The organism is Acinetobacter legionensis (genome assembly GCF_048551735.1).
Taxonomy (GTDB): domain Bacteria; phylum Pseudomonadota; class Gammaproteobacteria; order Pseudomonadales; family Moraxellaceae; genus Acinetobacter.
In genome coordinates this window covers 57672-115342 of sequence record NZ_JBIMBV010000006.1, presented here as the reverse complement: position 1 = coordinate 115342, position 57671 = coordinate 57672, and the positions used below count along the sequence as shown (strand labels likewise).

At 37.3% G+C, this 57671-nt stretch carries 57 protein-coding genes and 1 pseudogene (2 of these 58 cut by a window edge); 36 read left to right on the top strand and 22 right to left on the bottom strand.

All coding sequences use genetic code 11. The features are described 5' to 3' along the window. The 4 genes from ACG9ZL_RS07240 to ACG9ZL_RS07225 form a co-directional block, all read right to left on the bottom strand. Positions 1–360: the 5' end (the start) of an AMP-binding protein gene (locus tag ACG9ZL_RS07240; protein ID WP_419359573.1), read on the bottom strand. 1287 nt of this gene lie to the left of the window's left edge; 360 of the gene's 1647 nt are visible here — the first part of the coding sequence; it begins with the start codon at positions 358–360; its stop codon lies off the left edge, out of view. Positions 361–631: 271 nt separating this feature from the next. After that, positions 632–1765: an acyl-CoA dehydrogenase family protein gene (locus tag ACG9ZL_RS07235; RefSeq protein ID WP_419359571.1), complete on the bottom strand. Its 1134-nt coding sequence runs from the start codon at positions 1763–1765 to the stop codon at positions 632–634. 204 nt (positions 1766–1969) lie between these two features. After that, complete coding sequence (locus ACG9ZL_RS07230) at positions 1970–2740, bottom strand: 3-hydroxyacyl-CoA dehydrogenase (protein ID WP_336954277.1); 771 nt, start codon at positions 2738–2740, stop codon at positions 1970–1972. Positions 2741–2968: 228 nt separating this feature from the next. Next, complete coding sequence (locus tag ACG9ZL_RS07225) at positions 2969–3352, bottom strand: hypothetical protein (RefSeq protein ID WP_336954279.1); 384 nt, start codon at positions 3350–3352, stop codon at positions 2969–2971. A gap of 271 nt (positions 3353–3623) precedes the next feature. On the opposite strand from ACG9ZL_RS07225, the gene ACG9ZL_RS07220 reads away from it, so the two are divergent. The 5 genes from ACG9ZL_RS07220 to ACG9ZL_RS07200 all read left to right on the top strand — a co-directional run bounded on the left by ACG9ZL_RS07220 (position 3624) and on the right by ACG9ZL_RS07200 (position 8325). Continuing rightward, positions 3624–4640, top strand: coding sequence for an AraC family transcriptional regulator (locus ACG9ZL_RS07220; RefSeq protein WP_419359569.1), 1017 nt, complete (start codon positions 3624–3626; stop codon positions 4638–4640). Positions 4641–4859: 219 nt separating this feature from the next. Then, complete coding sequence (locus ACG9ZL_RS07215) at positions 4860–5207, top strand: hypothetical protein (protein ID WP_336954281.1); 348 nt, start codon at positions 4860–4862, stop codon at positions 5205–5207. 277 nt (positions 5208–5484) lie between these two features. Beyond that, on the top strand, positions 5485–6468 hold the full coding sequence (locus tag ACG9ZL_RS07210) for an aliphatic sulfonate ABC transporter substrate-binding protein (protein ID WP_419327774.1): 984 nt from the start codon (positions 5485–5487) through the stop codon (positions 6466–6468). After that, positions 6468–7301 (top strand): ABC transporter permease, encoded by an 834-nt coding sequence (locus tag ACG9ZL_RS07205; RefSeq protein ID WP_419327773.1) that lies wholly within the window; start codon positions 6468–6470, stop codon positions 7299–7301. Before ACG9ZL_RS07210 ends, ACG9ZL_RS07205 begins: the two co-directional genes overlap by 1 nt. Positions 7302–7413: 112 nt before the next feature. After that, on the top strand, positions 7414–8325 hold the full coding sequence (locus ACG9ZL_RS07200) for a bestrophin family protein (protein ID WP_336954284.1): 912 nt from the start codon (positions 7414–7416) through the stop codon (positions 8323–8325). A 137-nt stretch (positions 8326–8462) separates the two neighbouring features. On the opposite strand, the gene prmC is transcribed toward ACG9ZL_RS07200, so the two are convergent. Both prmC and prfA read right to left on the bottom strand, forming a co-directional pair. Then, positions 8463–9281: a peptide chain release factor N(5)-glutamine methyltransferase gene (gene prmC, locus ACG9ZL_RS07195; RefSeq protein WP_336954285.1), complete on the bottom strand. Its 819-nt coding sequence runs from the start codon at positions 9279–9281 to the stop codon at positions 8463–8465. Next, complete coding sequence (prfA, locus tag ACG9ZL_RS07190) at positions 9281–10369, bottom strand: peptide chain release factor 1 (RefSeq protein WP_336954286.1); 1089 nt, start codon at positions 10367–10369, stop codon at positions 9281–9283. Before prfA ends, prmC begins: the two co-directional genes overlap by 1 nt. A 389-nt stretch (positions 10370–10758) precedes the next feature. On the opposite strand from prfA, the gene ACG9ZL_RS07185 reads away from it, so the two are divergent. Next, the gene (locus ACG9ZL_RS07185) at positions 10759–11190 is read left to right on the top strand and encodes a YMGG-like glycine zipper-containing protein (RefSeq protein WP_336954287.1); all 432 of its coding nucleotides are present in this window, start codon (positions 10759–10761) and stop codon (positions 11188–11190) included. Positions 11191–11543: 353 nt separating this feature from the next. Here ACG9ZL_RS07185 and ACG9ZL_RS07180 read toward each other — a convergent pair whose 3' ends face one another. After that, a complete protein-coding gene (locus ACG9ZL_RS07180) occupies positions 11544–11753 on the bottom strand; it encodes a GNAT family N-acetyltransferase (RefSeq protein WP_419327772.1) in 210 nt (69 codons plus the stop codon). A gap of 745 nt (positions 11754–12498) precedes the next feature. Between ACG9ZL_RS07180 and ACG9ZL_RS07175 the strand changes: the two genes are divergently transcribed. From ACG9ZL_RS07175 to ACG9ZL_RS07155, 5 genes are all read left to right on the top strand, one after another. Beyond that, a complete protein-coding gene (locus tag ACG9ZL_RS07175; protein ID WP_056512651.1) occupies positions 12499–13038 on the top strand; it encodes a glycine zipper domain-containing protein in 540 nt (179 codons plus the stop codon). A 167-nt stretch (positions 13039–13205) separates the two neighbouring features. After that, positions 13206–14219: an LLM class flavin-dependent oxidoreductase gene (locus tag ACG9ZL_RS07170; RefSeq protein WP_336954478.1), complete on the top strand. Its 1014-nt coding sequence runs from the start codon at positions 13206–13208 to the stop codon at positions 14217–14219. Positions 14220–14456: 237 nt separating this feature from the next. Beyond that, entirely contained in the window at positions 14457–14939 is a 483-nt protein-coding gene (gene yiaA, locus ACG9ZL_RS07165) for an inner membrane protein YiaA (RefSeq protein WP_336954477.1), read from the top strand. A gap of 213 nt (positions 14940–15152) precedes the next feature. Continuing rightward, positions 15153–16082 carry a ferritin-like domain-containing protein gene (locus ACG9ZL_RS07160; protein WP_419359567.1) on the top strand — a complete coding sequence of 310 codons (930 nt, stop codon included), beginning with the start codon at positions 15153–15155 and terminating at the stop codon, positions 16080–16082. Positions 16083–16099: 17 nt separating this feature from the next. Continuing rightward, entirely contained in the window at positions 16100–16657 is a 558-nt protein-coding gene (locus tag ACG9ZL_RS07155) for an NAD(P)/FAD-dependent oxidoreductase (RefSeq protein WP_419359565.1), read from the top strand. A 61-nt stretch (positions 16658–16718) separates the two neighbouring features. Here the strand turns inward: ACG9ZL_RS07155 and ACG9ZL_RS07150 are convergent, their stop codons facing one another. Next, positions 16719–17438, bottom strand: a complete 720-nt coding sequence (locus tag ACG9ZL_RS07150; protein ID WP_419359563.1) for a hypothetical protein — start codon at positions 17436–17438, stop codon at positions 16719–16721. Between the two features lie 144 nt (positions 17439–17582). Then, positions 17583–18419 carry a posphoenolpyruvate synthetase regulatory kinase/phosphorylase PpsR gene (gene ppsR, locus ACG9ZL_RS07145; RefSeq protein WP_004719361.1) on the bottom strand — a complete coding sequence of 279 codons (837 nt, stop codon included), beginning with the start codon at positions 18417–18419 and terminating at the stop codon, positions 17583–17585. A 154-nt stretch (positions 18420–18573) separates the two neighbouring features. Between ppsR and ppsA the strand changes: the two genes are divergently transcribed. The 9 genes from ppsA to ACG9ZL_RS07100 all read left to right on the top strand — a co-directional run bounded on the left by ppsA (position 18574) and on the right by ACG9ZL_RS07100 (position 30282). Next, complete coding sequence (gene ppsA, locus ACG9ZL_RS07140) at positions 18574–20952, top strand: phosphoenolpyruvate synthase (protein WP_056512635.1); 2379 nt, start codon at positions 18574–18576, stop codon at positions 20950–20952. A gap of 374 nt (positions 20953–21326) precedes the next feature. Beyond that, positions 21327–22106, top strand: a complete 780-nt coding sequence (locus ACG9ZL_RS07135; protein WP_336954470.1) for an RDD family protein — start codon at positions 21327–21329, stop codon at positions 22104–22106. Positions 22107–22401: 295 nt separating this feature from the next. Further along, positions 22402–23466, top strand: coding sequence for a ubiquinol oxidase subunit II (gene cyoA / locus ACG9ZL_RS07130; RefSeq protein WP_336954469.1), 1065 nt, complete (start codon positions 22402–22404; stop codon positions 23464–23466). Between the two features lie 3 nt (positions 23467–23469). Then, a complete protein-coding gene (gene cyoB, locus ACG9ZL_RS07125; RefSeq protein WP_004719352.1) occupies positions 23470–25461 on the top strand; it encodes a cytochrome o ubiquinol oxidase subunit I in 1992 nt (663 codons plus the stop codon). A gap of 4 nt (positions 25462–25465) precedes the next feature. Further along, the gene (gene cyoC / locus ACG9ZL_RS07120) at positions 25466–26086 is read left to right on the top strand and encodes a cytochrome o ubiquinol oxidase subunit III (protein WP_056512630.1); all 621 of its coding nucleotides are present in this window, start codon (positions 25466–25468) and stop codon (positions 26084–26086) included. Continuing rightward, positions 26083–26409 (top strand): cytochrome o ubiquinol oxidase subunit IV, encoded by a 327-nt coding sequence (gene cyoD, locus ACG9ZL_RS07115; RefSeq protein ID WP_171066910.1) that lies wholly within the window; start codon positions 26083–26085, stop codon positions 26407–26409. The genes cyoC and cyoD overlap by 4 nt, the downstream gene beginning before the upstream one ends. A 6-nt stretch (positions 26410–26415) precedes the next feature. Then, positions 26416–27294 (top strand): heme o synthase, encoded by an 879-nt coding sequence (gene cyoE, locus ACG9ZL_RS07110; protein ID WP_004719345.1) that lies wholly within the window; start codon positions 26416–26418, stop codon positions 27292–27294. Positions 27295–27380: 86 nt separating this feature from the next. Continuing rightward, positions 27381–29513: a PA5441 family protein gene (locus tag ACG9ZL_RS07105; RefSeq protein ID WP_419359561.1), complete on the top strand. Its 2133-nt coding sequence runs from the start codon at positions 27381–27383 to the stop codon at positions 29511–29513. Between the two features lie 7 nt (positions 29514–29520). Next, positions 29521–30282 (top strand): DUF3142 domain-containing protein, encoded by a 762-nt coding sequence (locus ACG9ZL_RS07100; protein WP_419359559.1) that lies wholly within the window; start codon positions 29521–29523, stop codon positions 30280–30282. Positions 30283–30382: 100 nt separating this feature from the next. On the opposite strand, the gene ACG9ZL_RS07095 is transcribed toward ACG9ZL_RS07100, so the two are convergent. Beyond that, positions 30383–30868 carry a hypothetical protein gene (locus tag ACG9ZL_RS07095; protein WP_419359558.1) on the bottom strand — a complete coding sequence of 162 codons (486 nt, stop codon included), beginning with the start codon at positions 30866–30868 and terminating at the stop codon, positions 30383–30385. A 266-nt stretch (positions 30869–31134) separates the two neighbouring features. Between ACG9ZL_RS07095 and rpsF the strand changes: the two genes are divergently transcribed. From rpsF to dnaB, 4 genes are all read left to right on the top strand, one after another. Continuing rightward, on the top strand, positions 31135–31521 hold the full coding sequence (rpsF, locus tag ACG9ZL_RS07090) for a 30S ribosomal protein S6 (protein WP_336954464.1): 387 nt from the start codon (positions 31135–31137) through the stop codon (positions 31519–31521). Positions 31522–31532: 11 nt separating this feature from the next. After that, the gene (gene rpsR / locus ACG9ZL_RS07085; protein WP_004719336.1) at positions 31533–31760 is read left to right on the top strand and encodes a 30S ribosomal protein S18; all 228 of its coding nucleotides are present in this window, start codon (positions 31533–31535) and stop codon (positions 31758–31760) included. 9 nt (positions 31761–31769) lie between these two features. After that, positions 31770–32216: a 50S ribosomal protein L9 gene (gene rplI / locus ACG9ZL_RS07080; RefSeq protein ID WP_004719333.1), complete on the top strand. Its 447-nt coding sequence runs from the start codon at positions 31770–31772 to the stop codon at positions 32214–32216. A 219-nt stretch (positions 32217–32435) separates the two neighbouring features. Further along, positions 32436–33881, top strand: coding sequence for a replicative DNA helicase (dnaB, locus tag ACG9ZL_RS07075; protein WP_336954462.1), 1446 nt, complete (start codon positions 32436–32438; stop codon positions 33879–33881). 57 nt (positions 33882–33938) lie between these two features. Here the strand turns inward: dnaB and ACG9ZL_RS07070 are convergent, their stop codons facing one another. After that, positions 33939–34361, bottom strand: coding sequence for a DUF4259 domain-containing protein (locus tag ACG9ZL_RS07070; RefSeq protein ID WP_419359556.1), 423 nt, complete (start codon positions 34359–34361; stop codon positions 33939–33941). Between the two features lie 283 nt (positions 34362–34644). On the opposite strand from ACG9ZL_RS07070, the gene alr reads away from it, so the two are divergent. After that, positions 34645–35718 carry an alanine racemase gene (gene alr / locus ACG9ZL_RS07065; RefSeq protein ID WP_419359554.1) on the top strand — a complete coding sequence of 358 codons (1074 nt, stop codon included), beginning with the start codon at positions 34645–34647 and terminating at the stop codon, positions 35716–35718. 69 nt (positions 35719–35787) lie between these two features. Here the strand turns inward: alr and ACG9ZL_RS07060 are convergent, their stop codons facing one another. The 5 genes from ACG9ZL_RS07060 to ACG9ZL_RS07040 all read right to left on the bottom strand — a co-directional run bounded on the left by ACG9ZL_RS07060 (position 35788) and on the right by ACG9ZL_RS07040 (position 40371). Beyond that, positions 35788–36216 carry a BLUF domain-containing protein gene (locus tag ACG9ZL_RS07060; RefSeq protein WP_419359552.1) on the bottom strand — a complete coding sequence of 143 codons (429 nt, stop codon included), beginning with the start codon at positions 36214–36216 and terminating at the stop codon, positions 35788–35790. A gap of 320 nt (positions 36217–36536) precedes the next feature. Further along, entirely contained in the window at positions 36537–37271 is a 735-nt protein-coding gene (locus ACG9ZL_RS07055; protein ID WP_419359550.1) for a proteasome-type protease, read from the bottom strand. A 74-nt stretch (positions 37272–37345) separates the two neighbouring features. Next, a complete protein-coding gene (locus ACG9ZL_RS07050) occupies positions 37346–38125 on the bottom strand; it encodes a transglutaminase family protein (RefSeq protein ID WP_419359548.1) in 780 nt (259 codons plus the stop codon). After that, positions 38122–38730: an alpha-E domain-containing protein gene (locus tag ACG9ZL_RS07045; RefSeq protein ID WP_336954455.1), complete on the bottom strand. Its 609-nt coding sequence runs from the start codon at positions 38728–38730 to the stop codon at positions 38122–38124. Before ACG9ZL_RS07045 ends, ACG9ZL_RS07050 begins: the two co-directional genes overlap by 4 nt. Positions 38731–38769: 39 nt before the next feature. Then, positions 38770–40371, bottom strand: a complete 1602-nt coding sequence (locus ACG9ZL_RS07040) for a circularly permuted type 2 ATP-grasp protein (protein WP_419327763.1) — start codon at positions 40369–40371, stop codon at positions 38770–38772. 309 nt (positions 40372–40680) lie between these two features. Between ACG9ZL_RS07040 and ACG9ZL_RS07035 the strand changes: the two genes are divergently transcribed. Next, complete coding sequence (locus ACG9ZL_RS07035) at positions 40681–41676, top strand: helix-turn-helix transcriptional regulator (RefSeq protein ID WP_336954453.1); 996 nt, start codon at positions 40681–40683, stop codon at positions 41674–41676. A gap of 465 nt (positions 41677–42141) precedes the next feature. Here ACG9ZL_RS07035 and mnmG read toward each other — a convergent pair whose 3' ends face one another. Further along, positions 42142–44022 (bottom strand): tRNA uridine-5-carboxymethylaminomethyl(34) synthesis enzyme MnmG, encoded by a 1881-nt coding sequence (gene mnmG, locus ACG9ZL_RS07030; protein ID WP_336954452.1) that lies wholly within the window; start codon positions 44020–44022, stop codon positions 42142–42144. Positions 44023–44281: 259 nt separating this feature from the next. Here mnmG and ACG9ZL_RS07025 point away from each other — a divergent pair, with 259 nt between their 5' ends. From ACG9ZL_RS07025 to purD, 7 genes are all read left to right on the top strand, one after another. Then, the gene (locus tag ACG9ZL_RS07025; protein WP_336954482.1) at positions 44282–44704 is read left to right on the top strand and encodes a hypothetical protein; all 423 of its coding nucleotides are present in this window, start codon (positions 44282–44284) and stop codon (positions 44702–44704) included. Positions 44705–45009: 305 nt separating this feature from the next. Further along, entirely contained in the window at positions 45010–45885 is an 876-nt protein-coding gene (locus ACG9ZL_RS07020) for a bile acid:sodium symporter family protein (protein ID WP_336954451.1), read from the top strand. 127 nt (positions 45886–46012) lie between these two features. Further along, entirely contained in the window at positions 46013–46915 is a 903-nt protein-coding gene (gene prmA / locus ACG9ZL_RS07015; RefSeq protein WP_419359546.1) for a 50S ribosomal protein L11 methyltransferase, read from the top strand. Positions 46916–46936: 21 nt separating this feature from the next. Continuing rightward, positions 46937–47797, top strand: a complete 861-nt coding sequence (locus ACG9ZL_RS07010; RefSeq protein WP_336954448.1) for a zinc-ribbon and DUF3426 domain-containing protein — start codon at positions 46937–46939, stop codon at positions 47795–47797. 375 nt (positions 47798–48172) lie between these two features. After that, positions 48173–48442: a DNA-binding transcriptional regulator Fis gene (gene fis, locus ACG9ZL_RS07005; RefSeq protein WP_001086304.1), complete on the top strand. Its 270-nt coding sequence runs from the start codon at positions 48173–48175 to the stop codon at positions 48440–48442. A gap of 94 nt (positions 48443–48536) precedes the next feature. Then, a complete protein-coding gene (purH, locus tag ACG9ZL_RS07000; protein ID WP_004719305.1) occupies positions 48537–50111 on the top strand; it encodes a bifunctional phosphoribosylaminoimidazolecarboxamide formyltransferase/IMP cyclohydrolase in 1575 nt (524 codons plus the stop codon). A 144-nt stretch (positions 50112–50255) separates the two neighbouring features. Next, positions 50256–51539, top strand: a complete 1284-nt coding sequence (purD, locus tag ACG9ZL_RS06995) for a phosphoribosylamine--glycine ligase (protein ID WP_419359544.1) — start codon at positions 50256–50258, stop codon at positions 51537–51539. 132 nt (positions 51540–51671) lie between these two features. Here the strand turns inward: purD and ACG9ZL_RS06990 are convergent, their stop codons facing one another. The 5 genes and pseudogenes from ACG9ZL_RS06990 to ACG9ZL_RS06970 all read right to left on the bottom strand — a co-directional run bounded on the left by ACG9ZL_RS06990 (position 51672) and on the right by ACG9ZL_RS06970 (position 54443). Continuing rightward, positions 51672–52091, bottom strand: coding sequence for a hypothetical protein (locus ACG9ZL_RS06990; RefSeq protein ID WP_419359542.1), 420 nt, complete (start codon positions 52089–52091; stop codon positions 51672–51674). 1 nt (position 52092) lies between these two features. Then, positions 52093–52458, bottom strand: a complete 366-nt coding sequence (locus tag ACG9ZL_RS06985) for a hypothetical protein (RefSeq protein WP_419359540.1) — start codon at positions 52456–52458, stop codon at positions 52093–52095. Between the two features lie 9 nt (positions 52459–52467). Continuing rightward, positions 52468–52911 carry a hypothetical protein gene (locus ACG9ZL_RS06980; protein ID WP_419359539.1) on the bottom strand — a complete coding sequence of 148 codons (444 nt, stop codon included), beginning with the start codon at positions 52909–52911 and terminating at the stop codon, positions 52468–52470. 3 nt (positions 52912–52914) lie between these two features. Then, positions 52915–53468: pseudogene (locus tag ACG9ZL_RS06975) on the bottom strand (PAAR domain-containing protein). A gap of 327 nt (positions 53469–53795) precedes the next feature. After that, complete coding sequence (locus tag ACG9ZL_RS06970; protein ID WP_419359537.1) at positions 53796–54443, bottom strand: RBBP9/YdeN family alpha/beta hydrolase; 648 nt, start codon at positions 54441–54443, stop codon at positions 53796–53798. Positions 54444–55003: 560 nt separating this feature from the next. On the opposite strand from ACG9ZL_RS06970, the gene ACG9ZL_RS06965 reads away from it, so the two are divergent. The 3 genes from ACG9ZL_RS06965 to ACG9ZL_RS06955 form a co-directional block, all read left to right on the top strand. Further along, complete coding sequence (locus ACG9ZL_RS06965) at positions 55004–55876, top strand: MetQ/NlpA family ABC transporter substrate-binding protein (protein WP_056511959.1); 873 nt, start codon at positions 55004–55006, stop codon at positions 55874–55876. Positions 55877–55989: 113 nt separating this feature from the next. After that, positions 55990–57015: a methionine ABC transporter ATP-binding protein gene (locus tag ACG9ZL_RS06960; protein ID WP_336954443.1), complete on the top strand. Its 1026-nt coding sequence runs from the start codon at positions 55990–55992 to the stop codon at positions 57013–57015. Continuing rightward, positions 57012–57671, top strand: the 5' portion of a protein-coding gene (locus ACG9ZL_RS06955) for a methionine ABC transporter permease (RefSeq protein WP_004719300.1). 36 nt of this gene lie beyond the right edge of the window; 660 of the gene's 696 nt are visible here — the first part of the coding sequence; its start codon is at positions 57012–57014; the stop codon falls past the right edge of the window. Before ACG9ZL_RS06960 ends, ACG9ZL_RS06955 begins: the two co-directional genes overlap by 4 nt.

Sequence of the window (57671 nt, the reverse complement as noted above, 5' to 3'; positions counted from 1 at the left end):
CGCTTTTGATTCAAAAGCGGTAAATAAGGGCTGATAAATTGCTCCAATACGCCATGTTGCCAATATGGTGATCAATAATTCTGGAGTACGTGGTAACAAACCAGCAATACAATCGCCTGTTTTTAAACCGACCGATTGTAAATAATTGGCTAATTTTCCTGCTGCTTGTGCCAGTTGTTCAAAGGTCCATTGTGAAGACTCACCGTTTTTGCCTTCCCAGATCAAAGCCACTTTATTTAAACCAACAAAACGCTCGCAGCACTCGATATAGGCATTGATTGACTGTGGGTTGCCAACCAGTTGCTCATTGATTAGTTTTTCATAATCGAATTCTTGATAGGCTTGTTCCAATGTTTTCATGGCAATATCCTTGTATTTTCAGCACAAATCATCTCGATGTGCGGTTCCATATTTTGCTTTCTAGCTTTTCTTTAAAATGTTGAATCATTCAACATGTGTTTCTATGCTTATAGATAATCATGATTAGAATTCACACACAATTTCCAAATACCTCAATTGTATTGCGGTTTTTGAACATCTGTTTTTCCTGTCATGGTGGAAGGCTTTAAAAAAAGACCAGTGCGAAGCTGGTCTTGAGATAGAATTTTGATGCGCTAATCTACAATTGAACTTAATGAATCACCGCTCTTGCGATAACTAAACGTTGAATATCGGAAGCGCCTTCATAAATCTGGCTGACTCGAACATCTCGATAGATTCGCTCAACCGGAAAATCAGCGACATAACCATAACCACCATGAATTTGTATCGCATCTGAACAGACTTTTTCAGCAATTTCAGATGCAAATAACTTCGCCATTGATGCTTCTTTTAGACAAGGTAAACCTGTATCTTTTAAAGTTGCGGCATGGTAAATCAACTGCCGTGCTGCTTCGATTTGAGTGGCCATATCGGCTAAGCGAAATGCTACAGCCTGATGTTGTACCAACTCTACTCCAAAAGCTTTACGCTGATTGGCATATTCAACCGCAGCTTCCAATGCTGCTCGTGCCATTCCCACACATTGAGCGGCAATACCAATGCGACCTGACTCTAAATTCGACAAGGCGATTTTATATCCTTCCCCCTCATTTCCTAATATGTTCTCAGCAGGAATCCGACAATTCTCAAAAACAATTGTTGCAGTATCTGAGCAATGTTGCCCCATTTTGTCTTCAATCCGAGAAACGATATAACCTTCTGTATTGGTTGGAACGATAAAACAAGAAATCCCTTTCTTCGCTGCGGATTTATCCGTAACTGCAAATACAATCGCCACTTGTGCGTGCTTTCCAGACGTAATGAATTGTTTGGTTCCATTAATTACCCATGAATCGCCATCACGTTCTGCTTTACATAGCAAAGCACCTGCGTCTGAACCCGCCTGTGGTTCGGTTAAACAGAAACAGCCAAGCCATTGACCTGTTGCCAATGGTATTAAGTAGTCTTGTTTTTGTTGGTCTGTCCCATATTTTTGGATTATTCCACAAGGCAAAGAATTTTGTACGCTGACAATGGTTGAAATTGCACCATCTCCTGCGGCAATTTCTTCAATTGCCGTCACCAAGGAAATATAGTCCAAACCTGCGCCACCCCATTGATCAGATACGGTCATGCCTAATGCACCCAGTTCACCTAATTCTTTGAGTTCTTGATGAGGAAATTTTGCAGTTTTATCACGTTCAGCAGCAGTGGATTTAAGTTTATTCTGCGAATAATTCCGCATCATTTCCTGAACCATTTTTTGTTCATCATTGAGAATCATATGAGCATCCCTCTCAGCACTTTTAAATTTTAAATCACTGCAATCATGATCAGCGACCAGTCAAATCTTGTTGTTTGTATAAATTTAGGCTGAAGTCCACCTAACACGATGGTTGAGATCATGTCAGGCAGTATTGATTTTTTAAAAGTTTGCTATTGCTTGCGTTAAAGCAACTTTAGACATAAGCAGATAGATTAGACCGGATTACTTTGGCTGCATACGGATTGCGCCGTCTAATCGAATTGTTTCACCATTTAAATAGCTATTTTCACAAATATGACCAACAAGCTGTGCAAACTCTTCAGGCTTCGCAAGGCGTTTAGGAAAAGGCACCATATCACCCAGCGCATCTTGAACATTTTGTGGTAATGATTTCAACATTGGGGTTTCCATAATCCCTGGTGCAATGGTCATCACACGGATGGCATGTTGCGCAAGTTCTCTAGCCAAAGGTAATGTCATTGCAACAACAGCACCTTTAGACGCAGCATAAGCGGATTGACCAATTTGGCCATCAAACGCAGCCACTGAAGCAGTGTTAATAATCACACCACGATCTTCTTCACCTACTTGTAACTCATAACGAGAAATGACATCTGCGGCAAAACGCAGCATGTTAAATGTTCCTGCGACATTAATATTCAATACTTTTTGAAATGCATCTAAAGCATGGATGCCATTTTTACCCAGAACTTTGGCGGATGGACCAATCCCTGCACAATTAATTAAGCCATTTAATTGCGCATAATCCTGTTCCACATTTTTAAAGAATTGTTCAACAGCAATTTCATCCGTCACATCAAGTTGAACAAATTTTGATTTTTCACCTAAGCGCTTCTGCATTTCTTCGCCAAGCTGGTGATTCATATCCACCATGATCACTTTCGCACCTTGACCAATCAAATGTGTGGCTGTAGCAGCACCTAATCCAGATGCACCACCAGTCACTACAAAAACTTTTCCTTCAATTTTCATTTTATTTTCCTAGTTCATTGTTTGAATAGAGCAGTTTAAATGATGAATTAAACCCACTTTCGACTTAAGATGCAGAGTAAACATAGTCAAGCTTGAGTACAATTTCCAAAAGTTGCATCTTGTATGATGTATTTGGACAATAGCAATATTTCATAAGATCAACAGCGTCAAATCACAACATAAAAGAATAGGAGAGAATGGATCAATGCTCTTATAATCTTAAAATACTTATTTTTCTCTATAACACACATTAATTTTTCCATCGATTTGTTTATAGCACGTCCAATATTTACCAATTAACCGTGTTGTTTGCTTTTTATTTTTCTCACTTAAATAATAGACTTCAGCAACTTTGAGATGATTAAATTGATCACCAAGTCTTACATCACACTCGGTGTTATAACATATTATTGGCTTTTCAATAAAAAACACTTTTTTACTAAAATTAAGTTCAACATATTCAGCATCAGTACCAATCCCATGGACTATTAGACAAGACTTAACTGTAATACTTTCGTTTACATTCAGGCACTGTCGCTCTTTATTTGTATTTTCAAGTGCAAATACTGTGATTGGCAATACCAGTAATGGCAATAAAAGTGAATATTTCATTTTTATACATTATTTTTGACCATAGATGCATTAAAATAACAAATTATCATTTATTTTCAATGCTAATCAATTGCAACAGCTAGCCCTTTCATTCTTGTAATAAAAGATTGAGCTAAAGCCAAGAAAAAGCATATTATTCATTGACGAATCTAGAATAAAATTTGAGTATATGTTTCTGTATTCATTTTATTTCCACAATAAAATAAATGCATAATTACTTTAATTTTGTTTAAAATTTCATAAATTATCTGGTTTTATTAAAGTATACCTTGTGAATATTCAACAATTCAGTGAAAGCAAAGGCACAATTTCTATTGCATTGGTACATGAAGCCCTGAACAGTGCCCAAGATAAGGGCTATGATATAAAGCAGATTTTGCATGATGCAGAAATACCAATGGAAATATTTCAGGCAGCCAAATCACGTATTGCTGTTTCTGCTTATGCAAAACTTTGGACTAAAATAGCTGACCATATGAATGATGAGTTCTTTGGCATGGACTCGCATCAGATGCGACGTGGTTGTTATAATTTATTGTCTAAAATGGTCATGCAAGCGGATACCCTACAGACTGCGATTGAACAAATTTTGCAATATTTTAATTTTGTCTTGGATGATTTCTCCAGCAAAATGATTGTAGATGAAAATTATGCATACATTGTCATTACAGACAAATTACAAACCAAGCGCATGTTCTGCTATGCCACTTATATCATGTTGGTTCACAGTTTAATCTGTTGGTTAGCAGATCAAAGAATTTTACTCAATCAATTACAATTAAAATGCATGCCTCCTGAAGATGACAACGATTATCGCGTTCGATTCTGTGAAAATATTACTTACCAAGCAGTTGAAAATTATCTGCAATTCGATGCAAACTACTTAAATATTCAAATCAAACGCGACCAAAAATCTTGGTATAGTTTTATTAAAAAAACCCCCGAAAATCTACTATTAAGATTTAAGAATCCTTTGGCTTTAAGTTCAATGATTCGCAAGCAATTACTTTCTATTGCTCCTGCTGAATGGTTAGAACTTGGTGAACTATCTGCGCAGCTCAATATTTCAGAAGCCACTATACAACGCCGTTTAAAAAATGAAGGTAGCAGTTACCAACAACTCAAAAATGATATACGGCGGGACATGGCGATTGAACTACTTTGTAAAACCACATATACCTTACAAGACATCAGTGAGCTGTTGAATTTTCAGGATGCCAGCGCATTTCATCGGGCATTTAAAAAATGGACTGGTCTAAGTCCAGGTGCTTATAGAGAACCCAAATAACATCGTTCAATAAAAAAACGGTATTTTAGGAAATTTCTTTTAAATCAAAACTATAATAAAAAAATATATCAATATAAAGTCAGGCTCTCTGTTTACAGCTCATCTGAATCAGGTTGCAATTTGATCAAAAATGGTATATTTATTACCCAATTTAAAGCAGATTTTCTGCTTATTCCCTGTTGTACCCTCCTCCCCTTTAATCACTTTTAGGTCACTAACATGATTAAGATGATTGATGTACTAGAACAAAATCTAGTTCAAAACTTTATCCATTCCCTTTCTGCTCAAACTGAACATTTAGATGAGCTTATCGAAGGTATTTTAAAAGCTTCAGATCATGACTTTGAACATGCCATGAATGATTTTTTCAAAACCAATGATGCATCAGAAGTCGCACAAGCGCTTGATATTCACCAAGAACGATTAGATGCAATTCAATCAGGCTTAGCAATGAAAAAAGAAAATATTGCTGATACTGCAAAAATTGTTGCGCTCTGTCTGGCACTTGAAACCAATGCATTAGACCAAGTTGAAATTGCAGATAGTCTGGAAGATTATCCAGTTTAATTTACCCCAATCCAAAAATGCCTCGATACCGAGGCATTTTTTTTGTCTAATGACTAAAATTTAATTAGAATATTTTTTTATAACTCATTTCAATAATCATCTATTCAACAAACAAATATGCATATCCCAGAAACATAAATTAATTCAAATGGTTAAACCAATATTTTTTACATTTCATATTTTAAGAAGTCAATATCTGTTTTTCTTTTTTGTGCTTTCACCCTAAAAAACATACATATCTAGCTCTGTGTTTCTCTTTGAGTTTTATGGGGTATATATGAAAGTTTTTAGCAAAAAAATGACACGCTTAGTTTCCACCTTAGCCTTAAGTTTAACCGCAACGTATTCTTTTGCAGCCATCCCAACAACATTGAAATTAGACTATGCCTATTACGCCCCAACAAGTTTAGTGGTTAAAGAACAAAAGCTGTTAGAAAAAGCCTTACCCAAAACCGAGGTCAAATGGGTATTTAGCCAAGGCAGTAACCGTTCACTTGAATATTTAAACAGTGGCAGTATCGATTTCGCCTCGACTGCGGGTTTAGCAGCAGTATTGAGTCGTGCCAATGGCAGTCCGATTAAAACAGTTTATATCCAAAGCCAGCCAGAATGGACTGCATTAGTCGTAGCTAAAAACTCAGCAATCAAATCCTTAAAAGACCTCAAAGGGAAAAAAATTGCTGCAACAAAAGGTACAGATCCATTCTTATTCACTCTTCAAGCACTTGAAACGGTTGGCTTAAATAAACGCGATGTGCAATTGGTACATCTACAACATCCAGATGGAAAAACAGCTTTAGAACGTGGTCAGGTAGATGCTTGGGCTGGTCTTGATCCACTGATGGCGTCTGCACAATTGCAAACAGGTGCAAAACTGCTCTATCGCAATATCGCTTTCAATAGTTACAGTGTGTTAAGTGTAAAAGATCAATTTAGCACCCAAAGCCCAGAAGCAGTTGAGGCTGTAATTAAAGCTTATGAACAAGCACGTAAATGGGCAAAAGCCAATCCAGATAAGCTTGCAGAATTATTAGCACGTGAAGCAAAATTGCCACTTGAAGTGGCGAAGTTGCAATTGAGTCGAACTAATCTAGATCAAAATATTCCAACCGCGAAACATCTTAATGCGCTAAAGAAAGCAGGCACTATTTTGACTGAAGAGGAACTGGTTCGAAAAGGAACTAATGTAAATCAAGTTGTGGATCAACTATTTGACAGCAAATATGCGCAAAAGGTCATTGGCAAGGTTGCTGAGAAGTAATGACAAGGTCTACACATACTCAATCGATGCACAGACAATCAAATGTACATATAGCGCAGGCGGGTTTATACAAACCTGCCTTTAAGGCCAATGTTTTAAAATGGGTCAAAGGAATTACGATTCCGTTGTTGTTCATTTTATTATGTGAGTATTTAGTTCGTTTTGGATGGATTGAGTCTTATCTTCTCCCTGCCCCAAGTAGCTTAGTTAGCTCATTCAAGGAGCTTGCCGCAGGTGATTTATTTACCCATATTTATACCAGCACTTGGCGCGTATTTTTAGGATTTTTTATTGGTAGCTTATTGGGGCTAATTTTTGCACTTGCAGTGGGTTTAAACAAACACATTGAGGAATTTTTAGAACCTACATTTTCAGCAATCAAATCTATTCCAAGCCTTGCTTGGATTCCGTTATTGCTTTTGTGGTTAGGCATTGATGAAGCCTCCAAAATTACTTTAATCGCGATTGGTGCATTCTTTCCCACCTATACCAATAGCGTATCTGCCATACATGGTGTTGATACAAAGTTGTTAGAAGTGGCAAAAGTATACCGTCTGACCTATCTACAAACTATCTTCCAAATTGTTCTGCCTGCTGCATCTCCTGGAATTCTCGTTGGACTAAGAAATAGTTTAAGCCTAGCGTGGATGTTTATGATTGCAGCAGAACTGATTGCAGCTACACAAGGTATCGGTTATCTGCTCAGTGATGGTCGAGAAACCTCACGGCCCGATATTGTGATTATTGCGATTATCTTGCTGGCTGTCCTCGGTAAAATCACAGATAGTCTAATGAAATTGATTGAAAACTGGTTTTTACGTTGGAGAACTTAAACCATTCAGATACGGCTTTTGATCAGCCGTATTTTTTTAAATTGCTTATTTGCAACTTGCATTTCTGCTTTTCTCTATGAAACACTGTCGCAGTAATATTTAGGTAGACAGTATGATCATTCGAGATAAAAGTAACAGCTTCGCACTTCTCTTTGCTTGGCACGGCACCATTCTTCCCAAAGTCTTACCCGCATTAACCTTTGTTGTGCTGATCTCGACAGTTCTGGTTTACCTATCATCACATCACTATTTTACAATTCCTGCTGTACCAGCAATTGGATTTACCGTGTTCGGCATTATCCTCTCTATTTTCTTAAGTTTCAGGAATACTGCTTGCTATGATCGTTGGTGGGAAGGTCGTAAACTCTGGGGTTCATTGATTGCAACATCACGACACCTTTCTCGTGATACTCATGTTTTAAAAGAAAGCCAGCGTAAAGTTTTAATGTATCGTGTGATGCTTTTTACCTGTTTATTAAGAAATCGCTTACGCAATCAAAACCAATCCATTAATTTTTATAATAATAAAGTCGATTTAGATGAATTGACCTTTAACCAGCTGAAAAATCACCTCAATGCCTCACAATTTGTTTTAGAAGAAATTCAAAAATCTTTAGTTCAATCACTTAAAACAGGTGAAATTTCTGACATTATCTATCAGGGTTTAAACCAACATATTGTTGCACTTGGTAATATTCAGGCCGGATGTGATCGTATTTTAAGTACCCCCCTGCCTTATTCCTATTCAGTCTTATTACATCGTACAGTATATTGTTTTTGCTTGATTCTACCATTTAGCTTAGAAGCTAGCTTAGGTATTTGGACACCTGTTATCGTCAGTTTAATTGCTTATTTATTTTTAGGTCTAGATGCTTTGAGTGCCCAGCTTGAAGAACCATTTGGCCTACAAGAAAATGATTTACCTTTAGATTCGATTACCCGTTTAATTGAAAGAGAAATGCTCAGCTCTTTAGGTGAAGAACTGTTAGAGCCAATTCAATTGGTTAAAAGTAATTTGACTTAAGCTATTTTTCTAAAGCTCAACTTCAAAATATAAAAATACATCGAATTCTTTTAAAGTTTATTGTGCGTTAAAAAAGACTTTGTTGATTGAGCAATCACTGCAACCCAACAAAGTCTTTTTAAAACAACAATCCAATTCTAATTTATCCATTGACCTAAAGTCACACGATCATTTCCACCATAATCTTTAACAGTTCTGACCTGTTTAAAACCAGCACCTTTAAAAATGTTTTGAACTGCTTCAGCTTGATCATAACCATGCTCAAGTACAATCCAGCCTTGTGTCGCCAACCATTTTTTACCTTGCTGAATAATATGCTCAATATCCGCCAAACCATGCTGTTGGGCAACCAAAGCACGTTCAGGCTCAGAAGCGAGATGCTGCATATGTTCATCATCAACATCGATATAGGGTGGATTCGAAACAATCACATCAAAAAATTGACGATTCAAAGCTTTAAACCAACTTCCTAAGAAAAATTTGACCTGCCCTAAGTCATGCTTTTCAGCATTATGTAGAGCAACTTCTAGAGTTGGTTCATAGATATCTGTGGCAATAATAGACCAATTAGGACGCTCACTCGCTAGTGATAATGCAATTGCACCTGTACCTGTACCTAAATCAACCATACGAGTATCTTCAGGCAAATCAAGATTTAAAACTGTTTCAACCAAGACCTCAGTATCTGGACGAGGAACTAAAGTATCTTTGCTAACCGTTAAATCCAAAGTCCAAAATGGTTGTGAGCCAGTCACATAAGCCAATGGTTCACCAGCAGCAATCCGCGCTAAACCGTTAACATATTGCTGTTCTTGCTCAACCGTTAATTCTTGCGTAGATTTAAGTGACAAATCAAATGCATCAATTTTTAAAATATGCTCAAGTAACCAAGCATTTTCTTGACGCTCGTAACTTTCAGCTTCTCCACGTAAGGCCAAAGCCTTTGCAATATTCATTAACCACCATTTTGTTGTGCAAGCATCGCCAACTGATCTGCTTGATATTCGCGATGTAAACTGTCAAGTAGCTCAGTCAAATCACCTTCCATTACTGCATCTAACTTGTATAAAGTTAAATTAATACGGTGATCTGTCATACGACCTTGTGGATAGTTATATGTGCGGATACGTTCCGAACGATCCCCGGAACCCACCAAGTCACGGCGCATTTCAGAAGTTGCTGCATCGGCAGCAGCGCGTTTCGCATTTTCTAAACGTGAAGCCAATAATGCCATCGCTTTTGCTTTGTTTTTATGCTGTGAACGTTCATCCTGACATTCCACAACAGTACCTGTTGGAAGATGGGTAATACGTACAGCAGAATCCGTTTTGTTAATGTGCTGACCACCCGCACCAGAAGCACGGTAAGTATCAATACGTAAATCCGCAGCATTAATCTCTACAGTAGTGTCTACATCAACTTCTGGAAGAATTGCCACAGTACAAGCTGAAGTATGGACGCGGCCTTGTGACTCAGTAGCTGGAACACGTTGAACACGATGCGCTCCACTTTCAAACTTCAAACGACCGTAAACACCTTCACCATTCACTAGACAGATAATTTCTTTATATCCGCCATGTTCGCCTTCATTTTCAGATAAGATTTCAATACGCCAGTTTTGAGTTTCAGCATATTTACTATACATACGGAATAAATCACCCGAGAAAATCGCAGCTTCATCACCACCTGTACCCGCACGGATTTCCAAATATGCTGAGTTGGCATCATTGGGATCTTTAGGAATCATGAGAATATTCAACTCACTTTCGAGTCGTTCAATTAAAGCTTTGTTCTCTTTGATTTCCTCAACAGCCATATCCTTAAAATCTGGATCAGTTAACATAGCTTCTGCGGTTTCAATATCTTCTTCAGCTTGCTTGTACTTTTTCCAGACATCAGTAATTTCGGATAAATCATTATGCTCACGGGACAAATTACGAAAACGCTTATTGTCTGAAATGACTTCAACATCTGCTAATAATGCTTCTAACTCTTCATGTCGATCACAAAGTTGGTCTAATCGTAAACGTAACGATTCTTTCATTTTAAATACATTCTCAATCTAAGCCTCACCAAAAACATCGAGCTTTATAACAGCCCATTTAAAATTGGTAAGAAAATTCTAAAATTGTGCCTAGTTTACCGATTCTGCCATTTAAATGACACATTTATATAAGAACCATCAAAATAAGCAGTAGAATTTATAGCAAGATGATCAACATGATTTTTGATTAGATGTTTGTTTTCTCCATTATTCATGCTATTTGTTGACTAATATGGGTGTTTTAAATTCACTTTTAATAGAAAATATACATTCAGATACCAAACGCTATCAATTTTCAGATTCCTCTCCACATTTTTTGGAAAAATTTTTGTTACATTTGCCACATCGAATATAGATAGAACTGTCCAAATAAGGACATGGAGCAACACATGAAATTTAATACGATCATATTAAGCACTATATTAGCAGTAACTTCAGTATTGACAGTAAGTGCCCATGCTGACAACTCAACACGTATTGCAGCAACTTCTGCTCTAGGTAGTGTCGTTGGTACTGCAGTAGGTAAACAAATTGGTGGTAACACTGGCGCAATGATTGGTTCAGCAGTAGGTGGTGCAGGTGGTGCTGCAGCATCAACCAATAGAAAAGACCGTACTGCGGCTGCAATCGGTGGTGGTTTAGGTGGCGTTGGTGGCTATACCGTCGGTAAAAATATGGGTGGTACCACAGGTGGTTATATTGGTGCTGCTGCTGGTGCGGCGGGTGGTTCGGTTCTCGGAAAAAAAGTTTCTCAAGACCGCCATGCAGATCAACGTAAGTACAATAAAAAGTACTACAAAAAACACCGTCGTCATCACTAATTCATCCGTGAATGATATCAAGCACCTTCGGGTGCTTTTTTATTTTTCATATTACTCTGCTCCGTTTTCTTCAACTTCTTTTTCAAAAAAAATGACCTGCATATTTAAAAATGAGAAGTAAGTCTTTGTATAAATAAAAGTTTAAGTAAAGATTGATGCGCAGAAACATTATTTTATTCAGAAAATGCAATTATATTTTTAAAGCCTCTAGCTTGAATATCTTCACATAATTTGATTGCAGCTTCTTTTATCTAGCCCTTTCGCCTTTCTTGTTTTAGTAAACGAAATCCTAATTCAACGGTTTGATTACCATTCAATACGCATTTTCCAAAACCACAATATCCAATAATTTGCTAAGTTGCTTTTAAGAAAATCGCCATTTTTGCATAGCCATATTCTTTATAATGTTTCTCAATCTCCCAAAATCGCCCTATGGCAGACTCAGTCGTTAAAACCCCATTGGGAGAAAAAGCCATAAAATCTTCATCCTGAAATAAAGCAGAGATTTCCAATAAATCTTTTTCCATAAATGGTTTTAAAATTAAACGTTCAGTTTCGATCATTTGTCTTTAGCCCGAGCGATTCTTCATATTTATTCACATATCACTATCACGTTTCGTTATAGTCAAACCCCCTAATTATTTATACAAATGATTTTCATCCAGTCATTGATCATCAATGAAGCTAATGTTTTTTGTATGAAATCGAGAAGTTTTGGCTATGAATAAGTTTTTGTATTTGTGAATCCTAGATGGTTATCCTACCGTGTGGCGACATGGATGTCGCCGTTGGGCGGGGGTATATGAGCAAAAATAAAGCACTGCTTTGTTTGCAGCGCAAGAGCCCTGTTAAACGGAAGATTTTTATCATCTTTTCATATCTGAAAAGTGAGGCAACGCCTACGTAAAGGTATTTAAACTTTGAATGTAAGGTGTGGCATTGCAAGCTTTTTATCATCAAACAATTTATTTTCCATACAATTGATTTAATTAAAAATGCTAATTAAGAGAAATTATATTCTTGTATATAAGTTTTTTAATAGGTTGACTGTATGTTATGGCTATACATTGGTAGAGCTGCATCTCAAAAGATATTTTAATATTAAAATATCATCATGATTATTACGACAACAATATTCCCCTCATAAGATCAACATAAACTAATCATGAATAAATTAATCAGCCAAATATACAATCCACACACAAAACAGAGAAATTGCTTACATTCAAATCCATAATTATTGCTAAATGTTTCGTTATTCTAGCCTCAAGTTAAAGAATTCGAAGAAGCTTCGATCAGGAGTTTAAAATGAAATTACAAGCAATCCTTGGTGCAACTGTAATTGCAGCAACAATGATGACGACTGCACATGCAGGCAACTCAACCAATACAGCATTAACATCTGCACTTGGTGGTGTGGTGGGTGCTGCAATTGGGCAACAAATGGGTGGTTCAACAGGTGCGATGATTGGTTCTGCAATCGGTGGTGGTGTTGGCGCAGGCGCTTCATCAAATAAACGTGACCGTAATGGTGCGATCATCGGTGGCGCTTTAGGTAGTGCTGGTGGTTATACCGTAGGTCGTAATGTGACGGGAACTTCAACTGGTGGCTATATTGGCGCAGGTCTTGGTGCTGCAGGTGGTTCGGCATTAGGTCAAAAAGTCAGTGACGACCGTCGTTATGATGACCGCTATGACAGCCGTTATGGACGTTACAATGATCGTTATGATCGTAGCGGTTATCGTAATGTTGATTATCGCTATAATGACCGTGGATATCGCAAAGACAATGGCAATCATTATGGTCACTACAAAAACAAAAACCGTTGGAATAACTGGAAAAATTAATTTCATTGCAAAATTAATATCCAATTATTTAAATCAAGCACCTTCGGGTGCTTAATTTTTTTGGATAATAAAATCAACATTAAAAGCACTAAATATCGACAATTCTCGATATACATTTGCACACTTATATCGTATTATTTCGATATATATTATTTTCGAGTTTAAAAATGTCGTCTTTAACAGATACCGCATTAAAGAATACGAAGTTCTCTATCCTAGAACTCGCACCTGTTCGAGAAGATCAAACAGTTGAGTTTTCACTTAAGCATGCATTGCAACTTGCCCAGCATGCAGAACAGTTGGGCTTTGATCGCCTTTGGTTAGCTGAACATCATAATATGGACGGTATCGCCAGCTCCGCAACTGCTGTATTGCTGGGTTACATCTTAGCCAATACAAAAAATATTAAAGTGGGCTCGGGAGGGATTATGTTACCCAACCATGCACCTTTAGTGGTTGCTGAACAGTTTGGTACCTTGGCAACACTCTATCCAAATCGTATTGAACTCGGCTTAGGTCGTGCGCCCGGAACAGATCCAACCACCATGCGTGCATTAAGACGTGGTCGTCAAGAAACAGAAGAGCAATTTCCACAAGATGTTTTAGAAATTTTAAGCTATTTCGCCGACGCAGTGCCTCAGCAAAGAATTAAAGCAACACCAGGGCAAGGTACGCATGTGCCTGTGTGGCTTTTAGGATCGAGTCTTTTTAGCGCACAACTGGCGGCTAAATTAGGACTTCCTTATTCATTTGCCTCACATTTTGCACCGAGAATGTTAGGCCAAGCCATTCAGCTCTATCGTGAAAATTTTGAACCATCCGCCTATTTAAATAAACCGTTTGTATCTATGGGGGTTCCTACTGTCGTTGCCCAAACCGATGAGGAAGCAGAGTATCTAGCCACAAGTGTGTATCAACGTATTCTTGCATTACTGACAGGGCAAAGTTTAAAACTGAAACCGCCTATAGCAACAATGGAAGGCCGGTGGTCTGCATCAGAGAAAATTTCCGTACAAAACTTCTTAGGTATGGCGCAAATTGGCTCACCAGATACAGTGAAAAATGGTCTAAAGCAACTTTTAGAAAAATATCAGGTAGATGAATTTATTTTCACTTGCGATATTTATGATACTCAGAAGCGCCTAGACAACTTTAGTTTATTGATGGATTTAAAAAAATAATACAAATCAATCATGTTTTCCTCTTTACCAAAATGAAATGACAAATTTCATTTTGGTTTTTTTTGATTAAACTGCCCTATAGCTTAAATATCCAATTGATTTAAAATACTATTTACTATTTTCCACACTTAAACTTTATTTGAATTAGCTCTCATAAATTGAAAAGATTTGCCATCTCATTTCAAATCAGCATAATAGAACATATAAAAATCAGTAAAATAGTAATAAGGAACAACAATGAACCAATATATCAATAAACCCACCCCTGCTTTTATTGCAGTCAGTTGGGTGGCTTTGCTTGCTGGTGCGGCGGCCTACTGTGTCGGTTTATTCAATGCACAAATTCTATTAAATGAAAAAGGCTATTATTTAATCCTGATCCTTTATGGTCTATTTTCTGCTGTTTCACTGCAAAAAGTTGTTCGGGATAAACTTGAAGGTCAGCAAGTGACAGCAATTTATTATGGATTGTGCTGGGCTTCCGTGGTGATCTGTATTGTTCTGCTCGCATTGGGTTTATGGAATGCGACGATGACACTCAGTGAGAAAGGCTTTTATATCATGGCTTTTTTACTTAGCCTCTTCGGTGCTGTTGCTGTACAAAAGAATATTCGAGACTTGGAATATCTCAGAACTCATTCACAGCCTGAACTGCCTCAGCCCCACCCTGTTCAGCAAGTTGAGGTTAAAGAACTAGAAACACCTGAAGATAAATTTTAATTGTTAAACAATCTATTGCTCCAAATGATAAGGCTTGTCCTTTTATGACAAGTCTTTCTTTTTATCTCAATCACTTAGCTAAATTTTCACTTTCAAAATCAAATCATTACTGCGTTGATATTTTTCATCATTCCACAATGAATATCTTTGCCAATTGATTCACAGAGATATTAAATAAAATGCAATGAAATCCTTATTTTTGATAGATTTGCTATGGCTTCAATTGACTTAGAAAAAATGTTAGATAAAGTCAAAAATACACAATGGACTTTATCCGATATTGATTGGGATGCACCAGGTCGAGAGCTGGTTACAGTCGAACAATGGCCAAAACTTAAAGACTTTATGGCAGATCTGATGTGGATTGAACATGTCGGTGCTCGTGCATTTTCAGCAATGTCAAAAAAAGCTCCAACGGCAACTTTACGTGAAATGTACGCCATCTTCCATGCTGAAGAACAACGCCATGCCAATGCAGAAATGGCGCTTATGAAACGCTGGGGAATGTTAGATGGTGATATCCCTAAACCAAATAAAAATTTACGTTTAATTATTGAATGGCTGGATACCTATGCCGATGAAATGCCTTTTTATATTTTAGGCGCAGTAATTCCCATGCTTGAAGTTGCTTTGGATGGCGCTTTATGCACCTTTTTATTGGATACTGTAGATGATCCAGTTTGCCACCAAGCCTTTGAACTGATTAACGGTGATGAAGCACGGCATTTAGGGGTAGGTTTCAGTGTGATGGAAGCACAAGGGATCAATAAAAGCGTTATTGAGCTTGCCCAAATGGCTGCAAGGGTAATCGACCCACGTTTGATGCTCGGTATTTTGGCTTACTTACCACTGATCAATAAAATGCGTGACAATGTTATTAAGCTCGGGCTTCCCGAAGAAAAATTATATGCAGCAATGAATAAATTTTCGAAAATTGGCGGAAGAACAGTAGAGGGACGCCGTAACCCGTGGTTTCAAATCATTCAATTTCATGGCAAAAATGTAGTAGATCGCAATAAGAAATGGTTCCATATTCCGATTGATGCCATGGTTAGCGTGACTGACAAGATTCCTGAAAAGTCTTTACCTAAAGTTCCAAGTTGGATATATCAATTAACATCTGAACCCACTGCGACCAATTAATATAAAAAGGAAATAATATGCTCGACAGGAAAAAGAGTCAAAATGAAGGTTTTTTTCAAAATCAGCCGGAATTTTTTAAGCATTATAAAGGTAAAATTATTGCATCTACCGAGATTAAACTCATCGATTTTACAGGTTTAAACGTGGCAATTATCGGTGTAAACCAACTTACAGTCACACATCTTAGCCATGTTTTAAACAGTGCTGAATTTGTAAAAGTTTTTCAAATCATACCCTCTTTTATCTTACCGCAAACTGAAAAAGGTGTCCAAAAGCTAATCTCACACCCTTTGATCATCAAAAACCGTCGATTATTTAATCATCGTGTTAAATCAATGTTGGCGATTCGTTATCTAGAATCGCAAGTCCAGGAACAATGGTTAAAACGTCAATTGATGCCGAACTCTGCGTTAAAGAATAAAGTATTTTTAAAATCAGATAGCTACTATACAGCGGTGCAACGTAAAAACTGTAAATTAATCACTTGGCCAGTCGTTAAAATTACTGAGCATGCCGTACAAAGTATGGAAGGAATTGAACATTTAGTGGATGTGATTATTACTACTTACGAATAATAGGTTTAGAAGATTCGAGTTTAAGAGGCTTTTTAGCCTCTTTTATTTTTTAGATTAACTATTATTTGACAACACCACTATAACGATAACCCTGTGGAGTCTTTTGGTAACGTAAATAGTTATTGGTCAATTTTCCTGAAGCATTCACCACTAATATATCTATATTTTTTAAATCTTTTGAGATACGGATAAAATCATCAGCAGAATGTTCCCATCCCTGACAATCATTTTCAATACCAATTGAATCAAGTTTTTGAGTTTTGGTTTCAAAAATGGGTTGCGCGACAAATTTGCCGTTATTCAACACAAAGGAGTGAATCCGATAGCCCCTTGAACAGGTACTATTAATAAATAGACTGGTGACCAAATAAACATCTTGATTTTTAATTTTGACTTGCACAATTTTATCGATAAATCCAACTTGAGATAACTCTTGGGAAGCAAAAGCATTGCTTTGTTTCACTTGAATTAAACTATATGGTTCTCTCATCGTTCCCCCAGCAGAAACGTCCATCGTATAAAATTTGATTTTTCGATCAGGACTGTAATGGATATCCAGCATATTTTTCTCAGTGAGTTTTGCAAACGAATATGCAAAACTAGATGAATCATTTTTTATTTTATTTTCAATTTCACTAGAAATTTTTTCATTGTACTGATCACATTCACCACGCCCTGAACAGGTTTTTTGATAGTATTTTTCAACCAAACCAATTTCAAAGTTGTTCAATGATTCAACATTAATTTGTTGTGCAAATATACTTTGTACACTTACAAGCATGAAAAATGAACTTATTTTTAATATCTTATTCATATAACAAATCACACTATAAAAAATAATAAACATAAAAGAAAAAGAGCCAAATTTGATTCAGCTCACTACTGTCCTTACATTACAATACACATCAAAAAACATAATAATGGATTATCCAATACGACGTTTAAGCCCAGTCATCTGTAAAACACGTGTTGAAATCTCTTCAATCGACATCTCTGAAACATTTAAATATTTAATCCCTTCAGAAATATAGATTCCCTCGACTGCGCGTAGCTCCATCTGACACTGTGAAAAGCTCGCATAGCGACTATTAGCTTTACGTTCAGAACGAATTGCGACTAAACGTTCAGCATCAATCATCAGGCCAAATAGTTTATTTTTATGCTCTTTCAATACTGCAGGTAAGCGGTTATCGTCCAAATCTTCTTCGGTCAATGGGTAGTTTGCAACCCGAATACCAAACTGTAAAGATAAATAAATTGAAGTGGGTGTTTTACCAGAACGCGATACACCGATCAAAATTAAATCAGCTTTATCATAATGGCGTGTACGTGCGCCATCATCATTATCTAAAGCAAAATGAACAGCATCAATACGTGCTTTATACGACTCAGAATCAGTCACTGCATGTGTTTGTCCGACTAAAGTTGTAGGCGGAGTACCTAAAACGTCGGACAACTTACTGATAAGCCCTTCAAAAACATCAAGATTCACAGCATTTGCAGTGTTAATAATATCTCGAACATAAGGATCAACCAAAGTATCGAATACCAAGGGTTGTTGACCATCTTTATCCGCCCTTTTATTGATTTCTTCGACCACATTCATTGCAGCTTCTTCAGAGGTAATATAGGGAATAATATGGATATCAAACTTTACATGAGGAAATTGCGCTAATAATGAATGCCCAAGGGTTTCAGCCGTAATCGCTGTACCATCAGAAATAAAAAATACGCTCCGCTTTATTTGGTTACTTTCTGACATTAAAAATCTCCTCAAACATTTGTCTTAGCGATGTATAATCTTTATAGTAAGCCCATCTTACATGACTATCACTTAGTTGAATCAAAATGCTAAGTTTTTTGTTATAATTTCATGCCAAGATAGTGATTAATACTGCATAAGTGGAGTAACAACTTTGGAAGCACGCGTAATCGGTCTGGAAAAACTAGGTAAACACGACGTTGAGATCGTGGGTGGTAAAAACTCTTCACTTGGGGAAATGATCAGTCATTTAGCAAATGCTGGCGTATCTGTTCCAGGTGGATTTGCAACGACTGCTGATGCATATCGCGAATTCCTAGAGCAAAGTGGCCTAAATGCTAAAATCAATGCAGAACTTGCAGCATTAAATGTAGATGATGTAATCGCACTTGCAGAAACTGGTGCAAAAATCCGTCAATGGATTGTAGAAACTCCACTTACTACAGGTCTAGAGACTGAAGTTCGCGAAGCATTTGCTGCCCTTTCTAATGGTAATCCTGACATTGCTGTTGCGGTACGTTCTTCTGCAACTGCTGAAGACTTACCAGATGCTTCATTTGCGGGTCAACAAGAAACGTTCTTAAACATTCGTGGAATCGACAACGTTCTCATCGCAATTAAAGAAGTTTTTGCTTCACTTTATAATGACCGTGCCATTGCTTACCGTGTACACCAAAATTTTGCACATGATATTGTTGCGCTTTCTGCTGGTATTCAGCGTATGGTTCGCTCTGAAACAGGCGCTGCAGGTGTAATGTTTACACTTGATACAGAATCTGGTTTCCGTGAAGCAGTATTTATTACTGCTTCTTACGGTTTAGGAGAAATGGTTGTACAAGGTGCAGTAAACCCTGACGAATTCTATGTTTCTAAGCCACTTCTAAGAAATGGCAAACATGCCGTCATTCGCCGTAATCTTGGTTCTAAACACCAAAAAATGATTTATGGTGAAGAAGGTGCTGCAGGTAAATCTGTTGTCGTTGTAGATGTTGAAAAAGCAGATCGTCAACAATTTGCTTTAAATGATTTAGAGCTTCAAGAACTTGCTAAACAAGCATTGATCATTGAAGAACATTATCAAGCACCTATGGATATCGAATGGGCAAAAGACGGTGATGATGATCAAATCTATATCGTTCAAGCACGCCCTGAAACGGTAAAAAGCCGTGAGAATGTCGGCACAATGGAACGTTACCTCCTTAAACAGAAAGGTACGGTTCTTTGTGAGGGTCGTTCAATTGGTCAACGTATTGGTTCTGGTAAAGTTCGTATCGTTACTTCGATTAAAGAAATGGATAAAGTACAAGAAGGTGATGTTCTTGTATCAGACATGACTGACCCAGATTGGGAACCAGTGATGAAACGTGCTGCTGCAATTGTAACTAACCGTGGTGGTCGTACTTGTCATGCTGCAATTATTGCACGTGAACTTGGTGTTCCTGCTATCGTAGGTTGTGGTAATGCAACAGAAGTGCTTGTAGATGGTCAGGAAGTCACTGTTTCTTGTGCCGAAGGTGACACAGGCTTTATTTATGAAGGTGCATTGGATTTCGAAATTCAACGTAATTCTATCGAATCTATGCCTAAACTACCGTTCAAAATTATGATGAACGTCGGTAACCCTGACCGTGCATTTGACTTTGCTCAAATTCCAAACGAAGGGATTGGTCTTGCACGTTTAGAATTCATCATCAACCGTATGATTGGTGTACATCCAAAAGCTTTGTTAAACATTGACAGCCTACCACGCGAAACACGTGCAGCAGTTCTAGCACGTACAGCAGGTTATGCATCACCGATTGAATTCTACGTTGAAAAATTGGTTGAAGGTATTTCTACACTTGCAGCCGCATTTGCTGACAAACCTGTAATTGTTCGTATGTCTGACTTTAAGTCAAATGAATACGCAAACTTGATTGGCGGTAAGCTTTACGAGCCTGAAGAAGAAAACCCAATGCTTGGTTTCCGTGGTGCAAGTCGTTATGTATCTGATAACTTCCGTGACTGCTTCGAACTCGAATGTCGTGCATTGAAAAAAGCACGTGATGAAATGGGTTTAACCAACATTCAAATCATGATTCCTTTTGTACGTACAGTATCTGAAGCGAAACGTGTTATTGAATTATTGGCTCAGAATGGTCTTAGACGTGGTGAGAATGGTCTTAAAGTAATCATGATGTGTGAATTACCAACAAACGCATTACTTGCTGAACAGTTCCTTGAACACTTCGATGGATTCTCTATTGGTTCAAATGACTTAACCCAGTTAACACTTGGTTTAGACCGTGACTCTGGTATTGTTTCTCACTTATTTGATGAACGTGATCCAGCAGTTAAAGCATTACTTTCTATGGCAATTCATGCTTGCCGTAAAGCCGGTAAATATGTAGGTATCTGTGGTCAAGGTCCTTCTGATCACCCTGATCTTGCAAAATGGTTAATGGAACAAGGAATTGAATCTGTTTCATTAAACCCAGACTCAGTTTTAGATACTTGGTTCTTCCTTGCTGAAGAAAAGATTAAACAGTCTTAATCTAATCAGTTAAAAAAGACCCTCAAGCAGGGTCTTTTTTATGTACATTTTTTAAAATTTTGAATTAAGCTATATCAAAGATCTAGTTCAAATTTTCTTACTTTCAGCACAGATATCAATCACTCGATACATGATCGTAAGTTAAAGTTTTCTTCACTTAGGTTAAATGTTAGACCCAGTTTTACAATCAACCCTCTTCTACTAGATAAGTTAAATTTTCTTGATATTTTAAGATTTCGTGTAAATTTAATGTTAATACATTCAAAAATCTAGTATACATAGTGGTTTAAAAAAGTAGGTGAACAAAGTTGCGATTGTGTTCATTTTCATCTACCAATTATGTACTTTTAGATTTATTTTGAGAATTGAGTTTTATGCAAATTTACTTGGCGAGAAATAACCAACAAGCAGGTCCGTATTCAATTGAACAACTGAATCAAATGCTTGCAAGCCAGCAAGTGCTTCTAACGGATTTAGCTTGGCATCAAGGATTAACAGAATGGAAAGCGCTTGGTGAACTTACACAAGGTAAACTCGTTTATGAACCTATTGGTTATGTCTCTCCGACATTATCTACTAGTGAACAAATTGATCCTCAACAAAACCCTGCAATCAAAAATATTAAAATTGAAAAAAGTACAAAAAGAATCACTAAAGCAGCCCCAGTAGGCAAACGAATTTCAGCTAAACTTGTAGATTTTGCCCTATTATTTTTACCGCAAATTATGGCTATCGCTTACTTCATGCCAGAAGATGCGGTCAAAGTTGCTTCAGACGGTTTCTCAGTAGAAAACCAAGTTAAAATTGCAGAAATGATTAGCCAAAGTATGCCAGCTTATCTCAATATTGGTTTGATGGTATTTGTACTCATTCTCTTGATCACTCAATGTTTTATGATTACTAAATTTGGGCAATCTATTGGCAAAAAAATATTCAAACTACAGATTGTTGATGTAAATACCAATCAATTACCAGGTTCTTTAAGAGGCTTTTTTGTTCGTTCATTCTTATTTCTCATTCTGTCACAAATTATGAGTATATTGCCGCTTATCGCCATCATTTTCATTGTTGATTTGTTTATGTTTTTCTCTAAAGAGAATTATGCATTGCATGATCGTATTTCTAAAACCAAAGTTATTGATCTTTCAGAATAATTCAAATGGCGGTTATACCGCCATTTTTAATAGCTAAACATTCAGAAATTAATAATTTATGTTTTTGTTTTCTTTATAATTCCGACTAAAAGTCTCAGGTATTTTTACATCAATATATTCATTCTCTATGTATAGCTAAGTTTGCCGATATGAGGCATAATGCCCTACAACGTAGCGGTGTCAGATCATTGAGAATGTTTTCTATTTAGAAATAATAGTCATTTTCAATCATGCGGCACTTTAATCGCTATCCCATATTTATATAGGGAATGGGACTCTTCACCGAGGTTGTAAAATGAGACAAACGACTTTAGCTGTATTGTCTTTATCTGCGATCACCGCACTCTTAACTGGGTGTGGTGGTGATATAGTACTTCTAAACTCTAAAGGTCCAGTCGCTGAAGGTCAAAGTAGCCTGATGATGACTGCGATTTACTTAATGTTATTGGTCGTAATTCCTTCGATCTTAATGGCATTGTGGTTTGGTTGGAAATATCGCGCGTCAAATAAAGATGCAGACTATAAACCTACATGGGCACACTCTACTGCGATTGAAATTGTAGTATGGGGTATCCCATGTATTATTATTGCTATTCTTGCGTATTTAACATGGTGGGGTTCACACAAATATGACCCTTATAGACCGTTAACAAATACTCAAGGTCAGATGGAAGAACATTTAAAAATTCAAGCAGTCGCTGAACAGTTTAAATGGGTGTTTATCTATCCTGAACAACAAATAGCTACAATTAACGAAGTTCGTTTCCCAGTCAATAAACCAATTGAATTTCAAATCACTTCTAACTTTACAATGAACTCTTTCTTCATTCCTAAGTTAGCAGGTCAGGTTTATGCTATGGCGGGTATGCAAACTAAGTTACATATGCTTGCAGAACACCCAAGTCCAGCAGACGGCTACCGTGGATTCTCAGCGAACTATAGCGGTTACGGCTTTACGCAAATGCGTTTTAGAGCTCATGCTGTTTCAGATGCTGACTTCAACACTTGGGTAGACGCTATTAAAGCAGGTAAAGGTACTTCAATTAATCCTGAAGCGATCCAAAAAACCACGCTTGATGCGACAGAATTTGCTACGCTCAAAGATGGTGATCGTTCTAAACACCAAATTGAAGCAATGCTGAACAATGCGCATACTCCTGAAGAAATTAAAGCTGCACACGAAGCTGAACGTAAAGGTCCATTCCCTACTAAGCCTCATCCTGTGACTTATTATTCTTCAGTTACGCCTGACTTGTTCAAAAGCATCATCAACACTTACATGAGCAACTACCATGGTGCAGACCATGCAGGCGCTGAACATGCAGGTGCTGAACATGCAACTGCTTCTGTAGGGGAATAAGACATGTCTTTGTTATTAGGTAAACTCAATTGGGATGCAATCCCTAAAGAGCCGATTGTACTTGTAACAATGGTCATTATGGCTCTTGGTGCAATTGCAGTTTTCGGTGGTATCACCTATTTCAAAAAATGGGGTTACCTCTGGAATGTATGGTTTAAATCTGTAGACCATAAAAAAATTGGTATTATGTATATTCTTGTGTCTGTTGTGATGCTACTTCGTGGCTTCGCTGATGCAATCATGATGCGTCTTCAACTGTTCCTTGCAAAAGGTGGTGGTGAAGGTTACTTACATCCCGACCATTACGATCAGATCTTCACCGCACATGGTGTAATCATGATCTTCTTCGTAGCAATGGGTCTTGTTGTTGGTATGATGAACATTACTGTACCACTTCAAATTGGTGCACGTGATGTTGCATTCCCATTATTAAACTCTGTGAGCTTCTGGTTATTTGCTGGTGCTGCTGGTTTGATGATGGTTTCTCTAGTATTAGGTGAGTTTGCTGCAACAGGTTGGATGGCATATCCACCTCTTTCTGGCATTCAATATTCTCCTGGTGTTGGTGTTGACTACTATATCTGGGCACTCCAGGTTTCTGGTCTAGGTACGCTTTTAACCGGTGTTAACTTCTTTGTTACCATCATCAAAATGCGTGCACCTGGTATGAAACTTATGGACATGCCGATCTTTACTTGGACTGCACTTTGTACAGCAGTATTGATCATTGCATCGTTCCCAGTATTGACTGCAACAATTGCAATGTTAACACTTGACCGTTACTTCGGTTTCCACTTCTTCACCAATGAGCTTGGCGGTAGCCCAATGCTCTATGTGAACTTGATTTGGACATGGGGTCACCCAGAAGTATATATCTTAGTATTACCTGCTTTTGGTCTTTACTCTGAAATCGTTTCAACGTTCTCTCGTAAAACGTTGTTCGGTTACAAATCTATGGTGTATGCAACGATTGCGATTACAGTACTTGCTTTCGTGGTATGGTTACACCACTTCTTTACCATGGGTGCTGGTGCCAACGTCAATGCGTTCTTCGGTATCATGACCATGATTATTGCGATTCCTACTGGTGTGAAAATCTTCTCATGGTTATTCACTATGTATAAGGGTCGCATTACCTTTACATCACCAATGTACTGGACACTTGGCTTCCTTGTGACTTTCGGTATCGGTGGTTTAACGGGTGTATTGATGGCTGTTCCACCAGCTGACTTCTTAGTACACAACTCGTTATTCTTGATCGCTCACTTCCATAACGTAATTATTGGTGGTGTTGTATTTGGTATGTTCGCGGGTATCACTTTCTACTGGCCAAAAATGTTTGGTTGGAAGTTAAATGAAACTTGGGGTAAAGCATCGTTTTGGTTCTGGTTCTTTGGTTTCTATTTTGCATTCATGCCACTTTATATCCTTGGTTTCATGGGTATGACACGTCGTTTGAATACATATGACAACCCTGAATGGGATCCATACTTAGCAATTGCTTTGTTTGGTGCTGTGCTTGTAGCAATCGGTATTGCTTGTTTCTTAATGCAAGTTATTGTTGGTTTCTTACAACGTCACGACAACATGGACAACACTGGCGATCCATGGGATGGCCGTGTACTTGAATGGTCTACTTCATCCCCTGCTCCGTTCTATAACTTTGCTGAAATTCCAAAAATCAATGGTATTGATACTTTCTGGAATGATAAAGAGAACGGTGTAGCGTATGCACGTCCTGAGAAATATGAAGATATTCATATGCCAACTGATCGTGCTGCTGGTTTTGTTATTGCCTTGTTCATTACAGCAATGGGCTTCGCTTTAATCTGGCATATCTGGTGGTTAGTCGTTGCAACTTTCCTTGGTGCTGTTATCAGCTTCATCGTAAGTTCATTCACTAAAAAAGTGGACTACTACGTACCTGCTGCTGAAGTAGAACGTATCGAAAACGAGCGTTATGCTTTACTTGAAAAACACTTGAAGAAGGACTAAGGATATGGCTGAAGTACTTCATCACGACAACCACGGACACGATGAACATCATCATCACGATGATACAGACATCACCGTCTTTGGTTTCTGGACATACTTGATGAGTGACTTGATTTTATTCGGTACACTCTTCATCGCGTTCGCTGTATTAAGCAGTCATATTCCGCCTGGTACTCCAAGTCCAAAAGAGTTATTTGGCGAGTCTTTAGGTTTCGTACTTGTTGAAACCTTTGCTCTCTTAATTTCTTCTGTGACTTTCGGTTTTGCGGTACTTGCTTCTTACAAGAAAAATGTAAACCAAGTGCTTATGTGGTTAATTATCACTTGGCTCTTTGGTGCAACATTCATCGGTATGGAACTTTATGAATTTAATCATTTAGTTCACGCTGGTCATGGTCCTAGCCACAGTGCGTTTTTGTCTGCGTTCTTTACCCTTGTAGGTACGCACGGTATCCACGTAACATCTGGTTTGGTATGGATGATTGTGTTAATGGTTCAAATCAAGAAAAATGGTTTGACTGTACCAAATACACGTCGTCTTGCTTGCCTAAGTTTGTTCTGGCACTTCCTTGACATCGTTTGGATCTGTGTATTCAGCGTAGTTTATTTACTGGGAGCTTTATAATGAGTCATGATCATAATGCTGCTGGTGCTTCGCACGGAAACATCAAACAATACTCTATCGGCTTCATCCTTTCTGTCGTTTTGACCATCATCCCATTCGGGATGGTGATGAAAGGAATGACTGGTGGTGCAGTTGTTGCAACGATTGCGATCACTGCGATTGCTCAGGTTCTTGTACAATTAGTTTTCTTCTTGCACATGAATTCATCTTCTGAACAACGCTGGAATGTGATTGCATTCATCTATACGATTCTGACGATTGCAGTTCTATTAATTGGTTCTGTATGGATCATGAACTACTTACATTCAAACATGATGCTCTAGGGTGTCATGTTGAAAAAATATCTATTCCTGACTAAGCCAGGAATTCTCTTTGGTAACTTCGTTACCACTTTGGGCGGCTTTTTCTTAGCCGCTCAAGGTTCTGTAGATTTCCTTTTACTTCTCATCACATTACTAGGCACTACGCTTGTCGTTGCCTCTGGCTGTGTGGTGAATAATGTCATTGACCAAGACATTGACCAAAAAATGCAACGTACAATGAATCGTGCGCTTGTCAAAAAAACCATCAGTCCAACAGTTGCTTTAATTTTTTCAGCTGTGCTCGGTTTAATTGGCTTTGCTTTGTTGTGGTTTTTTGTCAACGCCTACGCATTTGGCTTTGCTGTACTCGGCTTTGTTGTGTATGTGATTTTTTATAGTCTTTGGAGTAAACGTACCACCATTCACCAAACTGTGATTGGAAGTATTTCAGGCGCAAGCCCTCCTGTAATTGGATATACTGCTGTTTCCAACGGATTTGATGTTGCTGCTTTGCTGATTTTTTTAGCTTACGCACTTTGGCAAATGCCACATTCTTGGGGAATTGCAATCTACCGATTTGATGATTATAAAAATGCAAATATTCCAATTTTACCTGTAGCTCGTTCAATTTTTCGCACAAAAGTTGAAAGTTTAATATACGTTATTCTGTTTGCTGCAGTTTTAAATGGATTGTATTGTTTTGGCTATACCAACATCTTTTTCCTTATTACCTTTAATGCTTTATGTGCCTATTGGGTATATTTATCGATTATTGGATTTAAAGCTGAAAATGATCAGGTCTGGGCAAAAAAATATTTTTTGTATTCCGTCATTCTAATTACAGCACTCAGTGTGAGCTTTAGTTTTAGTTATGTCTCCCCTGCACCACATTTGCCACTGTTTTAAAAAAAGATAGAGTTCTCTCTATCTTTTTTTTATCTGCATAAATAAAATTAAAATATTAAAATTTTTATTATAACGATAGGCACTTTATGCTTTTTAAAAATAAAACACTGCAATATGCCTTTCTTGTTGGTTTACCTTTGGTTGTTTATCCAACTTCTAGTTTTGCGGGCGCTGCAGAAGAAGTCGCATCACCAACTTTTGACCTAAACAACAATCAATATCGTATATTAAACCTCCCCATACTCTATCCAGCCAATGACAATAGAACCAACATGATGCTACTGCTAAGCGACAAAGGTTTAGCAAGTATCAAAGCATTTGAAGTTGATAAAATGAGTTTATGGGATACTTCTAGTGGCATAGTTCCTTTTTACCCTACTGACTTAACTCAAGCATCTGAAAATAAGATTCCAAATAAACGTGCTTTTTACGATGCAAATGATCACGTCTATGATGAACGCTGTATAACACTAAAATCTGGTGCTGAAGTTTTTCTTCAACAGGTTTCAAATCACAAGAAAATATCTCAAGACGAAAAAAGCAGCTTGTTAGAACAACGAAATCAGATCAAAAATTGTCAACAAAGTATTCCACTGATTCAAGTCAATTCACAATGGACACAGCCCGCTCAACAGTATGCTTCTTATTTAAATGGGATTATTTTATTTTACAAAGCTAACTATTCCTCAGCAACTAAAATATTTACAGCCTTAAGCCAAGTTGATGACCCTTGGTTAAAAGAAACAGCTCAATACATGCTCATCCGCACATCATTAAATGAGCTGTATAGCCAGTCATTAGGAAGTTACGGTGATTTAGATACTCTGAAAGTTGATCAAGCACTTCTTAAAACTTTTTTCAATCGCATTACTGATTATTTTAAACTTTACCCTAAAGGCCAATACGTAGCCAGTGCCAGAGGATTTTTACGCCGAGGCTACTGGATTGCTAATCAACAAGATGCTCTAGTCAAAGAGATGATTTGGCAGATGGATCACCCAAAATCAGATTATTACAATCTCGATATGTCCACATTGGCAGCCGAAATAGATCGCAAGGTATTTGGTTTAGAAAACTTCAACGCAAAAACACTCAACGATCCTTTCTTTTTAGCTATCTATGATCTGATGCATATGCGTCAGAGTGATTCTAAGCAGTACCAGCCAATTAGTTGGTCCGAGTTAAATGCACAAAAAACTGTATTTAAGGAACAACCTGAGCTGTTCCGTTATTTACAAGCTGTTCATTTATATTTTATTCAGAAAAAACCACAAGATGCGTTAAATTATTTACCGAAACAAAAAACCAATTCTATTCAAAATTATTTAGAACTCAGCCAATATACGCTTAAAGGGGTCATTCTTGAAAAAATTAGTGATAAAAATCTGGTTGAACAATATTGGAACCATTTACTCGCAATTTCTGCTAATCCTTATCAAAAAACTTTGGCAGAAGTCGCCCTAGCGATTCACTATAAAAACACCAATAACCAAAATGCCTTTTTAGGAAATCATTCAAAAATCAAACAAGCAACCTTACAGAAAGCATTCATTACTCAAATTGCCGATGTCAAAGCTTTGCAAAGTATCATTATTGCCAAAGACAGTTCAGTTGATAAAAAGAATCTGGCTTTATATACATTACTAGATAAAAGCTTAATGACTCAAAACTATGCGGTATTCAATAAAGCCTTTACCACATGGTTACCTCAAGATGCCTCAGAATACAAAGCATATAACAGCAAAATTAACGCTTATAAGTCAGAACCCCACTTCGAAGTTTTTGTTTGGAATGGTCTTGAAATTACACCAACGCTCAAATGCCCTAAATTAAGCACCTTAACAGCTGGTTTAGAAAAAAATCCAAAAAATTTAACTTATCGTTTATGCCTAGGCGAATATATGCGTAATCAAGGCACTGCTTTAGAAATTTTTTATGGTGACTATTACTATGGTCCAAGTTTTAACCAGCCGAAAAATGCCTTTACAGGTGAAACTTTTAGTCGTGGTGAAGTCTATAAAGAAATTATTAAATCAAATTCTAAAAGTGAATTACAAGCTTATGCACTTTATCGCGCTGTTATGTGTTATTCGCCGAGTAGTATAAATGTCTGTGGTGGAAAAGACGCCACAAAATCCACACGTAAACAATGGTACACACAAATTAAACGTGACTATCCAAATACCACATGGGCAAAATCTTTAAAATATTATTGGTAGCTTATTGATGCTTAAACAGTTTTTCTCAGGTCTACTGACAATCCAATGTTGTTTAGGATTAATGGCATGTCAACCGAGTCAATCAGCGGTAACCTCCGATCAGGTCAATGCAAATGACTATGATGCCTTTTGGATTTGGGGAAATATCAAGTCTACGCCTTATTTAAGTAATGCAAAGGAAATCTATATTTTACAAGGTGAAGTTAGGCTAGAGAAAGGTTCCAACCATTCTATCTTGATCCAACAAGGCATTTCTGTCGTTAAAATTCCACATCAGAAAGTATGGTTGGTTTTTCGAAATCATCATTTAAATTGGCAAAGCACTGAAATAGAAAATATTTTACAACGCGTCCTACAGTGGGAAAGCGCAGGCAATCACATTCAAGGTATTCAAATTGACTTTGATGTACCAACTAAAAATTTAAAAGCGTATGGCTTATTTCTACAACAGCTTAGAAAGCAGTTACCACAACATTATCAACTTAGCATCACCAGTTTGATGGATTGGGGCAATCTTCGCGATCCAGATACACTTAGGCTATTTAGAGAAAATATTGATGAAATGGTGATTCAAACCTATCAAGGCTCTACGACTATTCCAAATTATCAGGCTTATTTGACTAAGGCTTCAACATTGAAACTGCCTTATAAAATTGGTTTGGTACAACATGGTAAATGGGATCACCAACTTAGATTTGATACTGACCCAAATTTTAAGGGCTTTGTGGTATTTTTATTACGACAAAATAATCGTGAATTAATCCAATAAATATGTGATGGCATCTACATCAATCAAAATCGAATATTTGCACAATAAATAAATTCATGCTTTTATTTTAGTCAATTTAACTTCTAATTGACTAACCAAATTAACTTCCAAAAAAAACTGAATCATGCTCAAACCGAGCAAATAACTCATCCATTTTTCCCGCATATTTCATATCAAGTTGATGCCATAATTTTTTCGGAAGTGGAATAAATTCTAATGTGTCGGAACCATCAGAAGCTTTGCAGAAACGGATTTCATACTCAGGTTGTAAAATTTCATTGAGTGCCCGTAGTGTGGTATCACGATCAGCACCTTTTCCTTGATAAGGAATCAACAATGATTTTTCACCATAATGAATTGTGATACTAAAACCTTGTTGATTATCAGTATCTTCAAGTTCAGCAGACAATTGTCCAGTTTCTAAAATGTTTTCACAATAGCCAATAATTGCATCATCCTCTTCTCTCCAATCCACCACCATGACAATATCATAACGACCATCAAAAACATCAAAGTAGAAATTTTGTGTAGGGTTTTCAATATAAGATTCAATGGTTTCAAGTTTTTCAGCGCTGTAGTTTGTCATTTTAGCTATCCATACTTTTATTCATTTTCAATCTAAATAGGTACAAGATGAAATTCAATCTCGCATCTGTAAAATTTTAGTGGTTATTCCAATAAATATTTGAATATTAAATTGTGTTTGTGCGCAAACTTTCCTATAATAAGCCCTCGCAATTTTTGCGGCACAATCTATTGGCTTTTAAACTGTTGTTTAAAGCTTATGCTGATTGTGACTCCTTGCTTCAATCTTTTTAAGGTTGGGGCTGTATAAACCGTAAGGAGCTGACAATGCGTCACTACGAAATCGTAATTCTGGTACACCCAGACCAAAGCGATCAAGTTGTGGGAATGGTAGAACGCTACATTTCTCACATCAAAGATGCTGAAGGTCAAATTCACCGTCTTGAAGATTGGGGCCGCCGCCAATTGGCTTACCCAATTAACAAAATCCATAAAGCGCACTACATTTTAATGAATCTTGAATGTAATCAAACTACGCTTAATGAATTAGAAGAATTGTTCCGTTATAACGATGCAATCCTTCGTAACGTGATTATCCGTCGTGAAAACGCAATCACTGAAGAATCTTTACTCGCTAAGAGTGCTGAAGAAAAACGTGCGCGTAAAGCTCAACGTGAAGAAGCACAACAAGCTCAAGATTCTGTTGAAGCATAAGGAGAACATCAATGGCACGTTTTTACCGTCGTCGCAAGTTCTGCCGCTTTACAGCTGAGAACGTTACGTACATCGACTACAAAGATATCGACACTTTAAAACAGTACATCACTGAAAACGGCAAGATTGTTCCTAGCCGTATTACAGGTACTAAAGCTCGTTACCAACGTCAATTAGCGCTTGCTATTAAACAAGCTCGCTACTTAGCGTTGATTCCTTACACTGACAATCATAAGTGAGGTTGAGCCGTGGATATTATTTTATTACAACGCATTAAAAACCTTGGTAAATTAGGCGATAAAGTTTCAGTTAAAGCTGGTTACGGCCGTAACTACCTTATCCCTCAAGGTAAAGCAGTTGCAGCGACTGAAGCGAATACTGCTGCTTTTGAAGCTCGTCGTGCAGAACTTGAGAAAGGTGAAGCTGAAGTTTTAGCTGCTGCTCAAGCACGTGCTGACCAATTGAACGAAGTAAACATCGTTATCACCGCGAAAGCTGGTGATGAAGGTAAATTATTCGGTTCAATCGGTACTCGTGATATCGCTGACGCGTTAACAAATGCTGGTCTTGTTGTTGACCGTGCTGAAGTTCGTTTACCGAACGGTGCACTTCGTCACACTGGCGAATTTAACATCGCAATCCAATTGCATCATGATGTTACTGCTGAAGTTCTCGTTACAATCGTATCTGAGTAATTTCTTGCAGAAAAAAAGAGCATACTTTTGTATGCTCTTTTTTTATCTTTAAATTTTACCTCGGATCAGCTGAAATTGTTTCTAGTTGATTCATTCCCCTACTTATCGGTATTACTGTTAGATACTTTTAGTATTTTGCATTAAGATAAGTGAGTACTTCAGTACACACGTACATTACGTAAATAATGTTTTTGCACGATTTAAAAATCAAGGTTTTATATGTCTCAGGCAACTGCCACAGCTCAACAGAATCCCTTCAGCACTGATGCAAAAAATAAAGATAATGCACAGTTAAAAGAGTTTCGTACGCCTCCTCATAACTTGGCAATTGAACAAGCTGTACTGGCTGCATTGATGACGGTTGCTGAGTCTTTTGAACAAGTCAGTGACGCTTTGAATGAAACTGATTTTTATGCAACACGTCACAAATATATCTTCCGTGCAATTGAAAAACTGGCACAAGAAAATTCTCCGTATGATGCAGTTTTAGTTAACGATTGGCTGATTAAGCAAAACTTGCTTGATGCAATTGGCGGTGAAGAGTATTTAATGCAGTTAATGTCAGATTCGCCTTCGAGTTTCTATAACTTAGAAACCTATGCCGGGAAAATCAAAGAATTTTCAACCTTAAGAAGCATGATTAAAGTAGGCAATGAAATCCTGCAAAATGCTTATGACACCAAAGGTCGTGAAGTGAGTGAAATTCTTGATCTTGCTGAAACCAATATTTTCTCTATTGCAGAACAACATAATAACAATGCCAAAGCACAAGGGCCAAAAGCCATTACCTCAGTTGTAGCAGACGTTTTTGATAAGTTAAATGAACTTTCTCAAATGGAAGGTAATATCACTGGTTTAACCACAGGTTTTATGGAGTTAGACAATAAAACCTCTGGTATGCAAGCTGGTGATATGATCATTGTTGCTGCACGTCCGTCGATGGGTAAAACAACCTTTGCCATGAACCTTGTAGAAAGTGTGTTATTTAACTGTGATCTGCCAGCACTGGTTTTCTCTATGGAGATGCCAGCAGACTCTATCGCCATGCGTCTCATTTCAGCATACGGTAAAGTCCATCAAGGGCATTTACGTTCAGGTAAACTTGATGGCGATGAATGGTCTAAAGTCACAGGAACCATTTTACAGCTACAAGAAAAACACCTTTATATTGATGATTCATCTGCACTGCCACCAACGGAACTTCGAGCACGTGCACGACGTATTGCCAAACAACATGGTGGCAAGCTGGGTTGTATCATGATCGATTATCTACAATTGATGAAAGTGCCAGGCATGGGTGATAACCGTGTCGGTGAGATTGGTGAAATTTCACGAAGCTTAAAAGCCCTTGCCAAGGAAATGATGTGCCCTGTTATTGCACTATCACAGCTTAACCGTTCTCTGGAAAACCGTCCAAATAAACGTCCGGTAATGTCCGACTTACGTGAATCAGGTGCAATCGAGCAGGATGCCGATTTAATTATGTTTATTTACCGTGATGAAGTTTATAACAAAGAGTCGAAAGAAGCAGGCACTGCTGAAATTATCATTGGTAAACAACGTAATGGCCCGATCGGGACTGTGCGTTTAGCCTTTGAAGGTCAATACACGCGCTTTAGTAATCTATCGCCTGAGTATTATGCGCAATATCAAGATGAAGAATAATATTAATCAATAGAATTAGCATCATTTAACACTGCTGTTGAGATGAGATTTTAATCTTCAAATCTTAGAACTTAAAGTCTCTCTCAACGTTTCAATATTCTTAGTCCATTCATCATAATCATCTGAATCTTGCCAAAGCTCATCCAATTCAGAGTTTTCACTGGTCAATAATAATAATGCAGTCAATGCTTTTGGAATAAGTGCATAATTGACATTGTTTTTATTCTGTTCAAGCCATTTTTCTACAGGTTCAGGATAATATTCATTTTCTTCAATTCCTTCACCAAATGATTTAGCTAAAACATCTGCCGCAGCATGTGCAATACAACCAATATCGGCATCGATAAACTCTTCGGTTGCCATATCAATCATTTCATCGAAGGCTTGTTCAATGACAACATATCCATCATGCTCTTTAAACTCATAGGCCCAATCACTTGCAGTATCATTTCCAAATGGTTCATGTGACCATGTTCCCATACACCCTCCGAAATAAATCCTTAAATTTAAATATAAAATGTACGATTTTATTTAAAAAAGAAAGAGCTATATCTTTACAAATTATGTGCAAAGCACTTAGCAAAAATTTTATCGATACAAAATCAATAAACCATTCAAAACACAAATGTTTATGTTTATTTAAAGCTGATAGGACTACAATATTTAGCGTTTTAAAGCTGCACTTTTTTTAAAGTTAGGCTTTTATCTCTATTTATGCGATTTAGCATTATACAATCTTTGCCATTCCTCAGGAGTAACTAGGGTGCGTCAAGCAACAGTTTATATTGACAGTGAAGCACTGCAATATAATTTAAACCGAGTCAAACAACTTGCACCAAGCGCTAAAATTGTCAGTATGGTTAAAGCCAATGCATATGGACATGGCGTCAAGGACTGTTTAGCCGCCTTAAATGCGACTGATGCCTTTGGTGTCGCCAGCCTTGCTGAAGCCTTAGAGATTCGAGCATTAGGCTATCAACAACCGATTACTCTCATCGAAGGTATTTTCAGTGCAGATGAAATGATCACTGCCGTTGAAAACAATGTTGAAGTCGTTGTACATCATCAGCCACAATTGGCTTGGTTGCGTGCACATAAAAAACAATATATCGACAAAAGTTTAAAAGTTTGGGTAAAACTCAATAGCGGTATGAACCGATTGGGTTTTAAGTTTGCTGAAATTATTGAAGTGATTCAATCACTCAAAGCAGAAGGTTTTACCTGTGTGCTGACTATGCATTTTGCCAATGCAGATGCGGATCATCACCCGTTAAATGAACAACAGAAAGATCAATTATTACAGGTAAAAGCTGCTTGTGAACCGATCTTAGCTTCATGCTGCAATTCTGCTGCTATTTTTAAATGGCCTGAACTGAATTTTGATTTTGTACGTCCAGGTATCATGCTTTACGGCGCGTCTCCCTTTGCAGATCGAAGCATTGCTGAATTAGACATCAAACCTGTCATGAGCTTTACCGCTGAAATCATTGCACTCAATCATATTAAAGCAGATGAATCTGTAGGCTATGGCTCTACATTTGTTGCCAAAAGTGATATGGATATTGCCATTGTTTCGATAGGCTATGGAGATGGTTATCCGCGTGCTTTTCCTCGACAAAATTATGTCAGCATCAATGGGCAAATGACAGCAATCATTGGCCGTGTAGCAATGGATATGATCGCAATTGATGTCACTGGCTTAGACGCACCGCTAGGAACAGTCGTTGAACTGTGGGGCAAAGATCGTTTGGTTGATGATGTGGCTGCTGCCAATGGTACGATTGGTTATGAGTTACTCTGTCGTATGAGTGCTCGCCCTATCCGTAAAAAACTTTAAGCACTGATTTTCTATTCAAAATAAAAATCCAAGCCATCGCTTGGATTTTTTTGAATCGATTTTATGACTTTATACAAACTCTTCTGGCTGCTCAATCTCATAGAGTAATTTGAGCAATGTCGGAATATCCTGCTCATCTAAATTCAATGGGCGAAAGTATTTATAACCCTTACTCTCAAAGTATTGTTGAATTTTGCCATTTCGTCTAACGTATTTCATAGACCATTGTGAAAAATGCCCCTGCTTAACGTGACCCGCTCTAAATAACTTAATTTGATGATGTCTTGGATCTTTATACAATTTTTCAAGCACGTGTAAGATAATCATTTCATCGCCTTCTAGGCATTGAAAAAAGTGTTCATCCGCAAAATATAAGACGCCTTGAATTTGATGAAGTATATTAAAATCTCTCGCTTCACCTAAAATATCTCTTAAATCATTGAGTATTTGATGAGGTGGTGATGTCGTTTTACTTGCATAGCATAATTGAAAAGTCATGTAATTCTTCTATTTTTTAACTTTCATTATTTATAAACAATTATTTACGAATATACAAGTCTTAACTTTTATAATTAAAGTGCTTATCGACTTTTCTATATTTATATTTGCAATATCTCTATACAGTAATTCATCTATTATTTTAAAAATTTATTCAATATGCATCCATCATTAAAAACACACAAAATATTTTCAGCTTATTCTATTTATCCAGTGAAAATATTAAAACAGAAACTTATGAAATTAATTTTTTATGATCTACTTATTATTTCTACAGTTAAAAAAGCGAGATTACACCCGCTTTGAATCACATCATAAAATTATTCAAAATAATCATGGGTCGGTTTGGGTAAATCTTGCAAACCTTTCTTTAACATTTCAGACCATTGTTTACTGATGTGCTGAAAATAAGGATCACTATCTGTAATACGCTTACCTTTTGGCACCCCTAGACTGTCTTTAAGATAAATCATCGCATCTAATGGCATACCAACCGATACATTTGAACGTAAAGTCGAATCAAATGAGATTAAACTACAACGTAGAGCTTCATCTAAGGGCATATCATAGCTCAACGCACGATCTAAAATTGGTTTACCATATTTACTTTCCCCAATTTGGAAATAAGGCGTATCACTAGTTGCAGAAATAAAATTACCTTGCGGATAAATATTATAAAGCTGTATTTCCTCGCCACGGATCTGACCACCAACCAATAAACTACAATAATAGTTACTTTGCTCTTGAGTATCCTCAGTAACATCAGCAATAACTTTACGCAGAGTTTGTCCGACTAAACCTGCAACCTCAAACATTGTGTTCACACTATACAAGTTGGGTTCTTGCTTGAGTGCCAAATGATTTTCTAAATGTCCAATTACTGCTTGTGTTGTTGCAAGATTGCCTGAAGTTTGAATACATATAAACCGTTCACCTTTTACCCCAAACGTATAAAGTTTTCGATATACAGAAATGTGATCAACTCCAGCATTGGTTCGCGTATCACTAATAAATACTAAACCTTGTTTGAGTCTTAAAGCACAGCAATACGTCATGGAACTACCTATACAACTAAAATTTGAGAGTAATCAGATTCTGCAATTATTCACACTATTTACCACTGCCACCATTAACATGCAAGTACTTGAACAATAGAGTACATGGTTTCAGTTCCACCTTGCTCTCTCACCCCTCGGACTGGTGCAACATCCCAATAGTCCCTTCCAATTGCCACATAGACGTGTGATTCTGGTCGAAACAATTGATTACTGACATCAATAACATGCCATTTGCCCTCTAAAAACACTTCAGTCCATGCATGACTCGCCAAATGCGATTGATTATTTACATATAAATAACCAGAGACATAGCGAGCTGGTACCCCCAAGGCTTTCGCCATCGCAATTAAGACGTGACTATGATCTTGACATACTCCTTGTTGTGCTGAAAAAGACTCCATTGCAGTGTGGGTTACTGTCGTACTTGCACTGATATAAGGCATATGTTGCAACAATGCTTCTGCTAATTTTTGGAAATCTATCCATCGCTTATGCGTTATATAGTGTTCTGCAAAAGCTATCATTTCAGTATTGCACAATGTTGTAGAGGTTGGTTGTAAAAAAACCACAGGTGATACTTTATCTTCTATGCCAAATTGATTATCTACATTAATGTCAACAATCCCTTGGGCCATAATGGACATTTGTTGATAAGGTTCAATTTGTGAACTGGTCAACCAAACATTATCAAAGGCGTCTTTTTTGATTTGTTTTTCACCGGGGACGCTGACATGCCAACCTGTCACTTGTTGATGCAAATTAGACTGTGGCGTCATCTTGATATACTGAATACTATTTTTTGCACATTCAGAATACTGATAATGGGTTTGGTGATTAATCATTAACTTCATAAGCGATCCAATTCAAATAACGAGTCAATATGATCACTAAAATGATAATAATTCATTCGGTCAGGTTGATTTTTTAGCTCTTGCCAAACCTCAGGCAAACTACACATACCATGCTGGTCTAAACGATCAATTAAATGGTTTAATTGTGTCAAGGTGACTGATTTATCTTGATTAAAGCGTAATTGACGATCAAATTGTTCCATCTTTTGCCCTAAACTAAAAAATAGAAATAACAATTCATCATCTTCTGCCTCTAAAACATCATTACATTCTTCACAAACATCACATATGAAACCTGCATTTTGCTCTGCTTGTTGTAATAACTGATTTAATTCAGCAAAAGACTGTGCTGATATCACTCCACGTAAATCATGAATATTATTTTTGGCACATAAAAAATACTGATGAAATGATGCAGGTTGCTCATTGTCTAAAATCAATTCATTTAAAGAACTTGCATCAAATGCAGGTAAACAAAAAGCATGCGCATAGTCTAAAGCCAATTCATTGGTTTTAAATGGGAATTGACTACATAAATATTGAATACGGGTTAAATAGCGTCCTAACCAAAATATATTCTGTGCATTAGTACTGAGTAAAATCATGTTTGCTCTCCTTTGGCTGGGATTGGTATGAAGGTGGGGTTAAATTGAATATTCATCAATTACCCATGTATCCTTGATTCCACCACCTTGTGATGAGTTGACCACCAGTGAGCCTTGTTGCATCGCAACACGAGTCAAGCCACCTGGAACAATTTCTATGCGTTCTGGTGAGCTGAGAATAAATGGTCGTAAATCAATATGACGTTCTGCAATTCCTTGGGAAGTTAGTGTTGGTGCAACAGATAAATTTAAGGTGGGTTGAGCGATATACGCTGAGGGTGAAGCCATTAGCTTCATTTTAAATAAATCAATTTCTTGTTCAGTTGCTTTAGGACCGATGAGCATCCCATAACCACCTGAACCTTGAGCCTCTTTTACCACCAATTGATCCAAATTTGCCAAAACATAATCCAAAGCTTCAACTTCACGACATTGATAAGTAGGTACATTGGACAAAATTGGCTTTTCATTTAAATAATAGGCAATCATTTGATCCACATATGGATAAATCGACTTATCATCTGCAACACCTGTACCAGGAGCATTAGCAATCACCACATTTCCACTTAAATAAGCAGACATTAACCCTGCCACACCTAAAGTACTATCAGGCCTGAAGCTTAATGGGTCTAAAAAACCATCATCCAAACGTCTATAAATTACATCAACCTGCTGACGACCACGGATGGTTTTCACATAAACCTTGTCGTTTTCAACAAAAAGGTCACGCGATGTCACCAATGGAACACCCATTTCCCTTGCTAAAAATGAATGTTCATAATACGCACTGTTATAACGCCCGGGGGTTAAAACCACGATGATTGGGCAATCTACCTTTGAGTTTTCAGCCAAAATCTCACGCAACAATTGCGGATATTGCCCAATATCAGCAACATGTTGATTACATAATTCAGGCATGAGTTTTTCGCTCATCTTACGGCTTTCAAGCATATATGACACACCTGAAGGCGTACGTAGATTATCTTCTAGGACAAAAAATTCACCTTTGCAATCCCGTACAATATCGATTCCACTGATTTGACTGTAAATATTTCCATTCAAACGATGATTCATCATCACTGGTTGATAAGCTTCATGAGATAGTACTTGTACTGCTGGAATTAAGCCTTCTTTTAAAATATTTTGTTGATTATAGATATCAGCTAAAAATAAATTTAACGCTTGAATACGCTGCGCACAGCCTGCTGCAATTTTATTCCACTGTTGTTTGGCAATCACACGCGGAATTAAGTCAAATGGTATGGTGCGATCAATTCCCGATGTTTCACCATAAACCGCAAAAGTAATTCCTTGATATAAAAAATGCGCTTTAGCTGTTTCATTGAGTTTTTCAAGTTGGTAAATACTGTGTTGAGATAACCAATCTTCAATTTTTTCAGCAGTTTCAGGAGAAAGAACGTGATCGTCTGTCATTTCATTAAAAAAAACCGAATTCATCTGTTTAAGTAAATGATGTGAGGCTTGTTGTGCATCGATATTTAGATGAATGGCCTGTTGAATATTTCCTATCTGTTGTTGATTCGTCATTTCAGTTTTTACTTCTGCCTCAGCAACTGGCAAAGCGAAGCGATCTGCATAATTCTCATTGCTTGAATTTGTATCCATGTTTTCTTTTAGCATACAAACCTCTTTTTATCTTATCTAATGGCTTCTTTAATAATGCAATATCGATGCCAAAATATTATTAAATCGCCGTATTCAGTATTCTTCGCTGTACAATTAAATCTTTTTGGCTCAATTTTATTAATTCATTGTTTGCCATAGCACTCAATGTGAGTTTTGATCGAACTTGTTTCAAAATTTTTTAGCTAATATTTTCAACACCTAAGCAACTACTCACAGGATATAACTTGCAGAATCAGTTTTAATTTTCTATTGTGTAGCTGATTTATTTCCCTTAAACATTCACGATTCCATTGATACCAAACCATGTCTGCACAAGAAAAAGAAACTTCCAATAGCCTCTATCGCCAGTGGCAAATCCTGTCCCGACTCTCTACAGGGAAGTGGATGGGTACACGTGAATTACAAGAAGTTTTAGAACGTGAAGGGATCGAAATCAGCTTACGTACGATTCAGCGTGATCTAAATCAGATTGCTCAACGCTTTCCTATCGAGAGTAACAAAACAGTACCACAAGGCTGGCGTTGGCGTTCAGATGCCCCGATCCAAAGTCTGCCGCATATGACCAGCTCGCAAGCAGTCACGTTTATGATGGTTGAAGAACATTTAAAACACCTGCTACCTCCAAGTTTAATTGATGAAATGAACCCTTGGTTCGATTTGGCACGGCGTAGTCTTTCTACGCAGAACAATGTTCGACAATGGATTAACCGAGTTCGAATTGTGCCTGCAAGCCAACCAGTGATCCCACCTTTGGTGGAAAGACATGCACAGCAAGCCATTTATGAAGGACTGCTACAAGATAAACAAATTGAATGTGTCTACCGCGCACGTGGTTATCAAGGTGAAGAGAAAACTTATATTCTGAATCCTTTAGGTTTGGTTCAAAAAGGTGCAATTATTTATTTGATTTGTACGCGTCATGACAAGACAGAAGTTCAGACCTTTGCATTACATCGCTTTAGATCTGCAACTGTTTTAGATTTACGTGCTTTACACCCTGTCAAATTCGATATCGATGAATATATCGATTCTGGTGCGCTAGGCTTTAGAGTCGACTTTTCTCGGCCAACTAAAAATGTTGAATTAAAATTAGTCATGCACGAAGATGATGCACAGTACTTCACGGAAAGCCAACTCAGTAAAGAACAAAAAGTGGAACAACTGAACGAAGAACTGTATCAAGTCAGTGCTGTGGTTCCTTTTACCTCACAACTGGTATGGTGGTTAAGAAGTTTTGGTAAAAAGATAGTCCGAATTGAGCCTGTTGAAGTGTTCAATGCTGTACATGAAATTGAATAATCTAATAACTTCACCTAAGCCAATATAATTAAAATAAAAAGAGCCTTTCGGCTCTTTGATTTATTGTTTTGATTGTTATTTTTAAATTTTATTGTTTTTGCGCAGATATTAAACCCATGTCACATTTTTACATGTCCACAAGACATGGGATTTATTGGAGTATGTTAAACATCACATGTTACAGCACGCAAGTTCAGCACTATTGTAGCGGATTGATTTCATTGTCATGGCGTTCACCTCTTGTTTGAATGTAAGTTGACTATAGCGATGATTTTGCAAACTGAAAAATAATTAAAACAGCTTTGTTTTTCATCAATTCTGTTTAGGATTTATTTTTATAAAGTTAGATTGGATCTGTGTATTTAAAATATGCCTTTAAAGATAAATCACAAATTGTGCCCTAACGAAGATAAGCTCGAGACAATAAAAAACCCGCATATAGCGGGTTTTTTACAATTCACCACCTTAAGCTGATTTTCTCGCTTGGTTATTTTTACGAATTGTAATCATCACCAATTGAACAGCAGCAGGTGTTACACCTGGAATACGGCTGGCTTGTGCCAATGTTTCAGGTAATACATTTTTCAATTTCATCGTAATTTCACGAGAAAGCCCTGAAACGATATCATAATCAAAATCAGCAGGAATTTTGGTATCTTCCAAACGCTTCATTTGTGCAACATCTTCTTGCTGACGGTTAATATAACCTTCGTATTTCACAGCAATTTCAATCTGCTCACCTACAAATGCAGATACTTCAGAAGCAGTTAATTCAGCAATTTGTGAAAAGTTGATGTTTGGACGTTTAAGTAAATCGATCGCAGAACATTCTTTAGAAAGATCAGCGCCGGTCAACTCAACGAATCTTTTCCCCATTGGATTGTTTGGTGCAGCCCAAAGGTGTTGTAAACGACCTGTTTCTTTTTCAACTGCTTCCATTTTTTCACAATAAGAAGCCCAACGCTCATCATCAACCAAGCCCATTTCACGGCCAATTGCTGTTAAACGTTGATCAGCATTATCTTCACGAAGCATCAAACGATATTCCGCACGAGAAGTAAACATACGATACGGTTCTTTGGTCCCTAAGGTAATCAAGTCATCAACAAGAACACCCATATACGCTTCATCACGTTTAGGCGTCCATTGCTCTTGATCCCATGCACGACGTGCAGCATTTAAGCCCGCCAATAAACCTTGTGCACCAGCTTCTTCATAACCTGTTGTACCGTTAATTTGACCTGCAAAATACAAGTTATTAATCGATTTGGTTTCAAGTGAGAATTTCAAAGACTGTGGATTGAAATAATCATATTCGATCGCATAGCCAGGACGAAGAATGTGTGCATTCTCCATACCCCGGATTGAGCGCACCAACTCAAACTGCACATCAAATGGTAAAGATGTTGAAATACCATTTGGATAAAGCTCGTGAGTATCCAGCCCTTCTGGCTCAAGGAATACCTGATGCGAATCTTTATCCGCAAATTTATGAATTTTATCTTCAATCGATGGGCAATAACGTGGACCTACACCTTCAATCACGCCTGTATACATTGGCGAACGATCTAAACCACCCCGAATAATCTCATGAGTACGCGCATTGGTATGTGTGATATAGCAATTTACTTGCTCTGGATGCATCGAAGCATCCCCCATAAATGACATGGTCGGTGATGGGAAATCACCCGGTTGCGGAATCATTACAGAAAAATCGACAGAACGCGCATCAATACGTGGTGGAGTCCCTGTTTTTAAACGACCTACTGGTAGATTTAATTCACGTAAACGAGCCGCTAAGGAAATTGATGGCGGATCGCCAGCTCGACCACCTGACGAATTATTTAGACCAACATGAATCACGCCACCTAAGAATGTGCCTGTGGTTAACACCACAGTTTTCGCATCAAAGCGAATACCCATCTGGGTCACTACACCTTTAACTGTATCGCCTTCAACAATTAAGTCATCTGCAGATTGTTGAAAAATATCTAAATTCGCTTGATTTTCCAGTGTATGACGAATCGCAGCTTTATAGCGGATACGGTCAGCTTGTGCACGGGTTGCACGTACAGCTGCGCCTTTACGCGAGTTCAAAATACGAAATTGAATACCGCCCTTATCCGCCGCCAATGCCATTGCACCGCCTAAAGCATCAATTTCACGGACAAGGTGAGATTTACCAATACCACCAATGGCTGGGTTACAGCTCATCTGCCCTAAAGTCTCAATGTTATGAGTCAAAAGCAGAGTCTGTCGACCCATACGCGCTGCAGCGAGTGCCGCTTCCGTACCTGCGTGACCGCCACCGATAACAATGACATCGTAAACTTTAGGATAATGCATAGTGATTAATGAGAGATAAAAGAATGACAGAAAATTATAGCAAATTTTTACTTCTAGTTTTAGGCAGTTTTACAAATATTATTCCCCTCAATCATGCATATGAACGATTAAACATCTCTTATACATAGGCAACATAAATTGACACTTCGTTTCATGACTGCCCTACAAATAGAATTTAACTTATCAAAAACTCACGATACGATAGATATTACACGGACAAATTATTTTTTTCGAGACTTTATATATAAGGAATATCATGATGAAAAATACCATGTCTAAAGTAATTACAGCATCTTTACTCAGTTGTGTTGCATTTAGTTTTGCCCATGCTGCTGATGAAAACACCAGCAAAGCTGAAGTGAAAAAGCAAATTCAGGTATGTGCCAAGAAAAAACAAGGAGACTGGGTGACCTATGCCAATAAAGGGGTAACTTTTAATGGTACTTGTGAACCAAATGAAAATGGTAAATTACAATTTAGCTTCCCTGCACCTGCAGGTGGCAACCCGACTGCCGCTGCAGCAGCGCCTGAACCGGCCATTGAAAACCGCCCAGCTGTAGAACAATCTGCTCCAGCGAGTGCAGATGTACCAGCAACAAATGAGGCATCTCAAGCTGAACAACCAGCAATGGAGCAACCTAGTCAAGCTGCTCCGAGCGAAGATCCGATCCAAGCTCAATGATATCTTTTGAGCATAAATACATGTTTTTATAAATAGCATGTGTAAAAAAGGTGATCCATTTAAAAGTGGGTCACCTTTTTTTATTTCGAGTACACAGACTTTCTTGATATAACAACCATATGCTTTACATCTGCTACGAAAGAATTGTTATTGGGTATATGAACAGATATTCATAACTTATTTTTCTAAGAAGATTTCCGAGTCATAGAATTTATTTTTCAATTTCACACCTTTCGATTACACTCAAATTGAGTACGGAATATTCACATATTTAATTAATGTAAAACAACAAAAAGGATCACACTATGGATTCAGGGATTATTACCATAATGCTTCCCCTCGCCCTCGCCATCATTATGATTGGACTTGGTTTAGAGCTTACACCAAAAGATTTTGCGCGAGTTTCTAAACACCCTAAAGCCGTATTGATTGCGTTGTTCTGTCAGCTAGTGCTTTTGGTCGGTATTGCTTTTATTATTTGTAAAGTACTTGCACTCCCACCTTTGCTTGCCGTTGGTTTAATGTTACTTGCTGCTTCACCAGGAGGTAGTACTGCCAATCTATTTAGTTATTTGTTTAAAGGTGATATTGCGCTCAATATTACCTTAACTGCAATTAACTCGGTGATTGCTGCCTTTACCTTGCCTTTAATCGTAAACTTTTCTATACAATACTTTATGAATGATGGTCAACAAATCACCATGCAATTCAGTAAAATACTGCAAGTTTTTGCAATAATTTTAATTCCTGTGTGTATTGGCATGCTCATTCGAAATTATGCGCCACACTTTACTGAAAAATTAAGTAAACCTTTGCGAATTTTCTCAGTGGTTTTTTTAATTCTCATTATTATTGGAGCAATCACCAAAGAACGTACGCATATCATGGAGTACCTGACGCAGGTTGGTCTAGCCACGGTGATTTTCTGTATTTGTAGTCTAGTTATTGGTTACTTTGTGCCAAGATTACTGGGTATTAATAGCGCCCAAGCACGTGCATGCGCATTTGAGATCGGAATTCATAATAGTACCTTAGCTATGACTATTGCTTTGACTGTAATCGCAAATTCTACTGTTGCAATGCCTGCCGCGGTTTACTCAATCTTTATGTATATTTTCGCTGCTATTTTTGGTGCGTTAATTTCAAGACATGCAGCAACTGAAACTGAACCTGCGATATAAAGCCATCATGTGCTTCAACTAAAATGGATGCTTAAGCATCCATTTTTTATTTTGCTACTGAATGTAAGCGTAACTTCTAAGTTTGGGCTACAATATTGCCTTTAAGAAAACGATTTAGGTCTTTGCCGTGAAGTGGTTACAAATTCATATTACTGTAGAACAAGCTCAAGTTGATTTTACTGAAACCTTGTTAAGTTCTTTAGGCGCAGTCAGCGTGACATTAGATGATGCTGAAAACCAAGACTTGCTTGAACCACTCCCTGGCGAAACTCCGCTATGGAATAAAGTGATTGTTACTGGAATCTACGCGCAAGAAGAAGGCGAAGACATTGATGTAACAGCACTAGAAACATTTATTCGCACCCAACTCCCAACTGAACCGATGCGCAGTGAATTTCTTGAAGACCAAGTATGGGAACGTTCTTGGATGGATTACTATGAACCAATTCAAATTGGTGAAAAGTATTGGATCGTACCTGAATGGATAGAACCACCAGAAGCGGATGCAGTCAATATTAAACTTGACCCAGGCTTAGCATTTGGTACGGGTAACCATGCATCTACTTTCCTTTGTCTACAATGGTTAGGCAAAACCGATGTTAAAGATAAAGTCGTGATTGATTATGGTTGTGGTTCAGGCATCCTAGGTGTTGCAGCACTGCTTTTAGGTGCAAAGAAAGTCTATGCAACAGATATCGACCCACAAGCTGTCTTGGCGACCAAGCAAAATGCTGAGCTGAATGGTGTTCTTGAAAATCTTTATGTTGGATTACCTGAAGAGTTCAATGCAGAATTTAAAAACCAACAGGCCGATATTTTAGTTGCAAATATTCTTGCAGGCCCTCTTATGTCACTTGCTGAAGAATTCTCAACTTTGATTAAATCTGAGGGAGAGTTCGCACTTGCCGGCGTAATTGAAGAGCAAGTTACTGATGTTTCTAGTATTTATTCTGAATTTTTTGATATAGTAGAAGTCAAGAAACGTGAAGAAACCTGGTGCAGAATTTCTGGGTCACGTAAGGCTGTTTAATCTATGAAAATATAAGTATTTATGACTGAAAAACAAACCCGATGCCCAAATTGTGCTTCAATTTATAAAGTATCAGTTACGCAACTCACCGTTGCGCAGGGTATGGTTTGTTGTCCAAAATGTTCACATAATTTTAATGCATTAATTCATCTACAAAACAGCCAGCCTACTCAACCAAGGGGCAATCCTGATACGCCAGTGCAGAATGAGGTACAAAACCTCATGACGACGAAACGTCAAATAGAAACCAATGTCTTAGATATTTTTAATCGTAAAATTGAAAACTCCAATATTGATTTAAGAACTTATTTAAATAATTTGAATTATTTTAACAATGAACCAGTCAACAACATTCCCAGCTTAAATCTATCACAAGGTTTAAATAACCACGGGCAACATTTGATCAAAACAAAAAGTAAGTTTTACTATTTGGCGTGGAGCATGATTAATCTTGCCCTACTCAGCATTTTATTATTTCAAATCCTTTGGTTTAATCCAAACTTAACTGATCGTTATCCGTTTTTGAATACTGTCTTTACTCAAACCTGTGCCATCTTACAGTGTGATACTGTTGATCAACGCTATAAACAAATTGTGATTAGTCACCTTAAAGTTAAAGCACTTGATAGACAGGAGACTCAATTTTCAGGTCAACTCAATAACCAATATTCTAAAAGCTTAGAATTACCCCTAATAAGAGTAACTTTAAAAACTCAAAATAAGGTCATAGCTACGCATGTGATTACACCTGAGCAATATCTGATTGAAAGTTTAGTTGGAATTAAGCGTATTCCTCAAAATAGCCCATATCCTTTTAAATTTGTTGTTACAGAGCCAAGAAAAAGTTTTGATCAGTACCAATTAGACATTATTCACCCTTAAAATTAAAAAAAATTATAAAAAAATGAAAAAAAATGTAGTTTTCTTGCTCATTTTTTCTTAGACAATGGTATCATACGCGCCACGAAAGCTTTGTCCTGCAAACTCCTCGCATTTTTTCAAAAAAAATACTGTTTTGTTATGTGCTTTATATCCAATATCGCGCAAGTAGAACATTTTTTTGTTTAAAAGAGTGTTGTAACAAATATTAATCTATTGTTACGCTTATTTTTCACTCAACTCGACGATTTGTGGCAAGCTAATTGTTCTTGTTTTAGAGCCAACCGTTTTAGGATCTAAAACGGAGCTCAGATTTTTTTAGACCACATTTATATATTACTTTACCCAAGTAATATTTTGATTTTCGGATTAACTCGCATGAATAGCAAATCTCCTATTTTTACTGCACAATCTGACGTCGCTCTTCGTATTCACGTAGATCGCGCAGTTCGTCACTATTTTGCACAATTGCAAGGTGAGCAACCATCACAAGTGTACGACATGGTGCTAGCAGAAATGGAGAAACCTCTTTTATCTGTTGTCTTAGAATACACACGCGGGAATCAGACTCGCGCTGCTGAGATTCTCGGACTGAACCGTGGCACTTTACGCAAAAAGTTAAAAGCTCACGGTTTAATGAGTGAATAAATGATAAAATGCTCACGGCTTGCGTGGGCATTTTTTTTACCTATATTTTGCCTACCTGTTCAATCTCTAGACTTAAAAACTGTTGACGAAGATCATGACTATTAAACGCGCTTTAATCTCTGTTTCTGATAAAACCGGGATCGTTGAATTTGCCCAGAACCTTGTTGCTCTTGGGGTGGAAATTTTATCTACTGGCGGTACATATAAGTTGCTTAAAGACAACAATGTGGCTGTAGTTGAAGTTTCAGAGCACACAGGCTTCCCAGAAATGATGGATGGTCGTGTAAAAACACTGCATCCTAAAATTCATGGAGGCATTTTGGCTCGTCGTGGTCTAGACGAAGCTGTCATGGCTGAACACAACATCGATGCAATCGATCTTGTTGTCGTAAACCTTTATCCTTTTGCTGCTACTGTTGCTAAACCAGACTGCTCGCTTGCAGATGCAATTGAAAATATTGACATTGGTGGCCCAACAATGGTTCGTGCAGCTGCGAAAAACCATGCTTCTGTGGGGATCATCGTAAATGCGACTGATTATGAAACTGTAATTGCAGAACTTAAAGCGGATGGTGCTTTATCTTATGCGACTCGTTTCGATTTAGCGGTTAAAGCATTTGAACATACTGCCCAGTATGACGGCATGATTGCTTCTTACCTCGGTGCACGTGTTGGTAAAGAAGAAGGTCAAGCTGACAAATTTGCCCGTACTTTCAATACCCAGTTAAATAAAGTACAAGATCTTCGTTATGGTGAAAATCCACATCAATCCGCTGCTTTCTATGTAGAATCGACTGCAACTGAAGCATCGGTTTCAACTGCTAAGCAGTTACAAGGTAAAGAACTTTCTTATAACAATATCGCGGATACAGATGCAGCACTTGAATGTGTCAAATCATTTGCAAAACCAGCGTGTGTCATCGTTAAACATGCAAATCCATGTGGTGTTGCAGTATCGTTAGATGGTCTTAAGGCTGCATACGATCTTGCTTATGCAACTGATCCAGAATCAGCATTTGGTGGCATCATTGCATTTAACCGTGAGTTAGATGTTGCTACAGCTCAAGCAATTGTTGACCGTCAATTTGTTGAAGTGATTATTGCACCAAGTATTGCCGATGGTGTACTTGAAGTGACTGGCGCAAAGAAAAACGTTCGTGTACTGGTATGTGGCGAACTTCCTAAAATTGATGAACGTGCTTCACAATACGATTATAAACGTGTCAATGGCGGTTTATTGGTTCAAGACCAAGACCTCGGTATGATCACCAAAGATGATCTTAAAGTAGTAACTAAGCGTGCTCCTACTGAAGCAGAAATTGATGATTTAATCTTTGCTTGGAAAGTTGCCAAATACGTTAAATCCAATGCTATTGTTTATGCTAAAGGCCGTCAAACCATTGGTGTCGGTGCTGGCCAAATGAGCCGTGTAAACTCTGCACGTATCGCAGCGATCAAAGCTGAACATGCAGGTTTAGTGGTTGAAGGTGCTGTTATGGCATCTGATGCATTCTTCCCATTCCGTGATGGCATTGATAATGCTGCAAAAGCAGGTATCAAATGTATTATCCAACCGGGTGGTTCAATGCGTGATGAAGAAACAATTGCAGCAGCAGATGAAGCTGGTATTGCAATGGTCTTCACGGGTATGCGTCATTTCCGTCACTAAGTTCACCATAAATCATTATTTAAAAATCCCCCTAAGTCCCTCTTTCATAAGAGGGACTTGTCACGAACTACAGGACTCTTTAAATTCGTGATACCCCATCCTGTATAAAGGGAGGTTGGGAGGGATTAAAAAAGGATACATAAGATGAAAATATTAGTTTTGGGTAGTGGTGGTCGTGAACATGCATTGGCATGGAAAATTGCGCAAGACGATCAAGTCACTAAAGTTTTTGTTGCACCAGGAAATGCGGGTACAGCAACTGAACATAAATGTGAAAATGTTGCTTTAGATATTCTCAACAACCCTGCCATTATCGACTTTGCAAAAAATAATGCCGTTGATCTCATTATTGTTGGTCCTGAAGCACCGCTTGTAAATGGAGTAGTTGATGCAGGACGAGCAGCTGGCCTTAAAATTTGGGGGCCAACCCAATTTGCAGCACAACTTGAAGGCTCTAAAGCTTTCGCCAAACACTTTTTAAAACGTCATCACATTCCTACAGCATTCTATGATGTATTCACCGAAGTGGAAACAGCCAAAGCATTCGTAGAAAAAAATGGCGCACCAATTGTAATTAAGGCAGACGGCCTTGCTGCGGGTAAAGGCGTCATTGTAGCGATGACCAATCAAGAAGCGTTTGATGCAATTGATGACATGCTTGCAGGCAATAAATTTGGTGATGCAGGTTCGCGTGTTGTTATTGAAGAATTCCTTGATGGTGAGGAAGCATCTTTCATATGTATGATTGATGGTGACAACATCCTTCCTATGGCAACTTCACAAGACCATAAACGTATTTTTGAAGCTGACCAAGGTCCAAATACGGGTGGTATGGGTGCATATTCCCCTGCCCCTGTAGTGACTGCAGATGTTTTTGACAGAGTCATGAAAGAAGTTATGCGTCCAACCGTAGATGGTATGAAAGCTGATGGTCATACTTACACTGGTTTCTTGTATGCTGGCTTGATGATTGATGAGCAAGGGCAACCTCGTGTCATTGAGTTTAACTGCCGCTTTGGTGACCCTGAAACTCAACCGATCATGATGCGCTTAAAATCTTCTTTGGTTGATTTAGTAGAAGCTGGTATTGCAGGTAACTTACCCGCTGAAGCTGAATGGGATGAGCGTAAAACTGTTGGTATTGTGCTTGCATCTAAAGGCTATCCTGAAACTTCGAGCAAAGATGACGTGATTTTGGGTTTAGATACCCAAATGACAGATGCTAAAGTTTTCCATGCAGGTACAGCAAATAATGCCAATGGTGATGTAGTGACTGCTGGCGGTCGTGTACTTTGCGTTACAGCGTTAGGCAACACAATTGGTGAAGCGCAAGCAAAAGCCTTGGAACTTTGCCAAAAAGTGACTTTTGATGGTGTCCAATACCGCAAAGATATTGGTTACCGTGCGATTGCTCGTGAAAATGCTTAAACTCGATTGAGTTGTAAAACCCGCTTAGGCGGGTTTTTTATTTGGTAAATCTCCAACGACAAACAGATCAAAAATTTACGTTTAAATAAAGATTATAAAACTCATATCTTCGTACATACATATTAGGTTTTTTCAGGTACAGCTTTTAGATGAATCACGTTGAGATAAGTTTAATTTTACTGAGTCTGCAAAAATACAAGAATAATTCCTGAAATTATATTCTTGTACAGATGAAGTATTATCTAATTCAATTGAAATATCTGACTGTATAAACCCTTCTCCAACCTCTTTTTTAAATTCATTCAAATCTGAGCAAAAAAGGTACTCTTTATTGTTTTTATCAACCTGCAAATTTCCACTCACAACATCACCCAAAGAATTCCGAACCTCCAGAAATAACCAATTTATATGATTTGCTTTCTCCACTACTCTATTCTTTACAGCACATATTTTTTTGTTCACTATCTTATATTCAAAGTTATCTTCATATTTTTTCTTATAACCATTTAGCAAGAGTAATACAATAGATAAAAATAATGCTGTTTTTTTCATTTTATCTCACTATAAAATATAAATTAGAAGCTATAGTCATTGGATTATCTAATAGAGTCCCCTTGAGCTTAAAGTCTTTAGGATTATTCATTATTGGTAGCATTAAGTCCTGAATATATTGCCTCCAAAATGGATTAGAATATTTTCTCCAATATGAACTAAAATTAGCCTCATTAAAACCTGATAGAATTCTAAAATAGTCAGAAACGATAGTTGCTTGTTGCTCAAAATTAAAATCATTAAATTTTGAGCCATATTTTAATTGATATGAATATGCATCATAAATACTATCAGGAATCAGCCTATCTAAAGGTTGTAAAATGATACCTCTTTTACTCAGATTAAGCCCTTTTTGGTATTGCCACACATGTGTCATTTAATGAATAAACGTCATTCTTGATACTATTGTTAAATCACGGCCATTACCAACATTTGTATTACCTTTAAACTTTGGATTAGAAAAATCAGACTGGTATACATCCGAACCCGTTAAATTATCAGGGTAATGAGGGCTTCCATATGGTGTAACAGGAACATCCTGTTTGGGTAAAATTGCACTATTAATAACTTTGACATTTTTATAGTTGATTGAGTCACGAAAGATCTTTTGACATATTGCTATCTCACCTGATGTTAAAGACCGATAATTTTTAGACTTATCTTCTCTAATAATTATTTTAGAGTCTGCAATTGTATTTGTTATAAGATTATCTGTGATAAATCTAATTACTGACTTACCTGAAGGTATTTCAGGCATATTAGGTAATTTAAATCCAGGAACTTCGGGCAAATGTAAATCAGGGACAATTTTAAAATCCATACTCTATTCCCCGCAAAAACAAGATTCAGTCCAACTACTATTGACGATTAAATCAACAGAAATAATTTTTACAGCACCATTTGTTTTCAACCTTTTTGTATTACCTTTATCATCAGTAACACCTTTACAAGTTGAGCCATCATCAAAAGTAACTAAATATTCAAGATTGGCATAAGGCTCACCATTTATATCTTGCAATTGTAACTGTTCATCATAAGTATTTTTCTGATATTCAATAAAATTATTTTTCATTAAAGGTGCTGTCACTGCATTACTCATTTCAACACTAGCCCCATTACTCATAACAGCAAGATCTGAAATTTTTAAATATTTTGAACCGCAAGTTGAACTATCACCATCAGCTACAGCACTCTTACCACTAACAATCACAAAACCTTGATTAGAAGCAATAGCCTTAGATTGAACTTTACATTTTGGACAAAAGTGTGTCATACCATCTAGATGCACTGCTTTACCTTCCACAAGAAAGAAACATCACCTAAAATTATGACTCCGCCATGATCAGTCTTACAACCAACTGTAATTAATGCTTTCATTATTATTTTCTAATTTATTATTGATTAAAGAATGTTCGATTTAAACATAACAATTTAAAAAAATGAATAGTTTTTATTACAAAAAATCTAATAAAAACAATAAATAAAATGAAAAATCAATAAATTAAATCAACCACAACCAATAAATCAACTTTGCCTTTTATTCAAAAATCCTCTTAGTCAATTCTTCTTTCCACTATCTCAAAACAACTAAACAGTATGAGTTCAGAAAAAAAACGCTTGTAATTGTAAAGTATCAGTCGCCTTTACGATTATTCATAGAAAAGCTTAATCCAACTTAATTTATAATAAAGATGTTGTAAAAATTTAGTTTGAATCGTAAGAACTCTCAACCTCATCAACACCACCAATGACCATTTGAAGCCAATCTAATAATTGAGGAAATTCCCGATACCCATCACTGGCTAGAAAATGTCCAGCATTGGGAATAATCTCATATGGAAACTCCAGTTTTTCTGCCAACGAGATACTTAAATCAGTTGGAACATATTGATCATTACTCGATATAAACATTTTTCGATTTAATATTTTATTTTTAAAAGAAAAATCCTTATTCGTTTCAGTGATATATGAATCTAGTTGAGGTAGTACTACCAATTTATTCGAAAATCCCGATACACAGACAACACCACCTATCTGTTGAAAATCCAATTCAGACAGGAAATCAAGCAGCGTAATACACCCCAAACTATGCGCAACAAAAAATGTATGTTGATCAATTTGAGCAATATTATTTTTTAAGGTTTGCTTCCACTGTAAAAGCTTTGGATTGTTAGAGTTCGGCAATGCGATCTTTACAACTTTAGTATTTTTATCTTGTAAATTTTCCTCAAGATAATCAAACCAATGATCATCCACCTTTGCACCATAGCCATGAATGATATAAACATTATTTTGAGCATATGCAGCATTTAGAAATAACAAACTGCTTAAAAAAAAGATGATTAATTTCATTTATTGATCTCTTTGATGTACATAAGATCTTCATGCTAAAGTATGACAGTAGTGTCAATGTCAATAACTGTTTGAATAAAATCCCCCTATTTCGCCTAACAATTTGAAATAACGCTTATCAGAGCACTGCTATAGATGCAGATCTAAGATTATTTTACTTATTCAAAAAAAAGATAATAAATCCTAAAAAATTTATATATTATGAATAAGTATAAAATTTAATCATTTATCGTTTAGCATTCAACAAAAGCATTTGTTTTCTTTATTAAATTAATAAAAACATTGATATTCATGCAACGACATCACCACCCAATGTCAACACGCAGCCACTATGTATAATTTTCATTTATTGATATGATAAACAAATCTTTAGAGTTTGTTTTAAACAATTAAAATTCTTTTAAAACAGGCTGCTAATCCTCAAATGTAAAGAATATAGATAGCGCAATCAGACAAGTACGTCACCGCATTATTTATTTTCAAAATGTTAAAAATTCGATTTAAATGATCGAGAATGCAAAGGACAAAATTCTACTGCATTTGCTACTTAGGACTTATTCATGAAAAAGCTGTTTGGCGTTTTACTTAGCGCGTCTGTGCTCACTCTTTCTGCTTGTGGAAAACAAGAAGCTCCAAAAAATGATGCTGCCCAAGCAGATGCAGGTAAAGAACAAGTCGTTACCATGGCTTCTACAGGTTCAGATGCAGATATTTGGCGCTATATCGCAACATTACCAGAAACAAAACAAGCTGGAATTAAATTAGAAGTTAAAAACTTCACTGACTATGTTGCAATGAATACAGCTGTGGCAAACAAAGAAGTCGATATCAATGCATTCCAATCTTATGCATATCTTGTTGCTTTCAATCAATCAAACAAAGAAAAAATTGCACCAATCTCTACAACATATTTAGAGCCAATGGGTATTTATTCTAGTAAAGTTAAAAAAGTTGAAGAATTTGCCAATGGTGCAACTATTGCTATTCCAAATGATGGCGCAAATGAATCGCGCGCATTGTTACTTTTACAATCTGCTGGTCTCATCAAATTAAAAGATGGTTTTGATTTAGTCAAAGGTACACCTGCTGATATTACTGAAAATGCAAAGAAAATTGTCATCAAACCAATTCAAATGGCGACTGCGGTACGTGCTAAAGATGAAGTTGATGCAATTGTTTTAGGCAATACTTTAGCAATGGAAGGTGGTTTAAACGTGCTTAAAGATTCAGTTTATTATGAGCCAGTTGACCAAACAACCAAAATGAATGTCAACGTACTTGCTGTTGCAGATGCACGTAAAGACGATGCCCTCTTGAAAAAAGTGGGTGAGTTATATCATGTTCCTGCTGTAGGTAAATATGTTCAAGAACACTTCGGTGGAACTAAAGTTGATGTGAATAAACCTGTAAGCTATCTTACAGAATCAAAATAGTTTTATAATGGATCAGGTCAATTGACCATTCTTTTATGAAAGGTCTATAGGCCCTCATAAAACAGGCAAAGTGAATTTGCCTGTTTTTTCTTTTTGCTATAGTTTTTGACGATATGATTGAATTTAAAAACATTTCAAAACACTATGAGTTGAAAGGTCAAACCATACGTGCACTGGATCAGATTAATCTTGAGATTCCAGCGGGCAGTATTTTTGGCATTATCGGCTATAGTGGTGCAGGTAAAAGTACCTTAATCCGTTTGATTAACTTGCTTGAGCGTCCTAACCAAGGACAAGTCATCATTAATCAAAAAGACTTTACGGCACTTGATGCACGTGCATTACGTCAAGAACGTGCAAATATAGGCATGATTTTTCAGCATTTCAATTTGCTACAAACCAAAACTGTAGCTGACAATATTGAAATGCCGTTAAAATTGCTTGGTGTCAGTAAAGACCAACGTGAAAAACGTTTAAATGAGTTACTTGAGTTCATTGATCTAAAGCATAAAAAAGATGCTTTTCCAGACGAACTCTCGGGAGGACAAAAGCAACGTGTCGGTATCGCACGCGCCTTGGCCAACCACCCCAAAATTTTACTTTGTGATGAAGCAACCTCTGCACTTGATCCACAAACCACGAAATCTGTTCTCGCTTTGCTTAAAAAGATTAATCAAGAGCAAGGGATTACCATTGTCATGGTTACGCATGAAATGGATGTGATCGAATCTGTTTGTGATTTTGTTGCCGTCATGGAACAAGGCAAAGTGATTGAAACAGGTTCTACCTTAGAAATTTTTAGTCAACCGCAACACCCCACGACTAAAAACTTTATTCAAACCGTTTTACAGCAACAACTCCCTGTTAATATCTTAAACAATCTCGAAAATCAAAATCATAAAAGTATTTATAGTCTGCAATTTTTGGGTACTTCAGCGCAAGAAACTGTGGTACAAGCAGCAATTAAGCAATTTGATGTCAGCTTAAATATTTTATTTGCCAATATGACTGAAATTAATGGTTCAGTGATCGGTCAAATGTTTATACAACTTTTGGGAGATACCGAAAGCATTCGCCAAACCATAAATTTCTTTGAAAAAAATGGGGTCAAGGTGGAACAGTCAGGAGTTAGACTATGAGAGAACTCATTGTACAATGGCTCACTACGCTCACAGCACCATTTTGGAAAAGCTCTTTAAGCATTGACCAGTTTGTTACAGCGATGCAAGAAACCATCCAAATGGTCATTTTTGCAATGCTGTTTGGTACCATTTGGGGCTTTGTTCAAGCAATTACCTTGCTGGTTACTCGCCCTAATGGCATTTTACCCAATCGCGCTGTTTATCAGATTTTAAATCCTATCGTCAATGCGCTACGTTCCCTACCCTTCATTATCCTGTTGATTGCGGTTTTCCCACTCACCAAAGCGATCGTGGGTACAACTATTGGTACTTGGGCAGCGATTGTACCGTTGACCATTTATGTTGGTCCTTATATTGGTCGTCTTGTAGAAACATCATTGCTTGAAGTGAATGAAGGGATTATTGAGTCTGCACAAGCAATGGGTGCATCGCCTTGGCAGATTATTTTTAAATTTATTATCCCTGAATCTCGTAGCTCACTCATCCTGAGCCTTACCACAGCAACCATTAGCTTGATTGGTGCAACAGCGATGGCGGGTGCTGTAGGCGCTGGTGGTATTGGTGATTTAGCAATTTCTTATGGTTATCAACGTTTCGATCAAAGTGTGGTTTATCTCACTGTGATTGTCTTATTGATCCTTGTACAAATTGTA

Bases quoted from the DNA above. Each gene is read 5' to 3' on its own strand.
- ACG9ZL_RS07210 (WP_419327774.1), top strand. From the start codon at position 5,485: ATGAAAGTTTTTAGCAAAAAAATGACACGCTTAGTTTCCACCTTAGCC.
- rpsF (WP_336954464.1), top strand. From the start codon at position 31,135: ATGCGTCACTACGAAATCGTAATTCTGGTACACCCAGACCAAAGCGAT.
- ACG9ZL_RS07035 (WP_336954453.1), top strand. From the start codon at position 40,681: ATGTCTGCACAAGAAAAAGAAACTTCCAATAGCCTCTATCGCCAGTGG.
- ACG9ZL_RS07135 (WP_336954470.1), top strand. From the start codon at position 21,327: ATGCAAATTTACTTGGCGAGAAATAACCAACAAGCAGGTCCGTATTCA.
- ACG9ZL_RS07175 (WP_056512651.1), top strand. From the start codon at position 12,499: ATGAAATTACAAGCAATCCTTGGTGCAACTGTAATTGCAGCAACAATG.
- dnaB (WP_336954462.1), top strand. From the start codon at position 32,436: ATGTCTCAGGCAACTGCCACAGCTCAACAGAATCCCTTCAGCACTGAT.
- ACG9ZL_RS06965 (WP_056511959.1), top strand. From the start codon at position 55,004: ATGAAAAAGCTGTTTGGCGTTTTACTTAGCGCGTCTGTGCTCACTCTT.
- ACG9ZL_RS07150 (WP_419359563.1), bottom strand. From the start codon at position 17,438: ATGCTTGTAAGTGTACAAAGTATATTTGCACAACAAATTAATGTTGAA.
- fis (WP_001086304.1), top strand. From the start codon at position 48,173: ATGAATAGCAAATCTCCTATTTTTACTGCACAATCTGACGTCGCTCTT.
- ACG9ZL_RS07100 (WP_419359559.1), top strand. From the start codon at position 29,521: ATGCTTAAACAGTTTTTCTCAGGTCTACTGACAATCCAATGTTGTTTA.
- ACG9ZL_RS06990 (WP_419359542.1), bottom strand. From the start codon at position 52,091: ATGAAAAAAACAGCATTATTTTTATCTATTGTATTACTCTTGCTAAAT.
- ACG9ZL_RS07060 (WP_419359552.1), bottom strand. From the start codon at position 36,216: ATGACTTTTCAATTATGCTATGCAAGTAAAACGACATCACCACCTCAT.
- prmC (WP_336954285.1), bottom strand. From the start codon at position 9,281: ATGAATATTGCAAAGGCTTTGGCCTTACGTGGAGAAGCTGAAAGTTAC.
- prfA (WP_336954286.1), bottom strand. From the start codon at position 10,369: ATGAAAGAATCGTTACGTTTACGATTAGACCAACTTTGTGATCGACAT.
- ACG9ZL_RS07070 (WP_419359556.1), bottom strand. From the start codon at position 34,361: ATGGGAACATGGTCACATGAACCATTTGGAAATGATACTGCAAGTGAT.
- purD (WP_419359544.1), top strand. From the start codon at position 50,256: ATGAAAATATTAGTTTTGGGTAGTGGTGGTCGTGAACATGCATTGGCA.
- ppsR (WP_004719361.1), bottom strand. From the start codon at position 18,419: ATGTCAGAAAGTAACCAAATAAAGCGGAGCGTATTTTTTATTTCTGAT.
- ACG9ZL_RS07025 (WP_336954482.1), top strand. From the start codon at position 44,282: ATGAAAAATACCATGTCTAAAGTAATTACAGCATCTTTACTCAGTTGT.
- ACG9ZL_RS07050 (WP_419359548.1), bottom strand. From the start codon at position 38,125: ATGAAGTTAATGATTAATCACCAAACCCATTATCAGTATTCTGAATGT.
- ACG9ZL_RS07155 (WP_419359565.1), top strand. From the start codon at position 16,100: ATGCTCGACAGGAAAAAGAGTCAAAATGAAGGTTTTTTTCAAAATCAG.
- cyoC (WP_056512630.1), top strand. From the start codon at position 25,466: ATGGCTGAAGTACTTCATCACGACAACCACGGACACGATGAACATCAT.
- ACG9ZL_RS07180 (WP_419327772.1), bottom strand. From the start codon at position 11,753: ATGATCGAAACTGAACGTTTAATTTTAAAACCATTTATGGAAAAAGAT.
- ACG9ZL_RS06970 (WP_419359537.1), bottom strand. From the start codon at position 54,443: ATGAAATTAATCATCTTTTTTTTAAGCAGTTTGTTATTTCTAAATGCT.
- ACG9ZL_RS07170 (WP_336954478.1), top strand. From the start codon at position 13,206: ATGTCGTCTTTAACAGATACCGCATTAAAGAATACGAAGTTCTCTATC.
- cyoB (WP_004719352.1), top strand. From the start codon at position 23,470: ATGTCTTTGTTATTAGGTAAACTCAATTGGGATGCAATCCCTAAAGAG.
- ACG9ZL_RS07235 (WP_419359571.1), bottom strand. From the start codon at position 1,765: ATGATTCTCAATGATGAACAAAAAATGGTTCAGGAAATGATGCGGAAT.
- cyoA (WP_336954469.1), top strand. From the start codon at position 22,402: ATGAGACAAACGACTTTAGCTGTATTGTCTTTATCTGCGATCACCGCA.
- ACG9ZL_RS06980 (WP_419359539.1), bottom strand. From the start codon at position 52,911: ATGGATTTTAAAATTGTCCCTGATTTACATTTGCCCGAAGTTCCTGGA.
- ACG9ZL_RS07225 (WP_336954279.1), bottom strand. From the start codon at position 3,352: ATGAAATATTCACTTTTATTGCCATTACTGGTATTGCCAATCACAGTA.
- mnmG (WP_336954452.1), bottom strand. From the start codon at position 44,022: ATGCATTATCCTAAAGTTTACGATGTCATTGTTATCGGTGGCGGTCAC.
- ACG9ZL_RS07040 (WP_419327763.1), bottom strand. From the start codon at position 40,371: ATGCTAAAAGAAAACATGGATACAAATTCAAGCAATGAGAATTATGCA.
- ACG9ZL_RS07200 (WP_336954284.1), top strand. From the start codon at position 7,414: ATGATCATTCGAGATAAAAGTAACAGCTTCGCACTTCTCTTTGCTTGG.
- ACG9ZL_RS07045 (WP_336954455.1), bottom strand. From the start codon at position 38,730: ATGATTTTACTCAGTACTAATGCACAGAATATATTTTGGTTAGGACGC.
- purH (WP_004719305.1), top strand. From the start codon at position 48,537: ATGACTATTAAACGCGCTTTAATCTCTGTTTCTGATAAAACCGGGATC.
- rpsR (WP_004719336.1), top strand. From the start codon at position 31,533: ATGGCACGTTTTTACCGTCGTCGCAAGTTCTGCCGCTTTACAGCTGAG.
- ACG9ZL_RS07185 (WP_336954287.1), top strand. From the start codon at position 10,759: ATGAAATTTAATACGATCATATTAAGCACTATATTAGCAGTAACTTCA.
- ACG9ZL_RS07095 (WP_419359558.1), bottom strand. From the start codon at position 30,868: ATGACAAACTACAGCGCTGAAAAACTTGAAACCATTGAATCTTATATT.
- ACG9ZL_RS07230 (WP_336954277.1), bottom strand. From the start codon at position 2,740: ATGAAAATTGAAGGAAAAGTTTTTGTAGTGACTGGTGGTGCATCTGGA.
- ACG9ZL_RS07055 (WP_419359550.1), bottom strand. From the start codon at position 37,271: ATGACGTATTGCTGTGCTTTAAGACTCAAACAAGGTTTAGTATTTATT.
- cyoE (WP_004719345.1), top strand. From the start codon at position 26,416: ATGTTGAAAAAATATCTATTCCTGACTAAGCCAGGAATTCTCTTTGGT.
- ACG9ZL_RS07105 (WP_419359561.1), top strand. From the start codon at position 27,381: ATGCTTTTTAAAAATAAAACACTGCAATATGCCTTTCTTGTTGGTTTA.
- ACG9ZL_RS07020 (WP_336954451.1), top strand. From the start codon at position 45,010: ATGGATTCAGGGATTATTACCATAATGCTTCCCCTCGCCCTCGCCATC.
- ACG9ZL_RS07205 (WP_419327773.1), top strand. From the start codon at position 6,468: ATGACAAGGTCTACACATACTCAATCGATGCACAGACAATCAAATGTA.
- ACG9ZL_RS07010 (WP_336954448.1), top strand. From the start codon at position 46,937: ATGACTGAAAAACAAACCCGATGCCCAAATTGTGCTTCAATTTATAAA.
- yiaA (WP_336954477.1), top strand. From the start codon at position 14,457: ATGAACCAATATATCAATAAACCCACCCCTGCTTTTATTGCAGTCAGT.
- ACG9ZL_RS07160 (WP_419359567.1), top strand. From the start codon at position 15,153: ATGGCTTCAATTGACTTAGAAAAAATGTTAGATAAAGTCAAAAATACA.
- ACG9ZL_RS07215 (WP_336954281.1), top strand. From the start codon at position 4,860: ATGATTAAGATGATTGATGTACTAGAACAAAATCTAGTTCAAAACTTT.
- ACG9ZL_RS06960 (WP_336954443.1), top strand. From the start codon at position 55,990: ATGATTGAATTTAAAAACATTTCAAAACACTATGAGTTGAAAGGTCAA.